Source organism: Paracoccus sp. J39 (assembly GCF_000518925.1).
GTDB lineage: Bacteria > Pseudomonadota > Alphaproteobacteria > Rhodobacterales > Rhodobacteraceae > Paracoccus.
In genome coordinates, this window is the sequence record NZ_JAEN01000030.1 from 1 (window position 1) to 49,121 (window position 49,121).

Here is a 49,121-nt window from a genome sequence, read left to right on the forward strand (position 1 = left end):
TGTAGGTGAACTCCGTTATCCCGGTGCGGATCACCTTGCGCACCACCTTCTTCGACAGCTTCAGGTCGCGGCAGATCGTCTTGATCCCCTTGCCCTCGGTAAAATGCAGCCGCCTGATTTTTGCGATTGTCTCCACGATCAGCATCCCGCGCTCGGCCTCCGATAATCCTCGGAAGCACAATGGACCCAACCCCCGGTCGGTGGGGTCCCTTTTGGACGCCGATCACCCCAGAAGCGGGGTCCTTATTCCACGCCGCTCAACAGCCAGTCCGATATCGTCAGGCCGTTCCAGGATGTCCGCGATCGGCATGGGGCGGCCGGTGTCTGACTCGGTGTTCGGCGCCTTGCCGTCCACGCCCGACCAGAACAGGCAGGCTTTCGCATTCGGCTTCAACCCGACCAGGTCCAGGATATGGCTCATCGGTACATAGTCCCATTCCGCCATGCCGATGCCGCCCATGCCCCAGCCGTTGCCCTTGACCCTTCGATCGCCCTCGGGCATGCCCTCTTGCTCCCAGAACAGGGTGCGGCCGTTTCCTGCGCATTGCATCACGCTTTGGATCCTGCGCGAGGGCATTTTCAGCAGATCGTCATAGGTGATCTCGATTGGTCGTTCGACGGCATCGCCGTGGATGTGCAGCCGCCAGAAACGCGGATCGACGCGCCGATCAAGTTCGGCGCGCGGCGTGGCGTATTCGTTGCGGATATAGAACTGTTCGATCGGCGTGATGTAGCTGTCAAAATTCCACCAGGCGCCGCCTTGGTTGGTGGCGTTCAGGTCGGTCAGCAGCCCGACATCCTTGACGAAGCTGGGATGAAAGCGCGAGGGGCCGCGACCGCCTTGGCGGTGCGTCAGCCTGGCCATCGTTTCGGCCAGAGACAGGCGCGGAATGCCCAGCCCAGCACCGAGGGAACCTGCTGCCATGCCAATGAAAAAGCGGCGTCGTGATGCGTCCATCTCTGTCTCTGCCTCGATTCGTCGGTCCGACGTGTGGGGTATCCGTATCAAGGACAAGCTCGTAAAGCTCGGCGCATGATGATGAGGATCGTTCGAAATCTGTTATGCCATTCCCCTTGGGGGGGTTGGGAAATCGCCCGAGGAACAGGGATGCCGGTGGCTCCACGCCGATGTCGAAAGCGGCGATTGATCCTCGATCCTTCATGAGCTGGCGTTTGATTGCCGCGTCGGTGGCACTGAACGTGGTAGTCTGGCTTCAGACCCCGCTGGCGACGTCGAACGGGACCATGATCGGTATCCGGTGATAAGGGGATGGCTTTGCCCACTCCTGTTGCCGCGCTGGTCGTTGTCCGGCTCGGTCGTGCAGGAGCATCTCCGCGATGGCTGGTTCCGCGTCGACTTGAAGCTTCTCGTGCCGGTGACGGGAGCAGCTTGGCGGCAAGATTGCGGATAGGTTGGAAACGAACTTCTGGGTAGCCAATGATTGGTAGCGCGAATGTCTTCGTGTGGCTGATTAGGTTTTTCGCCGAGATATCGGGAAGGCAATGACGGAACTTCAAGTACAAGTCGGGCGAGGCGCGCGTCGGCGCCGCCCGCCATTTGCTACCGGCACTGGCGTCGGGCTAGGCTGGTTCGACATGATGCGCACCGGCCCGGCACGGCGAACTTGATCCAGGCGCAGCGCGCCCTCTTCGACGCGCATGGCTTCGACCGACTGAACGGCCGTCACGGACCCTAGGGCGGGAGAGGCTGAAGCGGGTGAGGCGAAGCTTCAAGCTGCCACCCCGCGCGCATCATGCCCTTCGGAGAAAACCGCCTAGCGCAGGTCCCTTGGCATGAGCGCTTCTGGAAAGTTCTGGTAGGCGACGGGACGCAGGAACCTTCGGATGGCCATGGTTCCGACCGAGCTGGCGCCGAAATTGGTCGAGGCGGGATAGGGGCCGCCATGGACCATGCTGTCCACCACCTCGACGCCGGTGGGAAAGCCGTTGACCAGCACCCGGCCCGCCTTGCGCTCCAGCACGGGCACCAGCCGGCAGGCGATCTCGGCATCCGCGGGCTTCATGTGGATGGTGGCGGTCAACTGGCCCTCGAGCCCGCGGGCCAGGTGCAGCATTTCGTCGACCGAGGCGGTGCGCACCACCAGGCCCAGCGGGCCGAAGACCTCCTCGGACAGGGCGTGGTCCTCGAGGAACTGCCCGGCAGTGGTCTGGTAGAGGTTGGGGCTGGCGCTGCGGCCCTCGGACCTGGTCTCGTGGATCGGGGTCACGTTGTTGCGGGCCTGCATCCGCGCCTGGCCCTCGCGATAGGCGCGGGCGATGCCCTGGGTCAACATCACCTGCGGGCCGACCTTCGCCAAGGCCTCGCGCGTTGCCTCGACGAAGCGGTCGGCATCGGCGCCGTCCAGGACCACTGCGATGCCGGGATTGGTGCAGAACTGCCCCGCCCCCATGGCCAGCGACCCGGCCCAGCCGCTGCCGATCTGTTCGGCGCGCGCGGCGATCGCCTCGGGCAGCAGGAACATCGGGTTGACCGAGCCCAGCTCGCCGAAGAACGGGATCGGCTCGGGCCGTGCGGCGCAGAGGTCGAACAGCGCCCGGCCCCCGGCGAGGGAGCCGGTGAAGCCGACCGCCTTGATCAGCGGATGCTGGACCAGCGCCTCGCCCACCTTGCGGTCGCCGCCCTGCACCAGGCTGAAGACGCCCGGATGCGTGCCGGTCCTTGCGATGGCGGCATGGATGGCCTCGGCGACGATCTCGCCGGTGCCGGGATGGGCGCTGTGGCCCTTGACCACCACCGGGCAACCGGCGGCCAGGGCGGCGGCGGTATCACCGCCCGCCGTCGAGAAGGCCAGCGGGAAGTTCGAGGCGCCGAAGACCGCCACCGGGCCGATCGGCCGCTGCACCATGCGGATGTCGGGGCGCGGCAGCGGCTGGCGGTCGGGCAGCGCCGGGTCGTGGCGGCGGTCGAGATGATCGCCCTTGCGGATATGCGCGGCAAAGAGCCGCAGCTGGCCCCCGGTGCGGCCGCGTTCGCCCTCGAGCCGCGCCTCGGGCAGGCCGGTTTCCTGGGTGCCGATCTCGGTGATCGCCTCGGCGCGGGCCTCGATCTCCTCGGCGATGGTGTCGAGGAAGGCGGCACGCTCTTCGCACGTGACCTGGCCGTAGCTCCAGAAGGCGTCCTCGGCCGCCTCGCAGGCCCGGTTCACCAGCGCGACCGTGCCTATGCTGAACTCGTGCGCCCGGCCATGGGCGGGCTCGCTGGCGAAACGCTGCTCGCTGGCGACCCAGTCGCCACCGATCAGGTGCTTGCCGTGGGGGGTGAAACTATCTTGCTTCGTCATCGATCCTAGACCCAAGAATGTTGATTTCAGAAAATGATCGTTTGTCCCGCCGGGACAATAGATCCCGATCCTGCGATGGCGCGCTCACTTAGCGGAAAGTATTTTGAAGGCTTCATTCGCAGGCCGCATGTCGGCAACATCGCGATACGGCAAGACTTGTGACATTGCGCCGAGGCCAACGAACATGCGTTGCTGATATGTGATCTCCTCTTCGGAGATTGAGAGATTTCGGGAATAGGGACGCTGTTCCTGATTGAATTCCCAAACCGCGTTTGCCGATAGGATATCAAATTTCTTCTGCGCGCTCCTTCGCGCGGAGAGGAATGCCTCGCGGGCCTCTGGCTTCATCAAATAGCCATAAAGGGCGCCATAGGCGGCCATGACCGGAACCAGCCCGTCCCGCTTGTCCCGTAGGGCTGCCTCCGACGCGTAGGCGGTTTGAAAGACATATTTCGGCAGCGCTTCCCACATCTTGCCGTCGGACAGGATGACAAGCCCATCGCGGTCGTTCAGGTGCGATATGCTGGAGCAGCAGGCGTCCGCCTTGCCTTCGACGACCGCATGATAGGCTTGGTCGTTGCTGCCTGCATCGAGGAAAGTCACGCGGGAGGCGTCGAGACCCTTTTCTTGCAAGAGTTGCAGCATGAGTGCATGCAGGAGACCAAGCTTCGGCCCTACCGCCACCGTTTTTCCTTCCAGGTCTGCCAAGCCGTTGACCCGGTCCGGCCTTGCAAACACGGCGAGGGCAGCCTTGCGCATGGCCGCGCCAGCAATCCTGACGGGCGCGCCTTGCGAAATCCGCGGAAGAGCCATGTTATAGCCAGAAACCATGCAGACATCAGCGGCCCCGCTAACGATCGCATCGAAGGGGCCGGCCGGGCCCTCGGCCAGAACCATCGTTGTTTCCGCCCCATATCTCTTGAGAAAACCCTGCTCTTCCATCAGTCGATTCAGCGTCGCATTCTCGAGTCCAGGATTGCTGACGATGGTAATCCGGGCTGCGGCAGCCCGCGCAACATGCGGCGCGCCAAGTCCGCTAGCGGCGAGGGTGAGACCGAATATCCCAGCACTTCCAAGAAAACGGCGGCGATCCATCGTTGATTTCCTCCCTATCCGGTGGCGATCATGGCGGTCTCGCACAGCGTCGCCGCCGGGTGCCAATCCAAAACCACGCTGCGGGCATCGGAAATCGGACCAGAAACGCCTGCCCACAAGCCAGACGTCCGGCAAGAACAAGGCGCAGATCATATAAATATATATTAAATTCAATTATTTGAAAGATATCCCTTTGGGCGGCTGCAATATCGGATCTCGGCCGAGGGCATTGATTTTCGATGCGGTGCTATTCTCGCCGCAACCGAAAGAGGCTAGGGTCACGGCATATCCACATATGCGTCCCGGCGCCCGAGGGGTGTCTCGGCGAACGGGACGCAGCCGCAAGAGGAAGCGGGCGGCCCTGCAGCCAAGGAGCACTGCATCGGGATCGCGCAAAGTTCAAGGGAGGACATGGAATGAAGATCATGCGCGGGATAGTGTTGTCGGGACTTGCCGTCGTCACGGCTTCGGCGATCGCGGCACCGGCCTATCCGCAGACCGCGGAGGAGTTCTACAAAGGCAAGACGCTGACCATTCTGGTTAGCGCGCAATCGGGGAGCCTGACGGACTTTATCGCTCGCCAGTTTGCGCAGGCCTATGTGAAACATATCCCGGGCCAGCCCGAGGCAGTCGTGATGAACGTCGTCGGGGCAGGGGGAATGGTGGCGGCGGCCTCGCTGCAATCCAAGCAGCCCAAAGACGGCACGGTCATCGGCTTCCTGCAGCGCAACAACCTCTATGTGCCACTGGTGGATCCGTCGCAGAATGCATTTGACCCGCGCGAGGTGGCCTGGATCGGCAGCGTAGACAAGACTTATTACAGTCTTGTCGCGATGACGCGCTCGGGCGTCACCACGGCCGACGATCTGTTCCAGAAGGAACTGGTGGTCGGAGCCACGGGATTTTCCAATGAGAACCGGACGCTGCCGGCCGTTTTGAACCAGTATCTGGGGACCAAGCTGACGGTCGTTCCCGGTTATACCGACCGGGGCGAGGTCTATCTTGCGATGGAGCGCGGCGAGGTCGATGGCTGGGCTTCGACGCTTGACGGATTGACCTATGGAGAGCCCAAGCGAATGCTCGCAGAGGACTCGATGAAGGTGCTCTTGAACCTTGGCTGGGACAGCCCGGAGGAGTTCCAGGACATCCCGAACCTCAGCCAGTACGTGACGGATCCCGAGGCGAAGTCGATCCTTGATTTCTTCATCCTGCCCTTCCAGGCAGGCAGGCCGCTGGCCGCGCCGAAGGAGGTGCCGCAGGACCGGATCGACGCCCTGCGCAAGGCCTTCGACGAAACCGTGCAGGATCCCGAGTTCATAAAGGCGATGACCGATCAGAACTATGCGGTCGATCCCATTTCGGGTGACGAGGTGGCCGAGATCGTCGCAACGCTGTTCGCTACGCCCGAGACGGAACTCGAGGCCGTACGCAAGATCCTGAAACCCTGAATCTGACGAAAACTGGCGCGGGCATGGTTCTGAACGGCCTGGCATACCAAGACCGTCTGCGGGCGCCTGATGCGTCGCGCCATCCGTCCTGTTTCCAAGGTAAGACCGACATGACCTACGAAATCATCGACATTCATCCGCACATCATCTCGACCGATACCGGGAAATACCCCATCGCGCCGCAGGCCGGACATCGTTCGAAATGGTCGGCCTCGCGCCCGGCCGATTTTGACCAGTTGGTGGCGGCGATGGACGAGGCGGGGATCGCCAAGGCCGCGATCGTTCATTCCTCCACGACCTACGGGCATGACAATTCCTATGTCGCGGATTCGGTGGCCTCGCAGCCGGATCGCTTCACCGGTGTATTCTCCTTCGACCTGCTGGCCCGGGACGCGCTGGCGACTTTCGATTATTGGCTGGGCCGGGGGATGGGGGGTATCCGGCTTTTCACCGGGGGCGCGACCCATCAGACCGACGGCAGCTGGCTCGTCGACCCGGCGACCTTTCCGGTCTGGGAACGCTGCGCCGAGAACGATCTGACCATGGTGATTCAGACGACACCTGCGGGGTTGGGGATGGTCGCGGACCTCGCCCACCGCTTTCCATCGGTCCGCATCGCTCTTGATCATTGCGCCCGCCCGGTCCTTGCAGGCGGCCCGCCCTATGACGCCTGTGCAGAACTGTTCGAGCTTGCGCGTTTCGAGAATGTCTATCTGAAGATCACGCCGAAGACCTTCGATCTGGCGCAGGCTGCCCCCGGTGGGGCCGAGGCATTCTTCCCGCATCTGGTCGCGGTCTTCGGTGCGGACCACCTTGCCTTCGGCTCGAACTACCCGGCCTCTGCCGGTTCGCTGACTGAATTGATCGCTCAGGGAAATAAATGTTTCGAAAGCCTCGGCGATAAGGACCGGGCGTGGATCTGGGGGCGCACGGCAAAGGTTCTCTATCCTATGCTGGCCAACCAAGGCACAGCGCGGCCCTGCACTTCCGAAGACCGGAGGGCGGCGCAATGACAGGCGGCGATCAGGCCGTGAAGGCAGGGCTGTAGCATGGAATTTCTTCAAGACTCCGTGATTCTCTCCGCCGCGGGCGATGCGCTCGGCCTCATTCTGCAGCCAGAGCGCATCATGTTCCTGTGGCTTGGCGTGATCGTGGGACTGGCGATCGGGCTGCTGCCTGGCGTGGGCGGGCTGACGGGCTTTGCGATCCTGGTGCCCTTTACCTACACGATGGACCCTTATTCGGCGTTTGCCATGCTGCTTGGGATGGCGGCGGTCACGACAACCTCGGACACCATTCCCGCGGTGCTCTTTGGTGCCGCCGCGCAAGCGACAGTGCTTGACGGCCTGCCCATGACCAAGCGGGGCGAAGCCGGGCGCGCGCTCAGCGCAAGCTACCTCGCCAACATGATGGGCGGCTTGATAGGCGCGATTATCCTGGCGGTTTCGCTGCCCGTGGTGCGCCCCTTCGTGCTGGCCATAGCCACCCCCGAACTGTTGGCGATGACCATTCTGGGGATCGCGATGGTAGCGACGCTCTCTGGAAAATCGCCGCTGAAGGGCTTGGTCGTCGCCTGCTTCGGCATTCTGGTCGGGATGGTCGGCACCGATACGCAGACGGGTCAGATGCGCTGGACGGGCGGGCTGCTATATCTGCAAGACGGCCTGCCGATGCTGCCGATCCTGCTGGGCCTTTTTGCGCTGCCCGAGCTTTGCGATCTTGCCATCCAGCGGACCTCCATCGCCCAGGACATGAAGTTCAGCCCGCGTCAGGGCATGCTTCAGGGCATCAAGGATGTCGCGCGGAACTGGTTTCTCGTCCTGCGCTGCAGCAGCCTCGGCGCGGTCCTGGGCGCGATTCCCGGCATGACCGGCTCGGTCGTGGACTGGATCGCCTATGGCCATGCGCTCCAGACCGAAAAGGGCGCGAAAGAGAGCTTTACCAAGGGGGACGTGCGGGGCGTCATCGCGCCGGAATCGGCCAACAACGCCCGCGACGGCGGCAGTCTTGTGCCGATGCTGGCTTTTGGCGTGCCGGGCGGTGCAGCGCAGGCGATCCTGCTCGGGGCGCTGATGGTGCACGGTTTCACGCCAGGCCCTGACATGCTGACGAAGAATCTGGATCTGACCTATTCGATGGTGTGGTCCATTGCGCTTGCCAACATCTTCGGGGCCGGCACCTGCTTCCTGCTCAGCGGTCAGTTCGCCAGGATCTCGACCCTGCGCTACACATTGGTCCTGCCGATCATCATGTCCATCGTCTATGTCGGCGCCTTCCAGGGCTCGCGGAGCTGGGGTGACATGTATGTGCTGCTGATCTTCGGCCTGATCGGATGGAGCATGAAGCGGCTGAGATGGCCTCGTCCGCCCCTGATCCTGGGGCTCGTTCTGGGCGCGTTGATCGAGCGGTACATGTCGATCTCGTTCCTTCGCTACGGTATGGACTGGGCGCTGCGTCCGGGGGTCATGGTGCTTTTGGCTTGCGCGGCCCTCATCATGTTCAGCCCGGTACTGCGGCTGCTTCGCAAGGAGAACCGGGCGGGCGTCGTGCTTCGTCGCCGTCCCTATCTGGGGCTCGACGATCTGGCCTATGGGCTTTTCATCGCGATCGGCGTCTACGTGCTCGTCACCTCGCGGGACTGGCTCTTCAACGCGCGGATCGGGCCTGTGGTCGTTGCCTCGACGATGGTCATCGCTGGCGGGCTGAGCCTGATTCACAAGACCTTCTTCAAGGAGGTCCGGGCGGCCGCAACGAACGGCGTTCACATGGACATCGGCGGCGACCCCGAGGAGGAGCTGCCCAGGCGGCTGGTGCTCGTCAGGGCGGCGCGGTTCTACGGTTGGTTCGTGCTGTTTCTGTTGTCGATGGCGGTGATCGGTCTGCTTCCGACCGTGCCGCTGGTCATCATGGCCTTCATGCGGATCGAGGGGCGGGAACCCTGGCGTCTCAGCGCGATCCTCGCGGCATCGGTGACACTGCTTCTCTATATCGTGTTCCACCGGATCATTCACGTGCCCTGGCCCACCAGCCTTATGGGAGACTGGTTCCCGATCCTGCGGGAGGTGGTTCCCTCGATGTAGGCCCGCTCCAGAGAAAATCACGGGAAATGCCAATGGCGGGCTTACGGGTCCGCCATCATGTTTTGGTCCGGTTCAAACTTCTATCGCCCGGGCAACAAGCTCGATTGGCCGGGAACCCTGGAAAGACCGATCTTGCCGGCATCATGACCCATCAGGAGAGCGACATGACCCAAGACCGACTCGCGCGGATCAGCCCCGATCAGGCGAACGCTGCCCAGAAGCGTGTCATCGACAGGCTGGGTGCCGGCAGAGGCCGGATTCCTACGCCTTTCAATATCTGGCTTCACAGTCCACGGCTTGCCGAAGGCATGGAGATCATCGGCACCCATATCGACGCCGACTCCACCCTGACCGAGGCAGAAAGCGAGGTCGCGATCCTGTCCACGGCCGTCCACTGGAACGCACCCTATGTCATCGCGAACCACCAAAAGCACGCGCTGAAAGCTGGTCTCGGTGAGGAAGTGGTTGCCGCCATTCTCGACAGGCGGCGACCTGACGGACTGTCCGGACGGCTTGGCGTGGTCGCTGATGCCGTCTGGGACATCCTGAACGGGGGGATGGTTGGAGACGTTGCCTTCGTCCGCTACGATACGGAACTCGGGCGCGAGCTCATCGCCGAGCTTCTTGTCACGATCGGCTATTTCACCTCGGTTTCGCTGGCAATGAGCCTGCATGCCCTCGCGCCCAAGGCTTGAGGGTAAGACCGCACACGGTCAGTCGGTTTCCTCGACCGTGCTTGCGGCGCCTCGGATCAGGGGGGCAAGCAGAAGGAAGCAGAAGGTCAGCATTGCCGCCGCGATCAGCGTCGCGGCGGCAATGCCGATCCGGTCGGCGAAAAAGCCGATGACGAGCGCGCCGAGTGCCGGACTTCCCCTGGCGATCAGCCCGTGCAGGCTGAGGATGCGACCATGCAGATCGGGGGGCGTCGTGATCTGCACGAAGGTTTGGGTCGAGATCAGCCCCCGGGTTGTCGCGGCGCCCAGAAGGGCGGCGGCGGCCACGGCGAGTCCCGGGATGGTCGCCCAAGTCATGAGGATCGCTGCCCCAGCGCCCAATCCCCACAGGACCATAACGTCATAGAGAAGCCGCACCGCCGATCGCGGCCGGATCGTCAGGCCCGAGACGATGGCGCCGCAGGCCGCCGACCCGGTGAGCAGCGCAAGCCCCATCGCGTTTCCGGGATAGGTGCGGACCGCAATCGCCGGCATGAGTTCGAGCATGGATCGCACGATCATCCCGCCGAGCAGCATGACCAGCAGGATCAGCCACAGCGCCGGGGTGGCGACGACATGACGGAAGCCCTCGGCCATTTCGCGCAGGAACGGCTGCGGCGCCGAGAGCTTTTGCGGAAAGGCCAGCGACAGCCGGCCGAGGATGAGGACATAAAGCGCCGTCACGGCAGCGTTGACAGCGAAGACCCAGATGATGTCCAGCCGCACGATCATCATTCCGGCGAGGGCGGGCCCGATCAGGCGGGCCAGGTTCACGGTGACGGAATTCAGCGCGACCGCCGCACCAAGGTCCGCGCGCCCGACCATCTGCCTGACCATCGCCAGTCGCGCGGGCTGGATCGCTGCGGAGAGCGTGCCTTGCAGAGTCGTCAGGGCGATCACCTCGAGCAGTCCCAAACGGCCGATCGCAAGAAGCAGCGCCATCAGCAGCGCCAGCAGCGCCGAGACAGCCTGGGCCCGGATGTTCTGGCGCAGCCTGTCCCAGCGATCGGCCGCGACACCGGCGAATGGCCCGATCAGCATGACCGGAAGCAGGTCTCCCGCCGCAAGCACGCCCAGCCAGAAGGCCGACTGTGTCCATTCCCAGATCAGCCAGCCGCAGGCGATGCGCTGCATCCAGGTTCCGACCAGCGAAAGTCCGTTGCCAAGACAGAAGGAGCCGAACTGCGTGCCGGTCAGGACGCGCAACGAGGTGGGGATCTGGCCTGTCCTGTTCATCACCGTGTCGCAGAGCGGGAAAGTTATGGGGTTCTCTTGGGGAATTTTGCCCGTATTGGGGCTGGGCACCATCCACGAGCGCGAATTTCTTATGGGCTGGGCGCAGTTTCTATTGGTCCCCCTACGGTCCAGCCGCTAGCCTTGTCAGCAGAGAGGAGGACGCCCGCCGGATCGCGGATCCAGCACGGGCGCGCCGGAGCGTGTTTCCGCAGCGCGGAATAGCCGCATCGAAGACAAGGGAGGAAAACATGTTTCGCCTCGCGGACATTCCGAACCTGCGCCATCTGCGCATGGTCCAGGTCATCGGCAAGCTCGGCGGGGTAAGCTGCGCCTCGCGCGAATTGAGCACTTCGCAGCCAGCCGTGACCCAGGCCGTGGCCAATATCGAGGCCGAGATCGGGCTGCCCATCTTCGAACGTTGCGCTACCGGCACCTATCCCACCACGATCGGGAAGCAATTCCTGCTTCGTATCGACCGCTTCTTCGATACGCTCGATACGGCGCTGGCACAGGTTCTCGGCCGGCCCGATGGTGCGGCGGACCGCATCCCGCCCCGGATAGAGCGGCTTGCGACGGGAACCCAGCTCCGCGCGCTGATCGTGACCTGCGAGCAGGGCCGCGTCAGCGAGATCGCCGATTCACTGGGCCTGTCGCCGGCATCGCTCTTCCGCTCGGCGCGGAGCTTCGAGCGAGCGCTCGGCAAGCAGCTTTTCGACCGGACGGCGCAGGGTCCGATTCCGAACCGCACTGGAAACTACCTGGCCCGCGAATTCCGCCGCGCGGTGCGCGAATTGGAGCTGGCACGGGGCGAGGTGCTGTTGGCCGCCGGGACCGAGAGTCTCGAGCTGGTCATAGGCACGCTTCCCATGGCGGGATCGCACGATCTGGCCGAGGCGACGCGGCGGTTCATGTCCGCCTATCCCTCCACAAAGGTGCGGCTCGTCACCGGCGAATATCACAAGCTTCTCAATGATCTTTCAAACAGCCGGATCGACATGATCTTCGGCATGCTGCGCCGTCCCGAATGGGCCGACGATGTAAGCGAGGAAGTGCTTTTCACCGACAACTACTGTCTGGTTGCTCGTGTCGGGCACGCGTTGACGCGGCTTGAGAACGTCACCCCCTCGGATCTGGCTGGCTATGAATGGGTGGTCCCGCAGAAGGGCACGCCGCGGCGCAACCGGATCGAGCAGATCTTCGCAGATGAGCCGGTGCGGCCGAAATTTCATCTCGAAACTTCGTCCCTGACGATGATCCGCTCGCTGTTGCTGAATTCAGAGACGGTTACCCTGATGACCCGGTCAGAGTTGCAGAACGATGTCGAGTTGGGCGTTCTCAAGGTTCTGCCCTGCAGGTTTCTTGACAATGTGTTGCTGAAGGGCGTGACGACGCGCAGCGACTGGCTGCCGACCGCGGCGCATAACGCGTTTCTCGACTGCCTGCGCGAGGTGACAGGAAAGACCAACCACGCGGGAAAGCCGGATTCGGGATCTGACATCCGAATGGCCTCCTGAAGAGGCCTTATCGGAAGGCAAGGCCCGGAGCTTGTGCTCCGGGCCCCTTTTCACATCAGCGATTTCGCCTTTTCCAGCGTGGCATAGCTGCGCGACGGACTGGTGAACAGAATGTCGTAGCCCTCGGCAATCACTTCACCTGCATTGGCCAGGGTGACATGCGGATGGGCGACGCGCATTCCCGCGGCCTTGGCGGCGGCCAGGATGCTGCGCTTGGCCTCGGCGACGACCGGGTGCTCGTACTGGCGCGGATAGCCCAGTTGCTGGCTCAGGTCGCCCTCTCCGATCATGATCGCGCCGATACCGGGGACCGCAAGGATATCCTGCAGGTTCTCCATCGCCTCGACGCTTTCGATCATGACGATGACCATGATCTCACCTTCGGGGACCAGGGGCCAGACATCTGCGCGCGCGTAATATTCCGGCACAGTCAGCCCCCAATAGCGCGAGGCCGTGTTCGGCGCATCGCCGCGCAGCCCTTTGGGCTCGTAGTTCGGTGCATCCTTGGGGCGGGCATATCGGCAGGCGGCGACCGCGTTGCGGGCCTGTTCGGCCGTCGCGATATGCGGGAACACGACGCCGTAAACGCCCTGGTCCAGGACCTGCTTGGCCATCCAGGTGTTCATCTCGGCCCCGTTCGCGGGAATGCGGACAAAGGGGGTCACGCTGGGACGCAGGCTGGCGCCCTCGATCATGCGCCGCCGGTTCAGCATGAACTGCAGCGCGTCCCGCAGTTCGGAGGGCGAATAGGGCGTGTGCTCCATCTCGAAAAGCACGCCGTCGAGTTGTGACATCCCAAGCTGGATCGCTTCCTCGCGCTCGGCGCGGGCAAAGGCCATGGTCGGCTTGCGGCCCTCTTCCAGTGCCGCGATGATGCCGTTCAGGCGTCCGGTCTTGTCCATATCTTTCTTATCTCTCTTTCGTGGGCTCAGAACGGCAGGAACATGTCTTCGGCCTTGTAGGGCCGGGGGATCAGGCCTTGCTGGTGGCCGTAGCGGATCAACGCCTCGATCGAGGCTCGGTTGGCCTCCAGCCCATAGGGCAGCGGGTCGTCACCGACGATCTGCATCAGCTTGCGGTCCTTCTCGGCCTGCTTGCCCGTGGCGGTGCCGGCGCGAAGCGCCTGCAGATAGGGGGCCTTGGCCTCGACAAAGGCATCATAGAGCGAACGGGCAAGCCCGGGATTTGCCTGCAGCACCTCTTCCTTGATCGCCAGCGTGCCGTGGATCGGATAGACGCCGTTTCGGGCATAGACCTCGCGGTCGAGTTCTGCGGCATTGGGGAAAAGCTGGCGCAGGTCGTCGGGCAGGGCAGGGCCGCTCTCGTTCCAGCCCGCGCCGGGCTTGCCGGCGCGCCCGATTCCGGCATCCCCGGTGCAGGCGGCATCCAGCTTGCCCTCGGCCATCATCGCGACCAGCGAGGAATCCTCGGCAACGTGCCGGACGTTTGCGGGCAGCTTCAGCGCCGCGACATGCTCCTCGTCGTCAACCCACCAGTTCACCTTGTCGATGTCGACGCCGTATTCGTTCTGCAGCAGGCCGCGTTTCCAGACGCCGGTGGTCACCGAATAGGCGCGGACGCCGAAATTCTTGCCCTCCAGATCCTTCGGCGCTTCGATGCCTGCGCCCGGCCGCACGACCAGGCCTTCGTGATGAAAGCGGCGAACGAAGAAAACTGGCAAGGCGATGATGGGCACGCCATAGGCGCGTGCGATGATATAGGTCGTGGGGGCGATTTCGCAGGCATCGAAGGCCAGGTCGCGCACCATCCGGCGGAAGGCGGCGATATGGGGCTTCACCTCCTCGAATTCGAGCTTGGCGCCGGATACGGCGACCGTGCCGGATTTCAGCGCCTCGGTATAGGGATAGGTGCGCAAGGCCACCTTGAGGGTGGGCGTGGACATGCGGATTCCTCTCTGATCGGAAACTGTCATCCCCGTTGCATACGGGGCCGTCCTTCTTCTAATCCCGCGCCACGCCAATTGTTTAATAGGAGATCGCACCTTTCCCATAGGATTGCCGCTGCGGTATAGGCCCGTCCGGTTTCATATATGCGCGGCACGAATTCCAATTGGCACCCTGAAGCCCGCCTAGGCTAGGCAGTTGGCAGGGAACGATGACGTTCCACGAACTTCCCTTTCAGAGGTGCTGCCGACATGATTATCGACTGCCACGGTCATTTCACCACCGTCCCGGGTTATTTCCGCGACTATCGCAATGCCCAGATCGCCGATTTCAAGGCCGGCAAGACCTCGGATTTCTCGCCCGCCCCGCAAATCTCGGATGAGGAACTGTGCGAAGGGCTGGAGAAGAACCAGATCCGCCTGCAGAAGGAACGCGGGATCGACATGACGCTGTTTTCGCCCATCGCCGGGCTGATGGGACATCACCACGGCAATGAGGCGCTGAGCAGGCATTGGTCGCGCACCTGCAACGACCTGATCCATCGGGTCAGCACCCTTTACCCGGACCGGTTTGTTCCCATCTGCCAGCTGCCGCAGAGCCCGGGCGCAGACCCGCGCGGCTGCATCGAGGAACTGGAGCGTTGCGTCCTCGAGCTGGGCTTTGTCGGCTGCAACCTCAATCCCGATCCGACCGACGGCTACTGGACCGACCCGCCGGTGACGGACAAATGGTGGTATCCGCTTTACGAGAAGCTGGTCGAGCTGGACGTGCCGGCCATGATTCACGTCTCGGGCTCGTGCAACCCGAACTTCCACGGAACGGGGGCGCATTATCTGAACGGCGACACCTCGGTCTTCATGCAGCTTCTGCTGTCGGATCTGTTCAAGGATTTTCCGACCTTGCGGATGGTAATCCCGCATGGCGGCGGTGCGGTGCCTTACCATTGGGGCCGCTATCGCGGCCTTGCGAATGACCTTGGCCGGCCGCCGCTGGCCGAAGCGCTGATGAACAACGTCTTCTTCGACACCTGCGTCTATCACCAGCCAGGCATTGATCTGCTGACCGAGGTGATCCCGGTCCGGAACGTACTCTTCGGTTCGGAAATGGTGGGCGCGGTGCGCTCGATCGACCCCGAGACCGGCCATGCCTTCGACGACACCCGCCGCTATGTCGAGGCGCTGGAGCTTTCGCCCGAGGACCGGCACGCGATCTTCGAAGGCAATGTGCGCCGCGTCTATCCGCGCCTCGACGCGCGGCTGAAGGCGATGGGAAAAGCGGCATGAAGGGGCCGCGCACTGCCGCCCGCATCCTCGTCGACCAGCTGTTGCTGCAAGGTGTGGACCGCGTCTTCTGCGTGCCGGGCGAAAGCTTCCTCGCCGTTCTCGACGCGCTGCATGACTGCCCCCAGATCGAATTGGTGACCTGTCGGCACGAGGGCGGGGCCGCCATGATGGCCGAGGCCTATGGCAAGCTGACCGGCCGGCCGGGCGTCGTCTTCTGCTCGCGCGGCCCCGGGGCAACCAATGCCTCCTCGGGGCTTCATGTCGCCTTTCAGGACAGCACGCCGATGATCCTGTTCATCGGCCAGAACCCGCGTGACGTGATGACCCGCGAGGGGTTTCAGGAGATCGACTACCGCTGCACTTTCGGCACGCAGGCCAAGGCTGTGCTGCAGCTCGAGGACGCCGCACGGACCGCGGAATTCGTCACCCGCGCCTTTCAGCTGGCCATGTCCGGCCGTCCCGGTCCCGTGGTCATTCCCCTGCCGGAGGACGTGCTGACCGAAATCGCCGAATGCGCCGATGGCCGCCCTGCGGCGCGCTTTGCGAATGAGCCCTCGCCGAAGGCCGTGTCGGCGGTGCGGGCATTGCTGACCGAGGCGCGCCGTCCGGTCGTGATGCTGGGCGGCTCCGGCTGGACCGGCGAGGCGGTCGCCGCCTTCCGTCGCTTTGCCGAGGACAGCGGGCTGCCCGTCACCGCCTCGTTCCGGCGGCAGGACCTCCTCGACAATGACAGCAGCAGCTATATCGGGGAACTCGGCCTCGGCCCCAATCCCAGGCTTGTGCAGATGGTGGCGGAGGCGGATCTGATCCTCGTCATCGGGGCGCGGTTGGGCGAGATCGGAACCAATGGCTACACGATCATGGACATTCCCTGTCCCCGGCAGCGGTTGATCCATGTCTATCCCGGTCCTGATGAGATCGGCCATGTCTATCGACCCGAACTGGGCATCGTCAGCGATCCGGCAAGCTTTGCCCTGGCGCTCGCCGCGGGCGGTGCTGTCCGCGGTGATTGGGACGACTGGCGCAAGGCCGCACGCGCGGATTTCGAGGCATGGACCGCCCCTCGGACCAGCCCCGGCGCGATCCAGATGTGCGAGATCATGGCCTGGCTTGATGAGAGCCTGCCGGAGGACACGATCTACACCAACGGCGCAGGGAATTTTACCGTCTGGCTGCACCGCTTTCACCGCTATCGCCGCTTTGGCACGCAGGTCGCGCCGATCTGCGGCTCGATGGGCTACGGCATTCCGGCAGCCTTGGCCGCCAAGTTCGCCCGGCCAGAAGCCTCTGTTATTTGCATCGCAGGGGACGGCGATTTCCAGATGACCTGCACCGAGTTGGCGACGGCGGCGGCGCATGGGCTGAAAATCCGTATCCTGATCCTGAACAACGGGATGCTCGGCACGATCCGCATGCATCAGGAGCGGCATTATCCCGCCCGGGTCTCGGGAACCGATCTCGCGCGCGGAAATCCCGATTTCACCGCATTGGCGCGGTCCTATGGCGCCCATGCCGAAAGGGTCGAGCGGACCACGGATTTCGCCGCAGCCTTCGCGCGCGCCGACACCCATGACGGGCCCGCGGTCATCGAAATCATGATCGATCCCGAGGCTCTGACGCCCGGCGCCTCGCTCAGCCAGATCAGGCAGGCGGCGCTGCAGACGCTGCCGGGCTAAATCCAGGGACCATATTGGAAGTCAACCTGCGACCATTGGAATTGAGCTTGCCCTTATTCTCGGAGATGCCGGGCAGGCCTAACCTGAAAGACATGAAGTCAATCGCAGACGGAACAACCTGGACGGGCCTGACCCGACCAAGGGGAGAAGCCTTGCGCCGCGCCAGAGGAGGAGGCGCCGCGTCGGCCGCGGAAACCGGCGGAGATGTCTCCGCCCCACCTTACCGGCAATCCTTCAGGACAAAGCCAACATGACCCAGAAGATCATCGACATTCACCCGCATATCATCTCGCCCGACACGACGGCCTATCCCTATAACCCGCTGGGCGGGATCCGGTCCGATTGGTCGGCCGAGCGGCCTTTCACCTTCGAGCAATATGTCGAGGAGATGGAGGCGGCTGGGGTCTCGCAAGCGGCGATGGTGCATTCCTCGACCACCTATGGCTATGACAATTCCTATGCCGCCGACAGCGTCTGTCGCGACCCTGAACGCTTCGTCGGCGTCTATTCGGTCGATATCGCCGCACCGGATGCAGTCGCCATCATCGAGAAATGGCGGCGCCGCGGCATGGCCGGCTTGCGGCTTTTCGGCGCCGGTTCGACTGTCCAGACCGACGGACGCTGGATGATCGCGCCCGAGACCTACAAAGTCTGGGAACATATGGCCGAAATCGACATGACAGTGGCCATCCAGACCACCTCCATCGGCCTGCCCGCGGTCGAGGAGATCCTCGAGCGCTTCCCCGAAGTCAGCATCATCCTCGACCATCTGGGCCGGCCGGATCTGACGGACGGCGCGCCCTATGCCAAGGCCGCGCCGCTCTGGAAACTGGCGCAGTTCGGAAATCTGTTTCTCAAGATCACGCCGCGGACGTTCGATCTTGCGGAAAAGGCACCTGCCACGCCCGCGAGCTTCTTTGCGAAGCTGGTCGCGGAATATGGTGCGGACCGGCTGGCCTGGGGGTCCAATTTCCCCGCCAACAACGGCTCGCTGAAGGAACTGGTTGCGCAGGGGCATCGCTGCTTCGCAGCCTTGTCAGAGGCGGATCGGGCCCAAATCTGGGCGGGAACGGCAGAACGGCTCTATCCGCAACTCTTGGAAGCAGCCCTGGACAAGGCAGCCAACGCATGACCCGTATGGAAAAGATCTTCCCCGCCGAGGGTCCGGTGACGCTGTCGGCCAATATCACCCTCTATGAGCCGACGCGCGCGCTGATCGAGGGCAAGGTTGCCTCGGACCTGATCAGCCTCGAATTCGCCGGGTTGAAGAATGCCCATGCCGGGTTCAAGGACATGTTGCGCAAGGGACGCTACGACATCAGCGAGATGGCGACCGCGACCTTCTTGCAGGCGCATCAGTTCGGCAAGCCTTTTACCCTGCTGCCGATCGTGCTGCTGGGACGCTTCCAGCATCACTGTATCGGCTTCAATACCGACGTGCATCCCGGCATGACCCCGGCGGACCTGCCGGGCAAGGTGGTCGGCGTGCGGTCCTATACACAGACCACGGGTCTGTGGGTTCGCGGTATCCTGCAGAACGAATATGGCGTCGACCCGGACAGCGTGAAATGGCTTTGCTTCGATCAGCCGCATCTGGAGGAATATGCCGACCCGCCCTCGGTCATCTGGGGCGATCCGGCAAAGGATCCGGTGAACATGCTGCTCGACGGCGAGGTCGATGCCGCGATCCTCGGCATGAACATGCCCAAGGATCCGCGCGTGCGGACGCTGATCGAGAACCCGCATGAAGCCGCGCTCGACTGGCACAAGCGGGAGCGTTTCGTGCCGCCGAACCATTATGTCATCGTTCCGAACGCGCTTTGCGACCAGAGACCCGACTTGGTGCGCGAGGTCTGGCGGATGCTTGTCAAAAGCCGCGCGGCCGCAACACCCGAGGGCAGCATTGATCCATGGCCGGTGGGGATCGCGGCGAACCGCAAGGCGCTTGAAGCGGCGATCCGGTTTGCGACGCAGCAGCATATGATCACCAAGCCTATCACGGTCGAGGAACTGTTCCATCCGCTGATCCGTGACATTGCGCCGTGAAAATCGGCCCTGCATGGGAAATGAGGAAAGGGGGGCTGCCCCCCTTTTTTCTTTTTAGATTTCCTGTTTCCAGGCGGACGTGATTGCCGTTCACACAAGTTATGGCCTTTGGGCATTTTACGATTATCTATGACGACTTTCCGCAGGCAATTATGAGGTGGTCGTCGCGAGTTCGGTTTTCAAAAGAATAGCGTCGATTGTACGGTCGGGCGTGGAGGCGTCCGTTTTTTATGGGGGGGATAATGAAGTTTTTCAGCATGATTGCAATGACGGCCGCGCTTGCGCCTTGTGCGGCCTTGGCCGATGTGAGCTTGTCCGGCTTTGGCCGATTTGGTCTGACCTATTCGGAGGCGAAGAAACAGGACGGAGAGAACGGCACGTTCCTCCAGAGTCGATTGCGGCTGGAGATCGATGCATCCGTCGAGACCGATATCGGCTTGAAATTTGGCGCAAAAACCTGGGTTCAGGGCGATCACAACAGCCCTTCCTGGGGCTTCAGTCCCGCGAATTTCTATGTCGAGTATGAAAACTGGTCGCTTGAGATCGGCAATGTGCTTCCGGCTTTCGATGGAGCTTTATTGCTGAAACAGACGCGGCTGGGGGTTCATGCTGTTTCCGTCGGCGGGGATCCGTTGGGGGATTTCTTCATTCTGGCCTATCGCGGATATGGCCGCCTTCCTGATCGGACCGGGGTGGCCTTGAATTATGGCACGCGCAACTTCGACGTGAAGCTGTCCGTGGTGGACCCGGATCAGATCGGCAGCGGCACGGGAGGGGATCTGACCCGAGAGGTTTCCGCCTCGGTTTTCTATCGGCTAAACGACTGGGAGTTTTCTGCTGCAACGGCGCAGAGCGGGGCCGGGGTCAGGGATAACGATCTTTATTTCGTGGGAACGCGTTACAAGGTCAACGATGACCTTCGCATCGGCCTGAACATCAATGACAACGGGTTTGCCGAACTGGGAACGTCTTACGCCCTGTATGGCGACTACAAGTTTAACCGATTCACGTTGGGTTCCTATGTCGCGTATAATGACGGCGATTGGGCGGAAAAGGTGACCGACAGCTCTTATGGTGTCGCCCTCAGATATGATCTGGGTCCAAGTATCTTTCTTGCGGCCTCAGTTCAGCGCGATTACGAGCGCATGACCCTTGCCGATATGGGTGTGCGGTTCGACTTCTGAATAACGCCGCTTTTGTTCACCGACACATATCTCCGCAACCATATGCGGATGGAGGCGAGTTGTACGGATGCGAGGAAATTGCCGTCTCGCTTGTCGTATCGCGTTGCGATGGACCGGAAATGTTTGAGCCGATCGCGCTGCGCTCGTGGTCGCTGTCGTCGAGAATGAACTTCCGACGCTCGTAATGCACGACGAGATTGCTGCCCACTTGGCGCTGGTCGCGCAGGCAGAGGATGTCGCTCAGGCGGGATGCCGGCAGGTTCAGCGGCCGGTGCAGGTCGTCGGACCGGGCAGGCGCCTGGGCAAAGCGCAGGTTGTGGGCCTCGATGAATCCCGGCAGGAAGGCGTTGGCGGCGGCGATGTCGCGGATGCCCGCCAGGCGCAACTCCTTGACCAGCCGGTCCTGCAGCGTGCGATTGGCCCGTTCGACCCGGCCCTTGGCCTGCGAGCTGTTGGCGCAGATGATCTCGATGTTCAGCTCGCAAAGCGCGCGGCCGAACTGCGTCATGCCATGGCAGGTGCGGGCCTCAGTGCGGTTCACCCGGAAGATACTGCGCTTGTCGGAATAAAAGGCGACCGGGCGACCATGCGTCTGCAAATAGTCCTGCAGCGCCGCGAAATAGGCCTGAGTGCTTTCCGAGTCAACGAAGCGCATCTGCATCAGCTTGCCGGTGGCATCGTCGATGAACACCAGGAGCGTGCAGACCGGGCCGCGATCCTCGAACCAACGGTGTTCTGAGCCGTCGATCTGGATCAGCTCGGCCAGGGATTCGCGCCGCAGCCGCGGCTGGTGCACCCGGCGTCGCTGGGCTCGGCTCTGCCAGAGCCCGGCCGCCATCATCCATTGCCGCAGGCTCTCCGACGAGACTCGGATGCCATGCCGCTCATGAAGCTTGCGCTGCATCATCGGTGACATGGTCTGGACGTTCTGCGGCATCTGTCGTCCGAAACGGCTGTATCCGCTTAGCAGAACGGCACAGGCGATCCGAGTTGCCGTTCTACTGCACACCGACATAAATCTTGACGTCATCTTCTCCAATAAGTAACCAACTAGAACGTTACTTATGTGAAGTGGAATCGATCAAATTGAGGGCTTCCTCAGCCGACACGTTCGGCTTGATGTTCTAAGGGGGGGAAATGCTGGGGACAGAAGCGCGTTCGGGCGTGGCCTTGGTGACGGGGTCGACGCGGGGAATCGGTTTGGCGATTGCCCTGAAGCTTGCGGGTCGCGGATTCGCCGTTGCGATCAACGGTCGCCAGGAAGGGCCCGGAATGTCCTGCGCACTGGACGCGGTTCGCGCGGCGGGCGGCAATGTGATTGCCGTGGTCGGGGATATGGCGAAGCCCGAAAACCATGGCCCCGTGCTGGACCGGATCGAAGCGCAATTGGGTCCGCTGGATTGCCTGGTCTGCAATGCGGGTGTCGGTCCGCTTCGCAGGGCGGATATCCTGGATGTGGGGGCCGACAGCTTCGATCACTGCATGGCGGCGAATGCGCGTGGTCCGTTCTTCCTTGCGCAGGAATTTGCCCGGCGGCTTGCTGGTCGCGACGATGACGGGCGGCATCGTTCACTGATCTTCATCTCCTCGGCCAATGCCGAGGCGGCATCGTTGAACAAGGCGGAATACTGCGTCTCGAAGGCGGCCGCCGCAATGGTTGCCAAAGTCTTTGCGCTGAAGCTCTCACCGCTAGGGGTGCAAGTCGCCGACATCCGGCCTGGGATCATCGAGACCGATCTTTCCGCGCCGGTGATCCACGAATACACGCGCCGCATCCGGGACGAAGGGCTGACTCTGTCGCCTCGTGTGGGGCGTCCCGATGACGTGGCGCAGGCGGTCACGGCGATTGCGGCGGGCGACCTTCCCTATGTGACCGGGACGGTGCTGTCGGTCGACGGCGGATTGTCCATGGCGAGACTGTAACATGAAAATCGACGGAAAAACTGCGCTGTATCTGGTGGTGGGAGATCCGATCGCGCAGGTCAAGTCGCCGGGGCTCTATACGGATTGGTGTGTGGCGCATGGCGTGAACGCGATCTTTGTCCCGTTTCAAATCGACGCCGCGGAGGGGCCACAGGTTTTCGACGCCTTGCGGCACGTCCCGAACCTTGCGGGTCTGATTGTCACCATCCCGTTCAAACCCTTGGCCGTCGATTATTGCCAAGTGCTTTCGCCACGTGCCCGGGCAGCCGGCGCAGTGAATGTCATCCGCCCTATCGGGGACGGGAAATGGGCCGGCGACGCCCTAGATGGCGTCGGCTGTGTTGCCGCCCTGCGGGCGCGGGGCGCGGGAATCAAGGAAAAGACAGTCCAGCTTGTCGGGGCAGGGGGCGCAGGCGCCTCGGTCGCGGCGGCGCTGGCCGAGGCGGGGGCCGCGCGTCTGGCGGTCGATGATCTGGATCCTAGGCGCGCCGCCGATCTGGCCGAGCGGTTGCGGCGCGAGTTTCCCGGGGTCGAGACCGGCACCGGGCGGCTCGACCCGAAAGAGGTGACGATTTTCGTCAACGCCTCACCGGCCGGAATGGCCGAGGGTGATCCGCTGCCGATCGACCCCGCTGACCTTGGCCCCGGCAAGCTGCTGGTCGAGATGATCATGCAACCCGCGCGCACACGATTGTTCGCGGCGGCCGAGGCGGCGGGCTGCGCGGTTGTGCCTGGAAGTGAGGTTCTTGAGGGGCAACAGACAGAAACCTTGAGGTTTTTCAATCTGAGCTAAAGCAAACCCGCGTGGCGGGATGGGAGGAGGACTATCATGATTCATATGAAACTGGTTGCCGTCGGCTTGGCGCTGGCGCTGAGCGTCACCCGTGCGGCGGCGGTTGAACTGACCGCTGCACATGTGAATCCGCCGGGTGAGCCCTCGAACGTTGCGTTCCAGGAACTCGCGAAGCGGCTGGGCGAGGGCAAGACCGGCATCACCTTGCAGGTTTTCCCACAGGGCCAGATCGGCGGCGAAACCGATGCGCTTGAGCAGGTGGGTTTCGGGGCGCTATCGATGACGACGGTGGCGACGGCGTCGCTGTCCACCTTCGCGCCCTCGGCTGGCGTCTATGATCTGCCCTATCTGTTCCGCGATGGCGATACCCACCCGTGGATCGTCGCGGATGGCGAGATCGGCAAGGAGATCGAGGCGAAAATCGAAGTCGAAACCGGTCTTGAGGTTCTGGGCTGGTGGAGCGGCGGCCTGCGCCATGTCTTCACGCGCGGCACGCCCGTCACCTCGCCCGAGGATATGGCGGGACGCAAGATCCGGGTGATCGGCAGTCAGGTCTATCTGGACAGCTTCAACGCCATGGGGGCGCTGGCGACCGCCATGCCCTATGGCGAGGTCTATACCTCGCTGGCGACCGGCGCGATCGACGGCGCGGAAAACGACATCTCGGGCTATCGCAACGTCAAGTTCTACGAGCAGGCGCCCAATTTCAGCCTGACGGGGCATTTCTTCCTGTTCAAGCCGGTGCTGGCCAATCGCAGCGCCATGGAAACCCTGTCGCCCGAACAGCGCGAGGAGTTCGACCGCATCTTTGCCGAAGTGACCGAGATGCAGCGGGGCCTGTTCAAGTCCAATTTCGAGAGCGACATGGCATATCTGAAAGAGAAGGGCGTCAACGTGGTCGAGGTTGACCGCGCTGCTTTCGCAGCCAAGGTTCAGCCGGTCGTCGACAAGCTGTCCGAGACCTATGGTGCCGATCTCGTCCAGCGGATCCGCGATGCGCAATGATCCCGTAATCGTCCTGACGGCGGCTGCCTCGTGTAGCCGCCACGCAAAAGCGAGGCAATGATGTCGCAAACCATTGTCAAGATCGAGGAATCCGTCGTCCGCTTGGAGGGGCTGATCCTGTTCTGCACGCTTCTCGCGCTGATCGTGATGCTGGCGATGCAGGTTCTGTTCCGCTTCGTATTGCAGGCACCGCTGGCGTTCACCGAAGAGGCCGGGCGACTTTTGTTCGCATGGCTGATCTTCGTCGGCGCCGCCCGCGCCTTGTATGTGTCGCAGCATTTCATGGTGGACATCGTCTACAACCATGTGCCGGCACCGCTGCAAAAGCTGTTCGGCTATGTCTCGGATGCGGCGTCCATCGGACTTGCAATCGTCCTTGCCTATGCGGGATTCCGCATGGTGCTGCGCGGCGGACAGATCCTGCCCGTGCTGGGCATTCCCGCGTGGGTCCAGACTGCGGCGCTGCCGGTCGGCATGACGCTTCTGGCCTTTCATGCGCTTTGCTTCGTCCTGCGCCGGCAGCATGTCGGTGACGGCGCTCAACCCGATTTCGAAGAGTAGGAGCCGGATATGATCGGTTGGATCCTTTTGGCGATCATCGTTCTCATCATTATCCGCGCGCCCATCTTCGTGGCGCTTGGCGCGCCGGCGGTGAGCTATCTGTGGCTACGCGGCATTCCCCTGGAACTGGCGCCGCAGCGGATGCTGGGCACGGTGAATGAATCCATCTTGCTGGCGGTGCCGATGTTCCTGCTGGCGGGCGCGCTGATGAACCGTTACGGGGCCACGGCGCGGATCTTCGATTTCGCGCAGGCGGTCATCGGGCATGTCAGGGGTGGCCTTGGTTATGTGACGGTGCTGGCCTCGATGGTCTTTTCAGCCATGTCGGGCTCTGCCGCCGCCGATGCGGTGGGGGTCGGCAAGATGACCGTCGCCGCCATGCGCGAACGTGGCTATGATCCGAACTTCGCAGCCGCCGTCACGCTGAGCTCGGCCACGATGGCGCCTGTTATCCCGCCTTCGATCATCATGATCATCTATGGCGCGACGGCCAATGTCTCGATCGGAAAGATGTTCCTGGGCGGTGTCCTGCCGGGCCTGCTCATGGCTGTTTCGCTGATGATCACGGTGGGTTGGCTAAGCGCGCGCCGGGGCTATGGCCGGGGCGAGCCGTTCTCGTTCCACCGCGTGCTGACCACCTTCTGGCGCGCCGCGCTGGTGATGCTGACCCCGATCCTGGTGATCGGGGGTATCTTCTCGGGCGCATTGACTCCGACCGAGGCCAGCGCCATCGCGGTCGTCTATGTCATCTTCCTGGGCATCGTCTATCGCAAGCTGAACTTCGGCGACTTCTACCGTAGCCTCGTTCACACCGCGACAGCAGTGGGCGCGCTGATGCTGGTCGTCTCGGTCTCGGGGCTGGACGCCTGGGTCATCGCGCGCGAGCAGATCCCGATGATGCTGGCGCAACAGGTCTCGGAAATGGTGTCCAGCCCGACGCTGGTCTTCATCGCCATCCTGCTGGTCGTTCTGATGCTGGGACTGTTCATGGATGCCACCCCGATCATCCTCATGCTGGTTCCGGCCATCACCCCTCTGGTCACGGCCTTCGGTATCGACCCGCTGCATCTGGGCGTGCTGTTCTGCATCGTTTGTGTGCTGGGCCTGATCACGCCGCCGGTTGGCGTGGCGCTTTACGGCGTTGCACTGGTTTCGCGGTTGCCGATGGAGCGGGTCTTTGCCGCGACCATTCCGTTCTTCATCATGCTTCTGGTGCTGGTGGCGATCATGATTGCGGTCCCGTCGATCGTGACCTGGCTGCCGAACAAGTGGGGTTGAGGGATGGATCAGGCGAGCTACGCGAGCCTTGTCGAGATGAAGCCGGTGCTGAGATCGGCACCGGCTTTGCAACTCGTTCACTATGCGCTTGAGCATGCCGCATCTCGCGGCTGGTCGGTGGCGGTTGTCGTGGTTGACGCCGGCGGCGAGATCCTGGCATCGGCACGCATGGATGGTGTCGCGGCTCAAACGCTGGATTTCGCTGCCGACAAGGCGTTCACGGCAGCCACGATGCGACGTTCGACACCGGATTTCTTCGTTCGGATGAGCAGCACCGATGAACTGAGGGCCGGCCTGGCAAACCGTCCCCGATTGATCACCTGGGAAGGCGGCCTGCCCATCGTTTACAACGGGACCATCGTGGGCGGTGTCGGGGTTTCCGGGGCGCTGGGACACGAGGACGCGGAATGTGCCCAAGCAGCGCTTCACAGCCTGGGCCTAGGTAGCGGAACCTGAAGCAGGTCAGGCGCTGACCAGGCGCAGGATCGTGTCGATATTGAACTGGAGGCGCTCTTCGAGCGCCTCTTTCGCCATCAGGTCACGCTCAAAGATGATCGAGCCGGTGAAGCGGTTGGTCAGATAGTAATAGCCGATCGCAGCGATGGTGATGTTCAACTGCACCGGATCGATGCCGGAGCGGAAATCGCCACTTGCGACCCCGCGCTCCAGGATCGTGTCGACCATCGACACGAAGCGGCGGCTGTAGATCTTGACGATCTCCGACTTCTTCAGGTGCTTGGCCCGGTGCAGGTTCTCGCTGTTGACCAGCGTGATGAACTCGGGGTGCTTCAGGTAGTATTCCCAGGTGAAGCGCACCAGCCGCGCCAACGCCTCCTTGGGCGGCAGGTGGTCCAGCGCCAGTTTCTGCTCGGCATCGCGAATGTCGATATAGGCATTCTCGAGCACCGTCTGGAACAGCTCTTCCTTGCTGCCGAAGTAGTGATAGAGCATCCGCTTGTTGGCATCGGCCTTCTCTGCGATGACGTCCACGCGGGCGCCGCCGAAGCCATTGCGGGCAAACTCGTTCAGTGCCGCCTTGAGGATGCGCGCTTTGGTCGCGTCTGCATCGCGGATGCGGGGTTTGCTACGCGGCGGCGTCTTGGCTTCTGCGGTCACGCTGTGTCTCCGGTCGTTCCTGGCTCGTCCCATCTCCTGTGAAGGTTATAGCAGTCCATGGCCGACGCAAGACGTCGATGGCAATTTAATGCACTATCCGGTTAATGATTACGCTTGACTCCACGCCCCCAAAGAAAGTAACCAGTTAGTGCGTTAATTTGGCGGCGTTCGCCATCTGTGGATCTGAGGAGAGATCCGGGCGGCGCCTTATGGGGAGGCTGAAGATGTCCACCTTTATCAAGGACTATATCGACCGTGAGGTCATAACCCGTCGCAAGTTGCTGCTGGCGGGGGCTGCCGGCATGGCGACGCTCGCCGTTCCGGCCGTATTCGGACGCGGTCAGGCACGCGCCGCCCTGACTGATCCCGCAATTGCATGGAGCTATCGCGACCGTGCCTCGGCCTATTGGAATGCCGTCGTGTCAGGGGGCGAGGCTTTCGTCGAATCCATCGGCCGCAGCAAGTCGGACATGGTCAACCTGATCAGCGAGGGCTCGTCGGAAAAATCCTTGGCCGACATCAAGGCCTTCCTGGCCAAGACCGGCGGCAATTGCGCCATCGCCTGCGACCCTAATGACAGTCCCAACGCCCGGCCCATCGTCGAGGCGGTGCAGGCGGCGGGTGGCTATATCTCGACGATCTGGAACAAGACCGATGATCTGCATCCTTGGGATTTCGGCGACAATTACGTCAGCCACATGACCTGGTCGGACGAACAGCCCTCCGAGCAAACCGCGCGAATCCTGTTCGAGGCGATGGGGGGCAAGGGCGGCGTCGTGCATCTGGGCGGCATCGCGGCGAACAATCCGGCGGTCGAGCGGTTGGCCGGGTTGCAGAACGCGCTGAAGGACTTTCCCGATATCGAACTGCTGGACGCGCAGCCCGCCGATTGGGACACGACCAAGGCGGCGGAGCTGATGTCCTCTTTCCTGACCCGCTATGGCGACCGCATCACCGGCGTTCACTGCGCGGCCGACAACATCGCCTATGGCGTGATCGAGGCGCTGCGGGCCGAGGGCATCACCGACATGCCGATCGTCGCCTATGACGGCAATCCCGAGGCGGTGAAGCTGGTCATGGACGGACAGCTTCTGGCGACGGTCTTCACCAATCCCTTCTGGGGTGGCGGCATCTCGGCAGCCTTGGCCTATCATGCGGCCATCGGCACGTTCAAACCGTCCGAGGAACCGCATGAGCATCGTGAGTTCTACGGTCCGACCGTCCTGATCACCCAGAACGACGCGGCCGAGTTCAAGGCGCAGTATCTGGACGCCACGCCTGAATATGACTGGATCGACTTCTGGGGGCCGAGCAACGGCCAGATCCAGTATCGCTGATTTCTGAGAATCCGATGGGTTGACCGCGCGGCGGTCCTCCCCGCCGTCCTTCGGGGCGCGCGGTCCGGCAGTGTTGAGGAGAACTGCGTTGAAGATGAAGCTCACCCGCGAGAATGTCATCCGATGGGCTCCAGCCCTCGTGCTGCTGGGGCTGGTCGTGCTGTTCACGGCGATCAATCCGGTCTTCCTGTCGCAACGCAACCTGGCCCGGATCGCGCTGGCCTCGACGCCGCCGATGATGGTGGCGCTTGGCGTCACCTTCATCATCGTCATGGGCTCCATCGACCTGTCGATGGAGGGGGCGGTGTCGCTTTGCGCGGTGCTGTTCTGCCTGCTGTTCCTGAAGCTGGGCGGTTCCCTGGGCGCGGGCGCCTGGCTGGCCATTCCGGCGATCCTGGCCTGCGGCGCCTTCTTCGGCTGGCTGACCGGGATGGTCCATGTGCGGCTTCAGATCCCGTCGTTCATGGCCAGCCTGGCGATGGGCTTCGTTGGCACCGGGGCGGCGGTGTTGGTCACGGGCGGGGATATCGTCCGCATTGATGACGATGTGTTCCGCGCCCTGCTGACCTGGCGGATTCTCGGCTTTCCGCTGATGGTCCATATCGCCGTCCTGCTGGTCCTGCTGGCCTGGTTCATCCAGAACCACACGACGCTTGGCCGTAACTTCTACGCCGTCGGCGGCGGCGAGGAGCTTGCCCATGCCTCGGGCGTGAACGTGCGCCGGGTGCGGCTGGCGGGTTTCGCGCTGGCCGGGGTGTTCTACGCCATCGCCGCGATCTTCCAGGTGGCGCGGCTGGGGCAGGCGGAATCGGTGACAGGCGCGAACCTGATGTTCATCGCCATCACCTCGGTCGTCGTCGGCGGCGTCGCGCTGTGGGGTGGGATCGGCGGCGTGCTGAACGCGGTCGTCGGCGTGCTGATCGTCAATGTCATCGGCAATGGCATGGTCGTCATCGGCCTGCCCAACTACCTGCAGGACGGGTTGCTGGGCGTCCTTGTCATCGTCGCGGTCGTGCTGTCCACCGACCGGCGGCTTGTCAGTTTCGCGAAATGAGGCCGCCATGTATCAGCTAAGCTCGGTCGACAAGAAATTCCCCGGCGTCCATGCGCTGAAATCCATCGACTTCCACATCAAGCGCGGCGAGATCGTCGGGCTCGTCGGTGAGAACGGCGCAGGAAAGTCGACGCTGATGAAGGTGATCTACGGCGCCTATCAGCCCGACGGCGGCCAGATCCTGATCGACGGCAAGCCGGTGCATTTCGCCAATCCCCGGCAGGCGATGAAACGCGGCATCGGCATGGTCTTCCAGGAACAGTCGCTGATCCCCAACCTGACGGTGATGGAGAACATCTTCCTGGGCTACGAGGCGCAGTTCACCCGCCTGGGCGTGGTGAACTGGAAGGCGATGGCCGCGGCTGCGAAGAAACAGCTTGCCAAGGTCAAGCTGGAGATCGATCCCGCCACGGTGACTTCGGCCCTGTCCTTTGCGCAGCGCCAGCTGGTCGAACTGGCCAAGGTGCTGACGCTGGAGGAACGGGTCGAGGGCGACCTGGTCATCCTGCTGGACGAGCCGACCTCGGTGCTGTCCGAGGAGGAGGTGAAGCTGCTTTTCAAGCTGGTGCGCGAGCTGACCAGCCGCGCGTCCTTCATCTTCGTCAGCCACCGCATGGACGAGGTGATGGCGCTTTCGGACCGCATCTATGTGATGAAGGACGGGCAGGTGATGGATGTCGTCGCCAAGGCCGATGCCGATGCCAGCGCGATCCAGCACAAGATGGTCGGCCGCCACGTGGACCGCGAATATTACCGCGAACAGCGCCAGAAGCCCTATGACGCCTCGCGGAAGCTGTTCGAGATGCGCGACATCGTCCTGCCGGGGCGCCCGCACAAGCTGGACCTGGCGCTGCATCCGGGCGAGGTGCTGTGCCTGGTCGGGACCGAAGGCTCGGGTCGCGAGGCGATCCTGCGCACGATCTACGGGATGCTGGCGCCGGTCTCGGGCCGCTTCGAGATGAAGGGGCAAGAGCTTCGCGACTTCAATCCGCGCCGCTCGGTCGCGATGGGCGTGGGCTATGTGCCGCGCGAGCGCAAGGTCGAGGGCATCGTTTCGGGCATGAACGTCTATGAGAACATGACCCTTTCCCAGCTGGGACGCTATTCCAGGGCGGGGGTGATCGACGTGGCGCGCGAAAAGGCGCTGGCGCGGGACTGGATCAGGAAGCTGTCGATCAAGGCGCATTCCGAATTCGCCGATTGCGGCAACCTGTCGGGCGGCAACCAGCAGAAGGTGGTGCTGTCGAAATGGCGTTCGGGCGGGTCCGACATCATGCTGCTGGACCACCCGACGCGGGGGCTCGACATCGGCGCCAAGGAAGACGTCTACGACATGATCCGCGACATGAGCGACGACGGCGTCGGCATCGTGCTGGTGGCCGACACGCTGGAAGAGGCCATCGGCCTGTCGCACACCATTGTCGTGCTGAAGGATGGCGCGATCCGGCAGCGCTTCGACTGCCGGCCGGGCGCCAAGCCGTCGCTTTTCGACCTTCTCCATCACATGATCTGAGGCGCAGATGACCATGCAACGCATCAAACCGCATCTTCCCTGGATCACCCTGCTGGTGCTGACCGCCATGGTCGGCGTGGTGGATCCGAATTTCCTGCGCCCCGCGAACCTGCTGAGCCTTGCGGGCGATATCGTGCCGCTGTTCATCATGGCGCTGGGGCTGACCTTTGCCATCTATATCGGCGGGATCGACCTTTCGGTGCAGTCGATGGCCAACATGATCACGGTCATCGCCTCGATCTACCTCGCCTCGCTGGGGGCGTGGGTGGCGGTGCTGTGCATCGCGGCGGGCTTCGGGCTTGGCATGGTGTCGGGCTTCCTGACCACGCGGCTCTGCGTGCCCTCGTTCATCTCGACCCTGGCGGTGGGCGGGGTCTGCTTTTCGATCGCGCAATGGCTGTCGGGCAACCGCGCCCTGAACATGGATGCCGAACAGAGGAACGCCGTCTTCGGCTGGATGATCGGCCATACCGGCATCGTCCCGAACGAGCTGTTCCTGGCCGCCGCCCTGCTGGCGCTGTGCCTGTTCATCGAACGGCGCACCATCCTGGGCCGGGTGCTGAAGGCCGTGGGCGCGGGTGAGCCGGCGGCGAAGGCATCCGGCATCGATGTCGGGCGCTACAAGATGCTGGCCTTCGCGATTTCCGGGGCGCTGGCGGCGATTGCGGGGCTGTTGTTCTCGGTCAAGCTGTCGGGCGGCGCGCCGACCATCGCCAACGGCTTCCTGCTGCCCGCCATCGTCGCGGTGCTGGTCGGCGGCACCCCCCTGACCGGGGGCGTCGGCGGCGTGCTGAACACGCTGATCGGCACGCTGATCGTCGCCGTCATCCGGGCCTCTATGCTTTATCTGGGGGTCGAGGCGACGCAGCAGCAGATGCTGTTCGGACTGGTGCTGATCGGCGCCATCGCCCTGACCATCGACCGCTCGAAACTGCGCACGGTGAAGTAAGCCATGACCATGATGAAAGCAGCCGTCCTGACCGCCCCGCGCCGCTTCGAGCTGCGCGAGGTGCCGCGCCCCCGGATCGGCGCGGACGAGGTGCTGATCCGCGTGATCCGAACCGGGATCTGCGGCACCGACCTGCACATGTTCCACGGCCATTATGCGGCCGACGACCTGCCGATCATTCCGGGGCACGAATTTTGCGGCATCATCGAGGAGGCCGGCGCAAACCAGCGCCATCTGGCGCCGGGCCGGATGGTGGTCGCCGACATCAATATCGGCTGCGGGCATTGCTACTGGTGCCGCCGCAACGAGGTGCTGAACTGCCCCGAGATGGCGCAGCTTGGCATCACCCGCGACGGCGCCTTTGCCGAATGCGTCGCGCTGCCCGGTCGGCTGGTCATTCCCGCGCCCGATGACATCGCCCCCGAGATCCTCGCCCTGACCGAGCCGGTCGCCTGCGTGGTCCGCGCGGCGCGCAAGGCACAGGCCGGGATCGCGCAATCGGTCGTGGTGCTGGGTGCGGGGCCGGTCGGCAACCTGCATGTGCAGATGATGCGGCTTGTGGGGGCTGCGCCGATCATCGTGGCCGACCTGTCCGCGGAACGCTGCGCGATGGCTTTCGATGCCGGCGCCGATGCCGCGGTCAGCGATCCCGCGCGACTGAAGGCCACGGTGCTTGAGCTGACTGGCGGCCGGGGTGCGGATCTGGTGATCGAAAGCGTGGGCCATCCGGCGCTTTACGCCACCGCATTCGACCTGATCCGCAAGGGCGGCCATGTCGCCTTCTTCGGCCTGACCGGCGCTGACGCGGCGGTTCCGGTGCCGGTCCTGCGCACGATCCTGGAAGAAAACAGCCTGAAAGGTTCGGTCGCAGGCATGGGTCAGGACATGCATGACGCGCTGGCGCTGCTGGCGCATGGCCGGTTTCGCACCGATGCCTTCACCACGGCCTCTTATCCGCTTGAGCGCATCCAGGAGGCTTTCGAGACCCTGGCCGAGCGGCCCGCCGATCTGAAGACCCAGATCGTCATTTCGCAAGACTGACACCGCAGCATTCCCCAGGAGCCCGACACGATGGACCAGATCGCCCGCACCCTTTCCCTTCCGGAGTCGCCGCGCGAATTCGGCTTTTTCATCGACGGCGAATGGCGGCAGGGCCGCGAATTGGCCGAACAGCGCTCGCCCGCGCATGGCGTGCCGGTGACGCGGGTGGCGCGCTGCACCGCGGGCGACCTGGACGATGCCGTTGCCGCCGCGCGTCGCGCCTTCGAGGATCGCAGCTGGGCCGGCATCTCGGGCGGCGAGCGCGCGGGCGTGCTGCTGCGCGCGGCCGAAATCCTGCGCCGCCGCCGCGACGAGGTCGCCTATTGGGAGGTGCTGGAAAACGGCAAGCCGATCAGCCAGGCGCGGGCCGAGATCGAAGGCTGCATCGCCTGTTTCGAGACTGCCGCCGGCGCCGCCCGGCTGCTGCATGGCGACAGCTTCAACTCGCTGGGCGACGGGCTGTTCGGCATGGTCCTGCGCGAGCCCATCGGCGTGGTCGGGCTGATCACGCCCTGGAACTTTCCCTTCCTGATCCTGTGCGAGCGGGTGCCCTTCATCCTCGCCTCGGGCTGCACGATGGTGGTGAAGCCTTCCGAAGTGACCAGCGCCACCACGCTGATCCTTGCGGAGATCCTGGCCGAGGCCGGCTTGCCGAGGGGTGTCTACAACGTCGTCACCGGACCCGGTGGCACCGTGGGGCAGGCGATGGCCGAACATCCCGACATCGACATGCTGTCCTTTACCGGCTCGACCGGGGTGGGGCGGTCCTGCGTCCACGCCGCCGCCGACAGCAATTTCAAGAAGCTGGGGCTGGAACTGGGCGGCAAGAACCCGATCATCGTCTTTGCCGACAGCGACCTTGAGGATGCCGCCGACGCGGCGGCCTTCGGCATCAGCTTCAACACCGGGCAATGCTGCGTTTCTTCCAGCCGGCTGGTTGTCGAGGCGTCGGTGGCCGACGAGTTCGAGCGCCTGCTGGTCGAGAAGATGCGCCGCATCCGCATCGGCGACCCGCTGGATGATGCGACCCAGGTGGGCGCCATCACCACCGAGGCGCAGAACCGGACGATCCTGGGCTATATCGACAAGGGCCGGCAGGAAGGGGCGCGCCTTCTGGCCGGCGGCGAGGTGCTGGAAATCGGCGCGGGCCGCTTCATCGCGCCGGCGCTGTTCTCGGGCGTGCGCCGGGACATGGCCATCGCGCGGGACGAGATCTTCGGCCCGGTCCTGTCCTCGTTCCGCTTCGAGACCGTGGACGAGGCCATCGCCATCGCCAACGATACCGTCTACGGGTTGGCGGCCTCGCTGTGGACGAAGGATCTGGACAAGGCGCTGACCGTGACGCGGCGCGTTCGTGCGGGCCGGTTCTGGGTCAACACGATCATGGCGGGCGGGCCGGAAATGCCGCTGGGCGGCTTCCGGCAATCCGGCTGGGGCCGCGAGGCTGGCATCTATGGCGTCGAGGAATATACCCAGATCAAGTCGGTCCATGTCGAGATCGGCAAGCGCGCGCATTGGATCAAGTAAGGGGGCGGCGTAATGGCGCAGGGTTACGACTACGTCATCATCGGCGGCGGTTCGGCCGGCTGCGTGCTGGCCGCGCGGCTGTCCGAGGACAGCCAGGCGCGGGTCTGTCTGATCGAGGCCGGGGGCAAGGACAGCAACCCGCTGATCCACATGCCGGTGGGATTCGCCAAGATGACCACCGGGCCGCTGACCTGGGGGCTGGTGACCGCGCCGCAGCGCCATGCCAACAACCGCGAGATCCCCTATGCCCAGGCCCGCGTCCTGGGTGGCGGCTCCTCGATCAATGCCGAGATCTTCACCCGCGGCCACCCGTCCGATTACGACCGCTGGGTCGAGGAGGGCGCCGAGGGCTGGGGCGCGGAGGAGGTGCGGCGCTACTTCCGCCGCTCGGAAGGGAACACGATCCTGTCGGGCGAATGGCACGGCACCGAGGGCCCGCTGGGGGTGTCGAACCTGCCCAGCCCCAATCTCCTCAGCCGCGCCTTCGTGCAAAGCTGCCAGGAGGCCGGCATCCCCTATAATCCCGATTTCAACGGGCCGATGCAGGAAGGCGCGGGCATCTATCAGACGACGATCCGCAACAACCGGCGCTGTTCCGCGGCCGTGGGCTATCTGCGCCCGGTGCTGTCGCGGCCGAACCTGACGGTGCTGACCGGCGCGCTGGTGCTGCGGCTGGTCTTCGAGGGCAGCCGGGCGGTGGGTGTCGAATATGTCGCCGGCAAGGGTGGCGCGCCGGTGGTGGCGCGGGCCGAGCGTGAGGTGATCGTGACCTCGGGCGCCATCGGCTCGCCCAAGCTGTTGATGCTGTCGGGGGTCGGCCCCGCCGATCACCTGCGCAGCCACGGCATCGAGGTGGTGCAGGACTTGCCGGGCGTGGGCCGGAACCTTCAGGACCATTTCGGCATCGACATCGTGGCCGAGTTGGAGGGGCATGAAAGCCTCGACCGCTATGGCAGGCCGCATTGGATGGTCTGGGCCGGGCTGCAATACCTGCTATTCAATTCGGGGCCGGTGACCTCGAACGTCGTGGAGGGCGGGGCCTTCTGGTATGCCGACCGCGAGGCGCCCTGTCCCGATCTGCAATTCCATTTCCTGGCCGGCGCGGGGGCCGAGGCGGGCGTGCCTTCTGTGCCGAAAGGATCTTCGGGGATCACGCTGAACAGCTATACCTTGCGGCCGAAATCGCGGGGCACGGTGACGCTGCGGTCCTCCGATCCGCGCGACAATCCGGTGGTCGATCCGAACTTCCTGGCCGAGCCCGAGGATCTGCGCATCTCGACCGAGGGGGTGAAGATCAGCCGCGAAATCTTCAGCCGGCCTTCGCTGGGGAAATATATCCGCGAATTGCGCTTTCCCGATGCGAATGTGCGCACGCAGGCGGATTACGAGGCCTATGCGCGCCAATACGGCCGCACCTCATACCATCCGACCTGCACCTGCAAGATGGGTCGGGACGAGATGTCGGTGGTCGATCCGCAATTGCGCGTTCACGGGCTGGACGGGCTAAGGATCTGCGACAGTTCGGTCATGCCCTCGCTGATCGGCTCGAACACCAATGCGCCGACGATCATGATCGCTGAAAAGGCATCCGACATGATCCGGGGCAATCACTGAGGCTTTGCGGGGCGCGGCTGTCACCGCGCCCCCGGCGTATCAGTCCCATATGGGCGCGAAGGGCACCCGGTCGCGGTCCACGATGCGGCAATTCGTGCGATTCAAAGCGTCGATCCGGAACATCTCATCCGTCGAAAGCATGAAATCCATGGTCTCCAGATTGGCACGAATATTTTCCGGGTTGGTGGACATGGTGTTCATGCTGAGACCCTTTTGCAGGATCCAGCGCAAGACGACCTGAGCCGCGGATTTTCCATGCGTCTTGCCGATTTCCCCGAATAGCGGGTATTTGAAGACCTCGCCGCGCGCGAGAGAGCAGTATGACGAGAGTGGTATCTCGGTGTCTCTGGCCGCTTCCAACAGGCGCGACTGATCCAGCAGTGGGTGAAACTCGACCTGGTTGGTGACCAGCGGCACATCGACGAGGGCACGTGCCTGGCGCATCATCGTGGCGGTGTAGTTCGACACGCCGATATGGCTGGCCAATCCGGCCTCATATGCCTTTTGCAACAGCCTCAGCGATGGCGTGATGTCGCCTCCGGCCGGTGGCCAGTGCAGAAGCAGCACATCGATCCGGTCGATTCGCAGGGCACGCAGGCTGACCTCGACTGAGGGCAAAAAGCGCGATTCGCTGAAATTCTCGGGCCTGACCTTGGTGATGATGCAAAGACGGTCGCGCGCGATCCCGGTCGCGGCCAGGGCGGCGCCGGTGTCCGCTTCGTTCTCATAACCCTGCGCCGTGTCAAAGGTCCGGTATCCAGCTTGGACCGCCGTATGGATCGCGTCACGCAGAGCGCCACCCTTTAAGGGAAACGTGCCGAATCCCTGCAGGAATCCGGGTTGCAGCAGAATGTTCATCTTGGTCCTCCCTCACATGTTCTTGCATCGCGCAGATCTCGGTTTTCCTCTTGCCGGGACGGGCGGATCACAGATATATAGATAACCAGTTAGTTACTTAAGATGCAATTGCGAAGGAGGAGCGCAATGTCCAAGATCCGGACCGCCAGTCAGGCGGCAGAACTGGTTCGCGATGGCGCGGTGATCGCGGTGAATTCATCTTCGGGATTGCTGTGCCCCGATCATGTCCTGGCGGCCCTGGGCGAGCGCTTTGCGCAGGAAGGTGCCCCGCGCGGCCTGACAACCATCCATCCGATCGCCGCCGGGGACATGTTCGGCACCCCCGGCGTGGACCATATCGCCCATCCCGGCATGATCGCGCGGATCATCGGCGGTTCCTATCCCTCGGGGCCGTCCAATGCCGAGCCGCCGAAGATCTGGCAGCGCATCCTGGCCGAGGAGGTTGCGGCCTATAACGTGCCCTCGGGCATTGTCTTCGACATGCTGCGCGAGGGGGCGGCGCAGCGGCCCGGGGTGCTGACTAAGGTTGGCATGGAAACCTTTGCCGATCCCGCGCTGGAAGGCTGCGCGATGAACGCCAGCGCCCGCGCCGCGCCCATCGTGAAGCGCTTGGCCTTCGAGGGAGAGGACTGGCTGTATTTCCCCGCGCTGCGCCCTGATGTGGCGCTGATCCGCGCGACCACGGCGGACGAGAACGGCAACCTGACCTTCGAGGACGAGGGCGCGACCCTTGGCGCGATGGAAATGGCGCTGGCCGCGCACAACTGCGGCGGCATCGTCATTGCGCAGGTCCGGCGTGTCGCTGCGCAAGGCACGCTGAAGCCGCATGACGTGAAGGTGCCGGGCATCCTGGTCGATGTGATCGTCGAGGCGCCCGATCAGTTGCAGACCACCGCGACGCCGCACGACCCGGCTATCTCGGGCGAGGTCTTCCGGCCGCTGGCCAGTTTCCGCGCGGCGGATTTCAATCCCGGCAAGGTCATCGCCAGGCGCGTCGCACAAGAACTGCGATCGGGATGGGCGGTGAATATCGGCTTTGGCATCTCGGCCAATGTGCCGCGCATCTTGATCGAGGAGGGCCTGCATGGCGCGGTGACATGGGTCATCGAGCAAGGCGCGGTCGGCGGCGTGCCGCTGCTGGATTTCAAGTTCGGCTGCGCCAGCAATGCCGAGGCGTTCGTCGCTTCGCCGCATCAGTTCTGCTATTTCCAGGCGGGCGGTTTTGACTGTTCCTTGCTGTCTTTCCTGGAAATCGACGCCGAGGGCTCGGTCAATGTCAGCCGACTTGCCGCGACGCCGCATCGGACGGCGGGGGCGGGCGGTTTCGTCGACATTACCGCGAGGGCGAAGCGGATCGTCTTTTCCGGTAACTTCAACGCCGGGGCGAAGATGCGAATTGAAGATGGCCGACTGGTGATTGACCGCGAGGGCAAGGTTGCCAAGATCGTGCCAAAGGTTGATCAGGTAAGCTTCTCGGGCCGGCGCGCGGTAGCACAGGGGCAGGAGATCACCTATGTCACCGAGCGTTGCGTGTTGCGTCTGTTGCCCGAGGGGCTGACGGTGACCGAGATCGCGCCTGGCGTCGACTTGCGGCGGGATGTGCTGGATCAGGCCGCAACGCCCATGCGCGTGGCGGATGACCTTAGGGAAATGGATGCGGCGCTGTTTCGCGACACGCCGATGGGGCTGGCGCTGTGAGCGAAGATCAGCGCCTCGATCTGTGTATCGAGGCGGATATCGCACGGCTGACCATCCGCCGCCCGGATAAGCTGAATGCCCTGGACGCCGAAATGGTGAACGGATTGCTGCCGCTCTGCCGCCGGATCGAGCGATCCGACGCGCGGGTGGTGATCCTGACCGGCGAGGGTGGCCGCTCATTCTGCGCGGGCGGCGATATTGCCGCCTGGTCGCAATTGTCGCCCGACGATTTCGGCCGCCGCTGGCTGTGCGACGGCCATGCCGTCTTCGACGCGCTGGCCCGCCTGGTGCAGCCGGTGATCGTGGTGCTGAACGGGCATTGCCTTGGCGGTGGGCTGGAGCTGGCGGCCTGCGCCGACTACCGCCTGGCCGAGGCGCATGTGCGGCTCGGCTTGCCCGAAACCTCGCTTGGCATCATCCCCGGCTGGTCGGGAACGCAACGTGCGGTGCGTCGATTCGGTGCCAGTGCGGTGCGTCGGATGGCGCTGTTCGGCGAAGTTTTCGGCGCCGAGGAAGCGCAGCGCCTCGGGCTGGTCGATCAGGTCGTCCCGACAGGCGCTGGCATGGCTGCCGCCGAGGCGCTGGCTGCGCGGGTGATTGCCCGCGCCCCGCGCGCAACAGAAATCACCAAGATGCTGGTCAACGCCGCCGAGGGCGAGGAACGCGAGCGCGTGCTCGAGGTGCTGGCCGGCAGCGTCGCCGCCGCATCCGGCGATCTGCGGGAAGGGCTAGCGGCGTTTCGCGAAAAGCGCTCTGCAAGGTTCGGAGCGACGGGCCGAGGGGAGAAGATGGAATGAAAGCCGAGGATCGCGAGTTTCTTGCCGGGCTTTTCGACGCGGCGGTGGCTGCTGCCGATCCCAAAACCGCGCTGGCCGCGCATCTGCCGGATCGTCCCAGGGGTCGCACGGTCGTGGTCGGCGCCGGCAAGGGTGCGGCGCAACTGGCGGCGGCGTTCGAGCGCCTGTGGGACGCGCCGGTGGAGGGAGTGGTGGTCACGCGCTACGGCTATGGTTGCGATACCCGCAATATCCGCGTGATCGAGGCCGCGCATCCCGTTCCCGATCAGGCTGGGCTCGCCGCAACTGGGGCCTTGTTCGAGGCCGTGCGGGGGCTGAGCAAGGATGATCTGGTCGTGGCGCTGGTTTGCGGCGGGGGCTCGGCGCTGCTTCCTGCCCCGCCCGAGGGATTGACACTGAACGATGAGATCGAGCTGAATCGCATCCTGCTGGCCAGTGGTGCGCCGATCTCGGTGATGAATGTGATCCGCAAGCAGGTCTCACGTATCAAGGGCGGCAGGCTGGCGCTCGCGGCGCATCCGGCGCGGGTGGTGTCGCTGGTCGTCTCGGACGTGCCGGGAGACGACCCGGCGCAGGTGGCCTCGGGTCCGACGGTGCCGGACGCCGCCACCCGCCGGGACGCGCGGCGTCTGCTTGAAACATGGCGGATCGAGGTGCCACCGCGTCTGGCTGAATGGTTCGCGGGTGAGGACGGCCTGCCGCCGGATCCCGCCGATCCTTGTTTTGCCGGACATGAGGTTCGCGTGGTGGCTTCGGCGCGCCTGTCGCTGGAAGCCGCCGCCGCGCGGGCCGGGGCGGCGGGCGTTCCGGCGGTGATCCTGTCGGACGCGATCGAGGGCGAGGCACGCGACGTGGCACGCGTCCATGCCGCCATCGCCCGCGAGGTCGCGACCCAAGGCCGGCCTTTCACGCGCCCGGTGGCGATCCTGTCGGGCGGCGAGACGACCGTAACGCTGCGCGGGAATGGCAAGGGCGGGCGCAACAGCGAATTCCTACTGGCTTTCGGTTTGGGTATCGAAGGGTTGCCCATCGCCGCGCTGGCCGCCGATACCGACGGCATCGACGGATCCGAGGACAACGCCGGTGCCTTCGCCGATGGGGACAGCGCGGCGCGGCTGCGGGCCTTGGGGCGCGATCCGGCAGCGATGCTGGCCGGGAACGATGCCTGGTCCGCTTTCGCCGCCTTGGGCGACCTGTTCGCCCCTGGCCCGACCGGCACCAATGTCAACGACTTCCGGGCCATCCTGGTCCGATAGGTCCGGGGCGCCGACGACCGCGCCGCCGCCCCGTGATCTCAGGCAGGAACCGGCGCGTCCTCGCGCAGCAGGCCCTTGTCTTTCAGCGCTGCCCAGAACGCGGCCGGAATGGGGTGCTGGAACCATTCCAGATTCTGCTCAAGCTGCTGGACGGTCCGCGTGCCGGCGCAGAAGGCCGGGACGGCCGGATGTGCCACGACGAATTGCAATGCCGCCGCCGCCAGGGGGACGCCGTATTCGGCGCAGACCGCCTCGATCTTTGCCACACGGTCCATGATCTCGGCCGGGGCAGGGGCGTAGTTGTATTTTGCGCTCGGCTTCGCACCCGTGGCGAGGATCCCCGAGTTGAAGCCGCCGCCCACGACCACCGCCGCACCGCGCTCCTCGCAAAGCGGCAGGAACGCGTCCAGCGCGTCCTGTTCCAGCAGCGTATAGCGACCGGCCAGCAGGAAGCAGTCGAAATCGCGTTGCTTCAACGCCTCATGGCAGACCTGCCATTCATTCACGCCGACGCCGATAGCCTTCACGACCTTCTCGTCGCGCAATCGGTCCAGCGCCTTGTAGCAGCCGTCCATGGCCTGGCGGAATACCTCGTGTTGCTCGGTGCCGCGCGTATAGACGTCGATGTCGTGGATGAACAGGATGTCGATGTGCTCCAGCGCCAGCCGTTGCAGGCTGTCTTCGAAGGCGCGCATCGTGCCATCGTAACTATAGTCGAACTCTATTGCGAATGGGGCGGCATTGACCCAGGGTGCGAAGTCGATGCTGTCGCGTCGCGCCGGGCGCAGCAGGCGGCCCACTTTCGAGGACAACACGAAATCGTCGCGCTTGCGCCAGCGCAGCGCCTCGGAGGTGCGCAGTTCGGACAGGCCATGGCCATACATCGGCGCGGTGTCGAAATAGCGCACGCCGGCATCCCAGGCGTGATCGAACATGGCGCGTGAGGTCTGGTCGTCGATCTCGCGGAAAATATTGCCGACCGGTGCGGTGCCGAAGGCAAAGCCGGTCACCTCCAGATCCGTGCGGCCGAACTTTCGTTTGTCGGATGGTTTCATCGGCTTCCTCCCATAAGTAACCAATTAGTTATAATTGGCATGAGTCCACGCCACGGATCAAGCGGATTTCCAAACCGCCGACGGTTTTGGCGCTTGACGCAAGGAAGGCGCCTAAAATAAAGTAACTGGATAGTTACATACCGGGAGGGGATTCGAGGATGTATCTGAACGATACCCAGCTGCAGGTGCGCGACATGGCCCGCGCCTTCGCCGACGAGGTCATCCGGCCTGCAGCCGAGGCGCTGGACCGCGACGAGCGTTTCCCGGCCGAGATCTATGACGAGATGGCCAAGCTGGGCCTGTTCGGCATCGGTGTGCCGGAAAGCATGGGCGGGCCGGGCTTCGACACGCTGACCTATGCCGTGGTGATGGAGGAACTGTCGCGCGGCTATGCCAGCGTGGCCGATCAATGCGGTCTGCTGGAGTTGATCTCGACGCTTCTGGTGCGCCACGGCACGGAAGTGCAGCGCAAGCTGCTGCCCGAGATCCTGGCGATGCGCCAGAAGGTCGCCTATTGCATCACCGAGCCCGAAGCCGGGACCGATGTTTCCGGCATCCGCACCACGGCGGTGCGCGACGGCGATGGCTGGGTGCTGAACGGCGGCAAGATCTGGATCCACAACGCACCCGTCGCCGACCTGGGCTTCGTCCTGGCCCGCACCGACAAGGAGGCCGGCAATCGCGGCATGTCGATCTTCATCGTCGACCTGCACGCGGCGGGGGTCGAGCGCGGCCCCAAGGAACACAAGATGGGTCAACGCGCCAGCCAGGTGGGAGCCCTGACCTTCACCGATGTGCGGCTTGGCGCGGATGCCCTGCTGGGCGATCCGGGGCGCGGCTTCCACATGATGATGAGCGTGCTGGACAAGGGCCGCGTCGGCATTGCCGCACTGGCGGTCGGCATCGGGCAGGCGGGGCTCGAGGCCGCGCTGGACTATGCCGGGACGCGCAAGCAGTTCGGCAAGCAGATCGCCGAGTTCCAAGGCGTGCAATGGCTGCTGGCCGATATGGCCAAGGATATCGAGGCCGCGCGGCTTCTGGTTCATTCGGCCGCGTCCAAGATCGACAACGGGCAGGACGCGACCAAGGCCTGCTCGATGGCGAAATGCTTTGCCGGCGACATGGCGGTGGCGCGCACGGCGGATGCGGTGCAGGTCTTCGGCGGCTCGGGCTATATCCGGGGCTTCGAGGTCGAGCGGCTGTATCGCGACGCCAAGATCACCCAGATCTACGAGGGCACGAACCAGATCCAGCGCATGATCATCGCCCGCGAATTGCTGAAGAAGGGCGCCCAGTCATGACACAGGTCGCTCTTGTCACCGGATCCTCGCGCGGGATCGGGCTTGCCGCCGCCGAGGCACTGGCCCGCGAAGGTTTTGCCATCGCCGTGAACGGTCCCATCGATGATGCCGAATTGCAGGCGGCCGTCGCACGCATCGCCGCGCTTGGCGTGCCGGTCGTGGCGGCGCCCTTCGACGTGACCGACATCGCCGGCCATGACGCCGCTCTGCAACGGATCGAGGATGCGCTTGGCCCCCTGACCACGCTGGTCAACAATGCGGGCGTGGGCGTGCTGCAACGCGGCGACCTGCTTGAGGTTAGCGAGGCAAGCTGGGACCGCTGCCTGACCGTCAACAGCAAGGCGATGTTCTTCCTGTCGCAAGCCTTCGCCCGCCGCCTGCTGGCGCGGGAACGCCCGGAAAACCTGTTCCACGCCATCGTCAACGTCACCTCGTCGAACGCGATCGCGGTGGCGGTGCAGCGGTCGGAATATTGCGCCTCCAAGGCGGCCGCCGCTATGGTCTCCAAGGCTTTGGCCGTGCGGCTCGGGCCGGAAAACATCGCGGTCTATGACGTGCAGCCCGGCCTGATCGCGACCGAGATGACCGCCCCCGTGATCGACGCCTATCGCCAGCGCGCGGAAGAAGGGTTGACCCTGTTTCCCCGCATCGGCCAGCCCGCCGACATGGGCGCCATCATCGCATCGCTGGCCTCGGGCCGGCTTCCCTATACCACCGGACAGGCGATCTCGGCCGATGCCGGGATGCTGGTTCCGCGTTTCTGAAAGCTGCCATCATGAAAATCGCACTTCCCGACACGCAAGGCCGCATGGCCGACTACACGCTGACCGGCGCCCCCATCGCGCAGGCCATCCTGCCTTTGAGCCCGGCCCGCATCGTCTATTCCGCCGCCCATGTGGTCGCCGACCCCTTCACCGCCAATGACCCTTCCGGGCGCGCGGCGGTGGATTGGGACAAGACGATGGCGTTCCGCCGCTACCTGGCCGGCCTCGGCCTTGGCATTGCCGAGGCGATGGATACGGCGCAGCGCGGCATGGGCCTCGACTGGCCCGGCGCGCTGGAACTGATCCGCCGGACCAAGGCGGAACTGCCCGAGGCTTTGGTCGGCAATGGCTGCGGCACCGATCACCTGGACCCGTCGGACGCGAAGACGCTGGACGACGTCATCCGCGCCTATCTGGAGCAGGTCGAGGCGATCCAGGCCGTCGGCGGCCGCATCGTGCTAATGGCCAGCCGCGCTCTGGCCCGCGTCGCGACCTGCCCCGAAGATTACCTGCATGTCTATGACAAGGTGCTGTCGGCCTGCGACCAGCCGGTGATCCTGCACTGGCTGGGCGAGATGTTCGATCCTGCCCTGGCCGGCTATTGGGGCGGTTCGGATTTCGACGCCACGCTGGAGACCGTTCTGGCGGTGATCGAGCAGAACCTTGCCAGGGTGGACGGCATCAAGATGTCGCTCTTGGACAAGGACAAGGAGATCGCCTTGCGCCGCCGCCTGCCGGCGGGCGTGAAGATGTATACCGGCGACGATTTCAACTATCCCGAACTGATCGAGGGCGATGAGCAGGGGTTCAGCCACGCGTTGCTGGGGATCTTCGATCCGCTGGCCCCCGCTGCCGCCTTCGCGGTGAACCGGCTGGCTGAAGGCGACAAGGCTGGTTTCCGTGCCACCCTGGACCCGACCGTGCCGCTGGCCCGCACGATCTTCCGCGCACCGACGCAGTATTACAAGACCGGTGTGGTCTTCCTGGCCTGGCTGAACGGTTTCCAGGACCATTTCATCATGCTGAGCGGCCATCAGGCGATGCGGCCCTTGCCCTATTTCACCGAGGTCTTCCGGCAGTCGGATGCCTGCGGTCTTCTGCGTGATCCCGAACTGGCGGTGCGGCGGATGAAATCGCTGCTGGCCGTCTATGGCGCCTGACGATGCGCGACTTCAGTCATGACATTTCCGCGCTCGCGCTGAATACCGCCACGCTTGGCCACAATGTCGAGGGGGCAGGGGCCGGCTGGTCGCCCGAGCTTACCATCGACGCCTGCGCCGAGCGCGGCTATGGCGGCATCGTCTTCTGGCGGCGCGAGATTGGGTCCCGCGCTGCACGGATTGCCGCCCATGCCCGTGCGGCCGGGCTGACGGTGGCGGGGCTCTGCCGGACCCCCTTCCTCGTTGGACCCCTGGCGCCGCAGAGCCGACAGGCGGTGATGGACGATTTCCATGCTTCGATCGACATGGCGGCGGAGCTGGGCGCACCGGTTCTGACCATCGTCACCGGCGGGGTCGAACCGGGCACCCACGGCGTCGTCGAAAGCCTGCGCCTTATCACCGACCGTGTGGCCGAGGCAGCGCCCTATGCCGCCGCGCGCGGCGTCAAGCTGGCACTGGAGCCGTTGAACCCGGTCTATGGCGGCAATCGCTCTTGCCTGACCACCCTGCGCGACGCGTTGGACATCTGCGACACCATCGGCGCGCCGAATCTTGGCGTGGCGGTCGATGTCTATCATGTCTGGTGGGACACCGACCTGCCCAGGCAACTGGCCCGCGCGGGCGACCGCATCTTCGGCTATCATCTTTGCGATTGGCTGGCCGAGACAACCGATGTGCTCTTGGATCGCGGCATGATGGGCGATGGCGTGGCCGATCTGAAGACCATCCGTTCTGCGGTCGAAGCGGCCGGCTACAACGGCCTTTGCGAGGTCGAGATCTTCTCGGCAGGCAACTGGTGGAAACGCGATCCAGCCGAAGTGCTCGATACCATCGTCACGCGCTTCCGATCCGTCTGTTGATAATTTCAGGAGGAAATCATGAAGATCCTTGTCCCCGTAAAGCGGGTGATTGATTACAACGTAAAACCGCGCGTTCGCGCTGACGGCTCCGGTGTCGATCTTGCGAATGTGAAGATGTCGATGAACCCGTTCGACGAGATCGCGGTCGAGGAGGCGATCCGTCTGAAGGAGAAGGGCCAGGCCGAGGAGGTGATCGCGGTCTCGATCGGCGTCAAGCAGGCGGCCGAGACGCTGCGCACGGCGCTCGCGATGGGCGCCGACCGGGCGATCCTGGTGGTGGCCGCGGACGACGTGCATCAGGACATCGAGCCCTTGGCGGTGGCGAAGATCCTCGCCGCGGTGGCCAAGGGCGAGGGCACCGAGCTGATCATCGCCGGCAAGCAGGCGATCGACAACGACATGAACGCCACCGGCCAGATGCTGGCGGCGCTGCTCGGCTGGGCGCAGGCCACCTTCGCCTCGAAACTCGAGATCGAGGGCGGCAAGGCCAAGGTCACCCGCGAGGTCGACGGCGGCCTCCAGACCATCGCGGTGGCGCTGCCGGCGGTGGTCACCGCCGACCTGCGGCTGAACGAACCGCGCTACGCGAGCCTGCCGAACATCATGAAGGCCAAGAAGAAGCCGCTCGATGAAAAGACCCCGGGCGATTACGGCGTCGACGTCGCGCCGCGTCTCGAGGTGGTCTCGGTGCGCGAGCCCGAGGGCCGCAAGGCCGGCATCAAGGTCGGCTCGGTCGACGAGCTGGTGGGCAAGCTGAAAGAAGCGGGGGTGATCTGATGGCCGTTCTTCTGTTGGGTGAAGTCACCGATGGCGCGCTGAACCGCGACGCGACCGCCAAGGCGGTGCAGGCGGTCAAGGCTCTGGGCGATGTGACCGTGCTGGTGGCGGGCGCGCAGGCGCAAGCCGCCGCGGCCGAGGCCGCGACGATCGCCGGCGTCGCGAAGGTGCTGGTGGCGGAGAATGCGCTCTACGGCCACCGCCTGGCCGAGCCGACCGCGGCGCTGATCGTGTCGCTGGCCGGCGATTACGACCACATCGCCGCCCCGGCGACCACCGATGCCAAGAACGTCATGCCCCGCGTCGCGGCGCTCTTGGACGTGATGGTGCTGTCGGACGTCTCGGCCGTGATCGATGCCGAGACCTTCGAGCGGCCGATCTATGCCGGCAACGCCATCCAGACCGTAAAGTCGAAGGACGCGAAGAAGGTCTTCACCATCCGCACCGCCAGCTTCGACGCGGCGGGGATCGGCGGCAACGCCCCGGTCACCGAGACCGCCGCCGCCGCCGATCCCGGCCTGTCCTCCTGGGTGGCCGACGAGGTGGCGCAGAGCGACCGCCCCGAGCTGACCTCGGCCAAGCGGGTGGTCTCGGGCGGCCGCGGCCTCGGCTCGAAGGAGAGCTTCGCGATCATCGAAGAGCTGGCCGACAAGCTCGGCGCCGCGGTGGGCGCGTCGCGGGCGGCGGTCGACTCGGGCTATGCCCCGAACGACTGGCAGGTCGGCCAGACCGGCAAGGTGGTCGCCCCCGAGCTTTACGTCGCGGTGGGCATCTCCGGCGCCATCCAGCACCTTGCGGGGATGAAGGACAGCAAGGTGATCGTGGCGATCAACAAGGACGAGGAGGCACCGATCTTCCAGATCGCCGATTACGGCTTGGTCGGCGACCTGTTCAGCGTCGTCTCGGAACTCACAGGGAAGCTGTAGGGGCAGGAGTCATGAAGGTTATCCGATCCCGGTTGACGGGCCGGTGGGCAAGATGCTGGGCCATCTGGGGCGTCATCCCTATCGCCCGGTGCATATGCACTTCAAGGTGACGGCAGACGGCATGGCCGGCAGAGCCGATCAGAGGTGACCTCAAGCATCTTGCTGCAACACCGCCTGAATGGCGGTTTTGGGCCGATCGTCATCTCACCGCAGCACATAGCGTGTCCTGGACTTCGGGCATGCGGTCAGCGGAGTGGCAAGATTATCTGTGGCATATGTCGATCTGATCGAGGTGGCGGGAAGACGTGTCGATCTTTTCGGCTCGCATCGACATGTTCTGGTTTGGAGGGGGTGTCCTACGCACCGAGCGTCCCTTGAGAAATCCTTGATTGGAGTGCTTGGAGCACCGTAGTTGGACTTTTTTTAAAGAGACTCATGGTGTCTGCTTTGAAAATATGCCATCATAAGCGTCATGGCGACCGAAAGATCTCAAAACCTGAAGAAGGTTCTTGATGCAGTACCCACAGGGTATCTGATCGATGCCGCGTGGCTCACCGCGCATGGTGTCGCCTACGAGACCTTTCGCGACTATGTCAAGCGCGGCTGGCTCGAGCGAGTTACCCGAGGCCTTTTCCGTCGCCCGTTTCCGGGCACTTCTGCTTCGGATACGATCGACTGGAAGATCTGCCTGCTCTCAGTCCAGCACATCATGCGCTACGATGTCCATGTCGGTGGCATGACGGCGCTCGCCCAGCAGGGTCACGGTCATTACCTGCGCCTGGGCGGCAACGCCCCGGTATGGGTCTATGGCGAAGCGATACCGAACTGGCTTTCGAAGCTGCCGCTGAACGCGCCGATCGAGACGCGCAGCAGGTCTCTTTTTGGCGATCCGAAGCTGGGCCTTCCCGATGATACCACGGATGCCGGGCAAACCCTTCCTTGGGACTGGCAGCTCAGGATGTCGTCTCCCGAACGGGCAATCCTCGAAGCTATCGATGAGCTGCCCGACCATGAAAGCTTTCACAACCTCGACATGGTATTCGAGAGCCTGACGACGCTGCGCCCGAAGATGCTGTCGGCGCTGCTGTACAGTTGCAGGAAGATCAAGGTGAGGCGGCTGTTCTTCGTCTTCGCTGATCGCCACGGCCACCCATGGCGCAAGCGCCTTGATCCCGAGGAATTCAACCTTGGCAGCGGCGACCGCGCCTTGGTAAAGGGCGGCAGGATACACCCACGGTACCGTATCGTGGTGCCGGAGGAATTCGTAGCGACTGAGGCTGGCGATGGCACGTGAGGATTATGAAATCCAAGTCGCGCTGCTCGTGCGCCTGCTCCCGCATGTCGCGAAGGAAAAGGCATTCGCGCTCAAGGGCGGCACGGCGATCAATCTGTTCTACCGCGATCTGCTCCGCCTGTCGGTCGATATCGATCTGACCTACCTGCCGATCAAGGATCGCCGTGAAAGCCTCGCTGAGAT

General features: G+C 63.9%; 44 protein-coding genes and 3 pseudogenes. 35 read left to right on the plus strand and 12 right to left on the minus strand.

All coding sequences use genetic code 11. From position 1 onward, the window contains the following. The 4 genes and pseudogenes from L632_RS24510 to L632_RS0119700 form a co-directional block, all read right to left on the minus strand. A pseudogene (locus L632_RS24510) lies at positions 1–145 on the minus strand (IS21 family transposase); the annotation flags it as partial. A 78-nt stretch (positions 146–223) separates the two neighbouring features. Beyond that, complete coding sequence (locus L632_RS23215) at positions 224–1,009, minus strand: molybdopterin-dependent oxidoreductase (protein WP_198021855.1); 786 nt, start codon at positions 1,007–1,009, stop codon at positions 224–226. A 766-nt stretch (positions 1,010–1,775) separates the two neighbouring features. After that, positions 1,776–3,302 carry an aldehyde dehydrogenase (NADP(+)) gene (locus L632_RS0119695; RefSeq protein WP_028717419.1) on the minus strand — a complete coding sequence of 509 codons (1,527 nt, stop codon included), beginning with the start codon at positions 3,300–3,302 and terminating at the stop codon, positions 1,776–1,778. A gap of 84 nt (positions 3,303–3,386) precedes the next feature. Beyond that, positions 3,387–4,397 (minus strand): ABC transporter substrate-binding protein, encoded by a 1,011-nt coding sequence (locus tag L632_RS0119700; RefSeq protein WP_011749528.1) that lies wholly within the window; start codon positions 4,395–4,397, stop codon positions 3,387–3,389. Between the two features lie 416 nt (positions 4,398–4,813). Between L632_RS0119700 and L632_RS0119705 the strand changes: the two genes are divergently transcribed. The 4 genes from L632_RS0119705 (at position 4,814) to L632_RS0119720 (ending at position 9,620) form a co-directional block, all read left to right on the plus strand. Further along, positions 4,814–5,845, plus strand: a complete 1,032-nt coding sequence (locus L632_RS0119705) for a tripartite tricarboxylate transporter substrate binding protein (RefSeq protein ID WP_011749529.1) — start codon at positions 4,814–4,816, stop codon at positions 5,843–5,845. Between the two features lie 110 nt (positions 5,846–5,955). Further along, the gene (locus tag L632_RS23220; RefSeq protein WP_049792393.1) at positions 5,956–6,858 is read left to right on the plus strand and encodes an amidohydrolase; all 903 of its coding nucleotides are present in this window, start codon (positions 5,956–5,958) and stop codon (positions 6,856–6,858) included. 36 nt (positions 6,859–6,894) lie between these two features. Next, the gene (locus L632_RS0119715; protein WP_011749531.1) at positions 6,895–8,925 is read left to right on the plus strand and encodes a tripartite tricarboxylate transporter permease; all 2,031 of its coding nucleotides are present in this window, start codon (positions 6,895–6,897) and stop codon (positions 8,923–8,925) included. A gap of 164 nt (positions 8,926–9,089) precedes the next feature. Next, positions 9,090–9,620, plus strand: a complete 531-nt coding sequence (locus tag L632_RS0119720) for a hypothetical protein (RefSeq protein WP_028717420.1) — start codon at positions 9,090–9,092, stop codon at positions 9,618–9,620. Between the two features lie 18 nt (positions 9,621–9,638). Here the strand turns inward: L632_RS0119720 and L632_RS0119725 are convergent, their stop codons facing one another. After that, a complete protein-coding gene (locus L632_RS0119725; protein ID WP_028717421.1) occupies positions 9,639–10,946 on the minus strand; it encodes an MFS transporter in 1,308 nt (435 codons plus the stop codon). A gap of 176 nt (positions 10,947–11,122) precedes the next feature. Here L632_RS0119725 and L632_RS0119730 point away from each other — a divergent pair, with 176 nt between their 5' ends. After that, positions 11,123–12,388, plus strand: a complete 1,266-nt coding sequence (locus L632_RS0119730; RefSeq protein ID WP_011749534.1) for a LysR family transcriptional regulator — start codon at positions 11,123–11,125, stop codon at positions 12,386–12,388. 50 nt (positions 12,389–12,438) lie between these two features. Here the strand turns inward: L632_RS0119730 and L632_RS0119735 are convergent, their stop codons facing one another. Further along, positions 12,439–13,290: an HpcH/HpaI aldolase/citrate lyase family protein gene (locus L632_RS0119735; protein WP_011749535.1), complete on the minus strand. Its 852-nt coding sequence runs from the start codon at positions 13,288–13,290 to the stop codon at positions 12,439–12,441. A gap of 26 nt (positions 13,291–13,316) precedes the next feature. Continuing rightward, positions 13,317–14,291, minus strand: coding sequence for an ABC transporter substrate-binding protein (locus L632_RS0119740; protein ID WP_011749536.1), 975 nt, complete (start codon positions 14,289–14,291; stop codon positions 13,317–13,319). 252 nt (positions 14,292–14,543) lie between these two features. Here L632_RS0119740 and L632_RS0119745 point away from each other — a divergent pair, with 252 nt between their 5' ends. The 5 genes from L632_RS0119745 (at position 14,544) to L632_RS0119765 (ending at position 20,481) form a co-directional block, all read left to right on the plus strand. Continuing rightward, on the plus strand, positions 14,544–15,575 hold the full coding sequence (locus tag L632_RS0119745) for an amidohydrolase family protein (protein ID WP_011749537.1): 1,032 nt from the start codon (positions 14,544–14,546) through the stop codon (positions 15,573–15,575). Further along, the gene (locus tag L632_RS0119750; protein ID WP_028717422.1) at positions 15,572–17,251 is read left to right on the plus strand and encodes a thiamine pyrophosphate-binding protein; all 1,680 of its coding nucleotides are present in this window, start codon (positions 15,572–15,574) and stop codon (positions 17,249–17,251) included. The genes L632_RS0119745 and L632_RS0119750 overlap by 4 nt, the downstream gene beginning before the upstream one ends. A gap of 250 nt (positions 17,252–17,501) precedes the next feature. Further along, a complete protein-coding gene (locus L632_RS0119755; RefSeq protein ID WP_011749540.1) occupies positions 17,502–18,383 on the plus strand; it encodes an amidohydrolase in 882 nt (293 codons plus the stop codon). Next, entirely contained in the window at positions 18,380–19,297 is a 918-nt protein-coding gene (locus L632_RS0119760; protein WP_011749541.1) for a hypothetical protein, read from the plus strand. The genes L632_RS0119755 and L632_RS0119760 overlap by 4 nt, the downstream gene beginning before the upstream one ends. Positions 19,298–19,539: 242 nt before the next feature. Next, positions 19,540–20,481: a porin gene (locus tag L632_RS0119765; protein ID WP_036698964.1), complete on the plus strand. Its 942-nt coding sequence runs from the start codon at positions 19,540–19,542 to the stop codon at positions 20,479–20,481. 20 nt (positions 20,482–20,501) lie between these two features. Here L632_RS0119765 and L632_RS24780 read toward each other — a convergent pair. Together L632_RS24780 and L632_RS0119770 are read right to left on the minus strand one after the other, a co-directional pair. Next, positions 20,502–20,615: pseudogene (locus tag L632_RS24780) on the minus strand (IS5/IS1182 family transposase); the annotation flags it as partial. Next, positions 20,600–21,376 (minus strand): annotated as a pseudogene (locus L632_RS0119770) (ISNCY family transposase); the annotation flags it as partial. The pseudogenes L632_RS0119770 and L632_RS24780, both read right to left, overlap by 16 nt. 242 nt (positions 21,377–21,618) lie before the next feature. Between L632_RS0119770 and L632_RS0119775 the strand changes: the two are divergent. The 6 genes from L632_RS0119775 to L632_RS0119800 are packed head-to-tail and all read left to right on the plus strand — an operon-like array spanning position 21,619 to position 26,497. After that, positions 21,619–22,404 carry a 3-ketoacyl-ACP reductase gene (locus L632_RS0119775; protein WP_028717424.1) on the plus strand — a complete coding sequence of 262 codons (786 nt, stop codon included), beginning with the start codon at positions 21,619–21,621 and terminating at the stop codon, positions 22,402–22,404. Between the two features lies 1 nt (position 22,405). Continuing rightward, positions 22,406–23,197, plus strand: a complete 792-nt coding sequence (locus tag L632_RS23225) for a shikimate dehydrogenase (RefSeq protein WP_036698955.1) — start codon at positions 22,406–22,408, stop codon at positions 23,195–23,197. 36 nt (positions 23,198–23,233) lie between these two features. After that, positions 23,234–24,202 (plus strand): TRAP transporter substrate-binding protein, encoded by a 969-nt coding sequence (locus L632_RS0119785; protein WP_084648157.1) that lies wholly within the window; start codon positions 23,234–23,236, stop codon positions 24,200–24,202. 57 nt (positions 24,203–24,259) lie between these two features. Continuing rightward, positions 24,260–24,763 (plus strand): TRAP transporter small permease, encoded by a 504-nt coding sequence (locus tag L632_RS0119790; protein WP_028717426.1) that lies wholly within the window; start codon positions 24,260–24,262, stop codon positions 24,761–24,763. A gap of 9 nt (positions 24,764–24,772) precedes the next feature. After that, on the plus strand, positions 24,773–26,041 hold the full coding sequence (locus tag L632_RS0119795) for a TRAP transporter large permease (protein WP_036698956.1): 1,269 nt from the start codon (positions 24,773–24,775) through the stop codon (positions 26,039–26,041). A 3-nt stretch (positions 26,042–26,044) separates the two neighbouring features. After that, positions 26,045–26,497: a heme-binding protein gene (locus L632_RS0119800; RefSeq protein WP_028717428.1), complete on the plus strand. Its 453-nt coding sequence runs from the start codon at positions 26,045–26,047 to the stop codon at positions 26,495–26,497. A gap of 6 nt (positions 26,498–26,503) precedes the next feature. On the opposite strand, the gene L632_RS0119805 is transcribed toward L632_RS0119800, so the two are convergent. After that, positions 26,504–27,157, minus strand: a complete 654-nt coding sequence (locus tag L632_RS0119805) for a TetR family transcriptional regulator (protein ID WP_028717429.1) — start codon at positions 27,155–27,157, stop codon at positions 26,504–26,506. Between the two features lie 224 nt (positions 27,158–27,381). On the opposite strand from L632_RS0119805, the gene L632_RS0119810 reads away from it, so the two are divergent. The 7 genes from L632_RS0119810 to L632_RS0119840 all read left to right on the plus strand — a co-directional run bounded on the left by L632_RS0119810 (position 27,382) and on the right by L632_RS0119840 (position 36,192). Further along, positions 27,382–28,494 carry a sugar ABC transporter substrate-binding protein gene (locus L632_RS0119810; RefSeq protein ID WP_028717430.1) on the plus strand — a complete coding sequence of 371 codons (1,113 nt, stop codon included), beginning with the start codon at positions 27,382–27,384 and terminating at the stop codon, positions 28,492–28,494. Between the two features lie 94 nt (positions 28,495–28,588). Further along, complete coding sequence (locus L632_RS0119815; protein WP_036698957.1) at positions 28,589–29,548, plus strand: ABC transporter permease; 960 nt, start codon at positions 28,589–28,591, stop codon at positions 29,546–29,548. A gap of 7 nt (positions 29,549–29,555) precedes the next feature. Next, positions 29,556–31,061, plus strand: a complete 1,506-nt coding sequence (locus tag L632_RS0119820) for a sugar ABC transporter ATP-binding protein (protein ID WP_028717432.1) — start codon at positions 29,556–29,558, stop codon at positions 31,059–31,061. A gap of 13 nt (positions 31,062–31,074) precedes the next feature. Then, positions 31,075–32,010: an ABC transporter permease gene (locus L632_RS0119825; protein ID WP_232221008.1), complete on the plus strand. Its 936-nt coding sequence runs from the start codon at positions 31,075–31,077 to the stop codon at positions 32,008–32,010. Positions 32,011–32,013: 3 nt separating this feature from the next. Beyond that, the gene (locus tag L632_RS0119830; RefSeq protein WP_028717434.1) at positions 32,014–33,051 is read left to right on the plus strand and encodes a zinc-binding dehydrogenase; all 1,038 of its coding nucleotides are present in this window, start codon (positions 32,014–32,016) and stop codon (positions 33,049–33,051) included. Between the two features lie 30 nt (positions 33,052–33,081). Further along, entirely contained in the window at positions 33,082–34,578 is a 1,497-nt protein-coding gene (locus L632_RS0119835) for an aldehyde dehydrogenase family protein (protein ID WP_028717435.1), read from the plus strand. A 12-nt stretch (positions 34,579–34,590) separates the two neighbouring features. After that, positions 34,591–36,192, plus strand: coding sequence for a GMC family oxidoreductase (locus tag L632_RS0119840; RefSeq protein ID WP_028717436.1), 1,602 nt, complete (start codon positions 34,591–34,593; stop codon positions 36,190–36,192). 39 nt (positions 36,193–36,231) lie between these two features. Here the strand turns inward: L632_RS0119840 and L632_RS0119845 are convergent, their stop codons facing one another. Beyond that, positions 36,232–37,050, minus strand: a complete 819-nt coding sequence (locus L632_RS0119845) for an aldo/keto reductase (RefSeq protein ID WP_028717437.1) — start codon at positions 37,048–37,050, stop codon at positions 36,232–36,234. A 126-nt stretch (positions 37,051–37,176) separates the two neighbouring features. Here L632_RS0119845 and L632_RS0119850 point away from each other — a divergent pair, with 126 nt between their 5' ends. Genes L632_RS0119850 through L632_RS0119860 form a run of 3 tightly spaced genes read left to right on the plus strand, consistent with a single transcriptional unit; the run spans position 37,177 to position 40,801 of the window. Then, positions 37,177–38,748 carry an acyl CoA:acetate/3-ketoacid CoA transferase gene (locus L632_RS0119850; protein ID WP_028717438.1) on the plus strand — a complete coding sequence of 524 codons (1,572 nt, stop codon included), beginning with the start codon at positions 37,177–37,179 and terminating at the stop codon, positions 38,746–38,748. After that, complete coding sequence (locus L632_RS0119855; protein WP_028717439.1) at positions 38,745–39,545, plus strand: enoyl-CoA hydratase/isomerase family protein; 801 nt, start codon at positions 38,745–38,747, stop codon at positions 39,543–39,545. The genes L632_RS0119850 and L632_RS0119855 overlap by 4 nt, the downstream gene beginning before the upstream one ends. Continuing rightward, positions 39,542–40,801 (plus strand): glycerate kinase, encoded by a 1,260-nt coding sequence (locus L632_RS0119860; RefSeq protein ID WP_028717440.1) that lies wholly within the window; start codon positions 39,542–39,544, stop codon positions 40,799–40,801. Before L632_RS0119855 ends, L632_RS0119860 begins: the two co-directional genes overlap by 4 nt. Positions 40,802–40,839: 38 nt before the next feature. On the opposite strand, the gene L632_RS0119865 is transcribed toward L632_RS0119860, so the two are convergent. Further along, positions 40,840–41,856 carry an aldo/keto reductase gene (locus L632_RS0119865; RefSeq protein ID WP_028717441.1) on the minus strand — a complete coding sequence of 339 codons (1,017 nt, stop codon included), beginning with the start codon at positions 41,854–41,856 and terminating at the stop codon, positions 40,840–40,842. Between the two features lie 158 nt (positions 41,857–42,014). Between L632_RS0119865 and L632_RS0119870 the strand changes: the two genes are divergently transcribed. The 9 genes from L632_RS0119870 to L632_RS0119910 all read left to right on the plus strand — a co-directional run. Further along, a complete protein-coding gene (locus L632_RS0119870; RefSeq protein WP_028717442.1) occupies positions 42,015–43,157 on the plus strand; it encodes an acyl-CoA dehydrogenase family protein in 1,143 nt (380 codons plus the stop codon). Beyond that, a complete protein-coding gene (locus L632_RS0119875) occupies positions 43,154–43,921 on the plus strand; it encodes a 3-ketoacyl-ACP reductase (RefSeq protein ID WP_028717443.1) in 768 nt (255 codons plus the stop codon). The genes L632_RS0119870 and L632_RS0119875 overlap by 4 nt, the downstream gene beginning before the upstream one ends. Before the next feature lie 11 nt (positions 43,922–43,932). Then, positions 43,933–45,081, plus strand: coding sequence for a dihydrodipicolinate synthase family protein (locus L632_RS0119880; RefSeq protein ID WP_028717444.1), 1,149 nt, complete (start codon positions 43,933–43,935; stop codon positions 45,079–45,081). 2 nt (positions 45,082–45,083) lie between these two features. After that, complete coding sequence (locus L632_RS0119885; protein WP_028717445.1) at positions 45,084–45,941, plus strand: sugar phosphate isomerase/epimerase; 858 nt, start codon at positions 45,084–45,086, stop codon at positions 45,939–45,941. Positions 45,942–45,959: 18 nt separating this feature from the next. Further along, on the plus strand, positions 45,960–46,718 hold the full coding sequence (locus L632_RS0119890) for an electron transfer flavoprotein subunit beta/FixA family protein (protein ID WP_028717446.1): 759 nt from the start codon (positions 45,960–45,962) through the stop codon (positions 46,716–46,718). After that, positions 46,718–47,644 (plus strand): electron transfer flavoprotein subunit alpha/FixB family protein, encoded by a 927-nt coding sequence (locus tag L632_RS0119895; RefSeq protein ID WP_028717447.1) that lies wholly within the window; start codon positions 46,718–46,720, stop codon positions 47,642–47,644. The genes L632_RS0119890 and L632_RS0119895 overlap by 1 nt, the downstream gene beginning before the upstream one ends. Continuing rightward, positions 47,586–47,792 (plus strand): hypothetical protein, encoded by a 207-nt coding sequence (locus tag L632_RS25100; RefSeq protein ID WP_256380450.1) that lies wholly within the window; start codon positions 47,586–47,588, stop codon positions 47,790–47,792. The genes L632_RS0119895 and L632_RS25100 overlap by 59 nt, the downstream gene beginning before the upstream one ends. A 324-nt stretch (positions 47,793–48,116) precedes the next feature. Beyond that, positions 48,117–48,938 (plus strand): type IV toxin-antitoxin system AbiEi family antitoxin, encoded by an 822-nt coding sequence (locus L632_RS0119905; protein ID WP_028717448.1) that lies wholly within the window; start codon positions 48,117–48,119, stop codon positions 48,936–48,938. Further along, a partial coding sequence (locus L632_RS0119910; protein ID WP_028717449.1) for a nucleotidyl transferase AbiEii/AbiGii toxin family protein occupies positions 48,928–49,121 on the plus strand: 194 nt, incomplete at its 3' end. The genes L632_RS0119905 and L632_RS0119910, both read left to right, overlap by 11 nt.

Coding starts and splice junctions, on each gene's coding strand:
- L632_RS0119815 (WP_036698957.1), top strand. CDS start 28,589: ATGAAGCTCACCCGCGAGAATGTCATCCGATGGGCTCCAGCCCTCGTG.
- L632_RS0119730 (WP_011749534.1), top strand. CDS start 11,123: ATGTTTCGCCTCGCGGACATTCCGAACCTGCGCCATCTGCGCATGGTC.
- L632_RS0119750 (WP_028717422.1), top strand. CDS start 15,572: ATGAAGGGGCCGCGCACTGCCGCCCGCATCCTCGTCGACCAGCTGTTG.
- L632_RS0119885 (WP_028717445.1), top strand. CDS start 45,084: ATGCGCGACTTCAGTCATGACATTTCCGCGCTCGCGCTGAATACCGCC.
- L632_RS0119800 (WP_028717428.1), top strand. CDS start 26,045: ATGGATCAGGCGAGCTACGCGAGCCTTGTCGAGATGAAGCCGGTGCTG.
- L632_RS0119860 (WP_028717440.1), top strand. CDS start 39,542: ATGAAAGCCGAGGATCGCGAGTTTCTTGCCGGGCTTTTCGACGCGGCG.
- L632_RS0119850 (WP_028717438.1), top strand. CDS start 37,177: ATGTCCAAGATCCGGACCGCCAGTCAGGCGGCAGAACTGGTTCGCGAT.
- L632_RS0119725 (WP_028717421.1), bottom strand. CDS start 10,946: ATGGTGCCCAGCCCCAATACGGGCAAAATTCCCCAAGAGAACCCCATA.
- L632_RS0119870 (WP_028717442.1), top strand. CDS start 42,015: ATGTATCTGAACGATACCCAGCTGCAGGTGCGCGACATGGCCCGCGCC.
- L632_RS0119715 (WP_011749531.1), top strand. CDS start 6,895: ATGGAATTTCTTCAAGACTCCGTGATTCTCTCCGCCGCGGGCGATGCG.
- L632_RS0119865 (WP_028717441.1), bottom strand. CDS start 41,856: ATGAAACCATCCGACAAACGAAAGTTCGGCCGCACGGATCTGGAGGTG.
- L632_RS0119905 (WP_028717448.1), top strand. CDS start 48,117: ATGGCGACCGAAAGATCTCAAAACCTGAAGAAGGTTCTTGATGCAGTA.
- L632_RS0119825 (WP_232221008.1), top strand. CDS start 31,075: ATGCAACGCATCAAACCGCATCTTCCCTGGATCACCCTGCTGGTGCTG.
- L632_RS0119755 (WP_011749540.1), top strand. CDS start 17,502: ATGACCCAGAAGATCATCGACATTCACCCGCATATCATCTCGCCCGAC.
- L632_RS0119830 (WP_028717434.1), top strand. CDS start 32,014: ATGACCATGATGAAAGCAGCCGTCCTGACCGCCCCGCGCCGCTTCGAG.
- L632_RS0119810 (WP_028717430.1), top strand. CDS start 27,382: ATGTCCACCTTTATCAAGGACTATATCGACCGTGAGGTCATAACCCGT.
- L632_RS0119700 (WP_011749528.1), bottom strand. CDS start 4,397: ATGGATCGCCGCCGTTTTCTTGGAAGTGCTGGGATATTCGGTCTCACC.
- L632_RS0119895 (WP_028717447.1), top strand. CDS start 46,718: ATGGCCGTTCTTCTGTTGGGTGAAGTCACCGATGGCGCGCTGAACCGC.
- L632_RS0119695 (WP_028717419.1), bottom strand. CDS start 3,302: ATGACGAAGCAAGATAGTTTCACCCCCCACGGCAAGCACCTGATCGGT.
- L632_RS0119745 (WP_011749537.1), top strand. CDS start 14,544: ATGATTATCGACTGCCACGGTCATTTCACCACCGTCCCGGGTTATTTC.
- L632_RS0119790 (WP_028717426.1), top strand. CDS start 24,260: ATGATGTCGCAAACCATTGTCAAGATCGAGGAATCCGTCGTCCGCTTG.
- L632_RS0119720 (WP_028717420.1), top strand. CDS start 9,090: ATGACCCAAGACCGACTCGCGCGGATCAGCCCCGATCAGGCGAACGCT.
- L632_RS0119785 (WP_084648157.1), top strand. CDS start 23,234: ATGATTCATATGAAACTGGTTGCCGTCGGCTTGGCGCTGGCGCTGAGC.
- L632_RS0119760 (WP_011749541.1), top strand. CDS start 18,380: ATGACCCGTATGGAAAAGATCTTCCCCGCCGAGGGTCCGGTGACGCTG.
- L632_RS0119705 (WP_011749529.1), top strand. CDS start 4,814: ATGAAGATCATGCGCGGGATAGTGTTGTCGGGACTTGCCGTCGTCACG.
- L632_RS0119840 (WP_028717436.1), top strand. CDS start 34,591: ATGGCGCAGGGTTACGACTACGTCATCATCGGCGGCGGTTCGGCCGGC.
- L632_RS0119740 (WP_011749536.1), bottom strand. CDS start 14,291: ATGTCCACGCCCACCCTCAAGGTGGCCTTGCGCACCTATCCCTATACC.
- L632_RS0119735 (WP_011749535.1), bottom strand. CDS start 13,290: ATGGACAAGACCGGACGCCTGAACGGCATCATCGCGGCACTGGAAGAG.
- L632_RS0119820 (WP_028717432.1), top strand. CDS start 29,556: ATGTATCAGCTAAGCTCGGTCGACAAGAAATTCCCCGGCGTCCATGCG.
- L632_RS0119890 (WP_028717446.1), top strand. CDS start 45,960: ATGAAGATCCTTGTCCCCGTAAAGCGGGTGATTGATTACAACGTAAAA.
- L632_RS0119765 (WP_036698964.1), top strand. CDS start 19,540: ATGAAGTTTTTCAGCATGATTGCAATGACGGCCGCGCTTGCGCCTTGT.
- L632_RS0119880 (WP_028717444.1), top strand. CDS start 43,933: ATGAAAATCGCACTTCCCGACACGCAAGGCCGCATGGCCGACTACACG.
- L632_RS0119845 (WP_028717437.1), bottom strand. CDS start 37,050: ATGAACATTCTGCTGCAACCCGGATTCCTGCAGGGATTCGGCACGTTT.
- L632_RS0119775 (WP_028717424.1), top strand. CDS start 21,619: ATGCTGGGGACAGAAGCGCGTTCGGGCGTGGCCTTGGTGACGGGGTCG.
- L632_RS23225 (WP_036698955.1), top strand. CDS start 22,406: ATGAAAATCGACGGAAAAACTGCGCTGTATCTGGTGGTGGGAGATCCG.
- L632_RS0119795 (WP_036698956.1), top strand. CDS start 24,773: ATGATCGGTTGGATCCTTTTGGCGATCATCGTTCTCATCATTATCCGC.
- L632_RS0119835 (WP_028717435.1), top strand. CDS start 33,082: ATGGACCAGATCGCCCGCACCCTTTCCCTTCCGGAGTCGCCGCGCGAA.
- L632_RS23220 (WP_049792393.1), top strand. CDS start 5,956: ATGACCTACGAAATCATCGACATTCATCCGCACATCATCTCGACCGAT.
- L632_RS0119875 (WP_028717443.1), top strand. CDS start 43,154: ATGACACAGGTCGCTCTTGTCACCGGATCCTCGCGCGGGATCGGGCTT.